Here is a 57,671-nt window from a genome sequence, read left to right on the forward strand (position 1 = left end):
ACCCGTCCGCCGCTAGACTCCGAAGAGTCTCGCTCGACTTGCATGTATTAGGCACGCCGCCAGCGTTCGTCCTGAGCCAGGATCAAACTCTCCAAGAAAGTTGATTAGCTCATTTGTTACGTTGGCTCGTGTTCTTCATATTAATAGAAGAAACACGATTAATATTGTTTGTTTGCACGATTTTGTTTGTTTAGTTTTCAAAGAACAATTTCGTTTGTCAGAAGCGACATTTGTTATTATATCTAAACGCTATTATTATGTCAACATAATAATTCGTTTTTTTGTTATCACTTTCAACTGATTAAGCCACCGCTAAAAGCAACTTTTATATCATAACACCTTCTGTTTACTTATACAACAAAAATTTTATCTTTTTTTAAAAGGTCCTGTTATAACTGAATGGTAATTTCAATGTGTTTAAAAAATAACCGGAAAAATTCCGTTTAAATTGAGAAATACCCATATTTTCATGAAAATAACGGAACTTTTTCCGCTTAAATGACCAAATCTTTGGATTTTGGTCTAATTTAGAGCCGATAAGCGGAAAATCTCCGCTTATATCTGCTTCATAAGCCCCTCTATATACAATAGCAGGAAATTCTCCGCCTATGACCTCTCATCTCATCCCCTACACGAGAATCAACAATGAATAATAACAGAGGAATGAATAAATTCCAATGAACATAATGATAAAAAAACTGATGGGAGTTGATGGCTTGGCCCATTTCATTCCAGAAAAACTATCTGTTGTATATATGGATGGTGTTACTGCTACGGAACCTGTGATCCCAAGATATTACACACTAACCCACTCTGATTTAACGGGTGAGCTATTTTTAGCCATTGGAAAGCAGTATGCCTGGGATAAAATCAATCCTTTGCGGGATGAGGTATTAGGGGAATGGAAAACAAATGGAATTTCCTTATACTACTGTGTTTATCTATATATAGATCAAGGACAACTGAACGAAAATGTATCAGCCAAGCGCACGGAAATATTTAGGCGTGAATTACCGCTTGCCCTAACAGCGATTCGATACGGCGATCGTTTTTTATTCGACACATATTCCAATCTAGATCATGCATCCATAATCGTTCATTTCATGTCCGCCTACCCTCAATTTGCCAAACAAGAAAATTGGGGGAATTTCCGAAGTTATTCCCTTTAGTACGTATAGCCCCCCTCTGATACCCAATTAGATCCAAGGGGTACTTGCATCGAATGCGGTGTCAGGCACCAGTATAAGAACCGCCTCATTGATGAGACGGCTCTCTATATTGATCGGTGAAGTTCCTTCTTTAGATACAACTTAAAATGCTTTATTCGGTTCGTATGAGGGCTGCTGATTTTCTGCCTGGTATTGTTGACTCTTAGCTAAACCTTCTTGGACATTCTCATCTAATGAAAATTCTGTATCACCTTTATTAAATTGATTGGCTTGATTTTGAGCTGCAATTACCTTTTGTTGTTCACCTTTGACTCCATTCGAGGTTCTTTCATTATTCATTATATTTCTCTCCTTTGTATTAAAGACATAATTTTATTGATATACCAAAGGCAGATTAATTATTCATTCAACAGAAAATATGGACAACCCGCCTCTTTATAGGAAACGGTTTAACATTTATCATCAAATTTCCCTATTAATTAAACGATTGATTAAAACGGCTCCGCCCCTTGGTACATATGCCTTAACCCTGCATGCTCCAAAAATAAATTGTAGATAAATAACAAAAAATTTGTAGCTTATTAGCGAAACGTCAATATATGACACCGTTTCGACTAAATAACAAAAAGGCTATACTAATCAAACGTTTGATTGAAACCGCCACAAGGATTGATGTATAAGAATCTCCCTAGGAAAGTTAGCACAAAGAATGTCGATAAGAATGAAACCAATTCACAGGAAATAACCCTCTATTCAACAAAATCAGATAAGTTTCTCTTAAACTCCCATAATTCTTGTAACCTTATATATACAAAAGATAAGTAGACTTTAACATTTTAATAGAGATAACATTGTAATATTCTACCATTACCCATCTCATTCGAAGCCATCTTGAAGAAATGAAACTATTAAACAACATAGATTGTTTCCCTTGGCAACTATCTCTAGTGCAAAACTCTTCTCCCCCGCCTGCTTAGGTGTTTTTGCATTTTTAAGTAATCCTACAAAAGAACAAAATAAACACTCGGGTTCGATGTTATTAATTATTATTATCACTCTTCTTAAAGTATAAATTTATTATAGCAAGAAACCTTTTCTAGTTACTTTTATGCCCCTTACACCTGATTTTTTTCGACTAGATTCCCTAATCCACCTACAAATTACCCACACATTCGCCTAAATATGACAAATTTAGTAAAGTTATCAACACTATCCACAAAATAGTTAAAATGAACCGCTTTTGTGTTCGCCTTGTTTATTTATATATGTTAGCTTTTGTTTAGGTATTAATAAGGGGGTGAATGAGACAAATGGGGAAAAAGGTTGTTGTGAAACTTCATAGTTTACTAGGTAAGATGGGTATTTCAATGCGAGAATTATCCCGTAGATCAGGTGTGAGATTAGCGGCACTTATTGAGTTGGCCAATCACCAGAGACAAAATATTAACTTTAAACATATAGAGCAAATCGCTGAAGCACTTGGAATAGACGATATTCGTGAAATCGTAGAAATAACAAATATTGATGAATAAACATTTTCTACACTAGAAAAGTCATGATGGCTTGAATATACGATTTTCCAATAGATAAATGAATCCATTATAAACTACAGACTGAATTATTTCTTAAAAAAAACAACAGATCATCCAACTTCTGAATGTCCCGCATCAGATAACATCTGGTTTAATGTAAAAAAGTGAAGAATATTCACAGGCTGCCTATAGTTGTAAATCCATTTTTGAAGGTGCCCTGTTAAACCAATTTAGGGAGTTGAAATCTTGTTTATTCAAAAAGAGTATATTATCAATCCGCATTTTATGTATATGGCTGGTCAGTATGATCGAAACGCTAAGCTTTGCACAATTGTTACGGAACTGAATAGAACTTTTATCGTAGACAAATCACCTCTAGAAATTCTAAATGATAGTATTAGATGCATTGGCTTTGATTTACGGGGTGCCATGGAAACAGCCAAATTTCTTCTTGGTAATAAATATATGTGTCCGATCATGGTTAATCCCATACATAGAATTTGTGTTTTTCCTGATAAGTCATCAAAACATAACGATGCGATATGGTTTAATCCCATTCATATCACAAGAACACTCAGCTCAAATCAACAAGCAATGGTAGAGTTTGCGAATGGACTAACAATAACAGTTCCTATGAAACTTTATTCTTTTAACCATAAACTGCAAACGGCCGACCAATTCAGGAAAATGATGCTTGGTTTAGAACAGAATCCCTTTTCCTTTAAGAAGGACCCTCGAAAAGGTGCATAATGTTCACCTATAGACATTGAGATTGAGATACTATTAAGACTTAAATTGGAGACTGATATTAATGACGATGACGATAAAATTGAAGATATGTGATGATTGTGATTATTTATGCAGTAATTCAGCAACAAAATGCCAGATGTGCGGAAGTACAAATTTAGTAAATGGAACTTTTACACCAATAATAGTGCCTCAAAAAAGCGATAGGGACAAGTTTAATAAAATAATTAAGGAGTTTAATATTAAATATGAGGAATTAACCCGGTAAATTCAGTGAAAATCCCCTCCACATTGCGTGAAGGGGATTTTACTCTAAGAGTTTTATCTTGCCATGATATTAGCTGGTTTTTCGCATGATTATGATTTAGAAATATCAATAAATCCTTCTCCAAACACATCTCGAACATCATGGATAGCGATGAAAGCAGTCGGATCTGTAGCTTGAACAATACGTTTCAGCTTTATTACTTCTTGCTTACTTATAACAATATAAAGAATTTCCTTTGGGGTTTTTGTGTAATAACCATGACCCGAGTATACAGTCACCCCTCTATCCATTGATGTTGTCACCTGTTTGGCAATATCATTCGGTTTATCAGAAATAATCGTAATGGCCTTCTTTGGATTTAAGCCTTCTATAACAAATTCCATCACTTTCGTTCCTACATAAAGCATAATAATGGTTAACATCAGCTTTTCTGCACCAATGATAAAATAAGATGAGAAGGCAACAATTAGATCAAAAAACAATAGGCCATAACTAATGCTCCATCCTAAATACTTTTGGGTAATCCTTGCCAAAATAGTCGTACCTGCTGTTGTTCCGCCCACTCGAATGATTAAACCAATTCCAACACCTACAAATACTCCGCCAAAAATTGCATTCACCATCAATTCATTAGAAGCAATACTCCAGCTTTCTGTTAGATGTAGAAAAAGCGAATTAAGGACTACAGCAATAATCGTATAAACCGTTGTGATCTTATTCAAAAATTTATAACCAACTATTAACAAAAAGGCGTTCAAAATTAAGCTGACTAAACCTGGGGACCACCCGAATAAATAGTATGCAATAATTGTGATACCAGTTACCCCGCCTTCCCCAAGCTCATTCGGAATAACAAATAAATTAACACCTAACGCAAAAAGAAATGCACCAATAATGATAAAAATAATGTCGGTCGATGTATTTTTCAGATTTAAATTATCCATTACGCTCTGTACCTTTTCCCTCTCCCATTGTATCAAGTAAATTTGTATTTTCTTATTTTATCAAGAATCAATAATGAAGGCTCTGTTTCCCCCAAAAAAACAAGCGCATTTCCCTTTTTGAGAAATACGCCCTTTCAATTAGTCATTTAAACGACATCATAACACAGTCCCTTTTGAATAATCAACCAACACCAAGCATTTTGATACTACAAGGAGGAGAGTTTTTAGTTCAATTCCATCTTTTCAACAGTCGTTTTTATCTCTTATATACTAATATCTCTCTTCTGGAAAAATACGAAAGTCAGGATCATAAAAATCGCATAATACACAGCCAAGATAACCAGTGAAATCGGTAGGGTAATATCCCCCAAAATCTTATCCTGCAACGCATAAATGGTTAAATCGAGATGCGGGAAAATTAAATATTTTGCCCACTCGTATTTTTCTGCAAGAAGCACAATTAATCCGCCCAAGGTGGAAGACACAAACAGGACAAAGATACCAATTCCCACCGCCAATGCCTGACTTTTAAATAAAGTGGAAAGCATAAAGGCAATGGCCGTTATAACCAACAAACTTGGAAGGTAGTAGGCAATCTTAAGGAAGAACTGTGGACCGACTTCTGCCACCTTCTGCCCATCTATTGCCATCTCAAAGATTTTCGCAGTAAAGTCCCCATTACCAAATATAATGATACCAACAAGATATCCAGCAATAATAAGTGTCGTTACAAGAATAAGCGAATAGATAATTAATGATAGATATTTGGACATAAGGATGGCCCATCTCTGATGCGGTCTGATTAACAGCTGCTTAATCGTTCCATCTGCAAATTCAGAGGACACACTGGCACTGCAAACAATCACCGCCAGCAACGTCACCAAAGTCGTCACGCCAAATACAACATTATTCATAAAATGCCAATTACTGACGGAATTTGGGTTAACGGTTTCATCCAGATATTTCTGCTTTTGTTCAATTTCATCAGTAATAAACTGTTTTTCTTCATCTTGTGCCGTTTTTGCATTCTGCTGCAACTCAGCAATCTCAGCCTTCATACCCGCTTTCCAATTCGGATCGGGTTCACCTGATACTTTATTGTAGATAATTCCCCCCACAATGACTGCGAGTACTAGGATGATTAGATAAATCCAGCTCGATTTTCTTTGAAACAATTTCATAAGTTCATTACGAATTAAAGCAATCATTGCATGACACCTTCACTCTCTCTAACTTCTTTGTTTGTTATTTCTAAGAATCGGTCTTCCAGTGAAATGGCTACCCTGCTAATGCCATAGACATCGATATCCTTTGAAATTAACAGCTTATTAATGGTACTAATAGTAGCCTTTTCTATATGGACTGAGAATTGGTCGTCTGCAAGAATCTTGATATCGGTATCAGCTACTTCTTCTCTCAGCACATCTATTGCTTTTTTGCTGCTGCTTACCTCAAAAATGACTTCTGTCTTTTCGTCTTCTTCCATCGTTTCTTTCATGGAAGAAATATGGATTAGTTTACCCTTTTCAATAATGGCAAAACGATCACACATCAGTTGCATTTCAGCTAAAAGATGGGAGGATACCAGAACTGAAATTCCCTCGTTTGCAAGAGTGCGTAAGTAATCTCTAAATTCTCTAATTCCTTGAGGATCTAATCCATTTGTAGGCTCATCGAGGATAAGCAGTGATGGGTTATGTAATAACGCTTGGGCCACTCCTAGCCTTTGTCTCATTCCAAGAGAATAGGTCTTAACCTTTTGGTTAATAGCATCTTCTAATTTTACTAACCTAGCAACTTCCATAATTCGCTCATCTGACACTTCTTTAATGGCCATATTTGCATAATGCTTTAAATTCTTGTACCCACTCATATACTTGTAAAATTCAGGATTTTCAACAATTGCCCCAATTTCACTCATTGCCTTTTTAAATTGTCCATCGAGGTTATGGCCATTTACACGAACCTCTCCATCTGTCCGTTTGATCAAACTGACAATCATACGGATAATGGTTGTTTTACCCGCTCCATTTGGACCCAAAAGACCAAAGATTTCCCCTTTTTTTATACTAAAGCTAACATCATCTACTATCTTCTTCTTGCCTATTAGCTTCGTTAACGATCGTACTTCTAAAGAATTTACCCCCATACGTTCCTCCTCTTTCTTGTAAAAAGAAAATCTTCTTTATAGCCATTTTAAAAAATGGTCTAACATTAGTACGATATAAAAACCAAAAAGTTCCATATTTACATAAATTTAAGTTTCTGTTTTCCTTTCCTATACTGAAACCCTTCGTCCATTTGAACAATCCTACCCTATTTTTCAGCAAATTTCCTTATTAACCAAACGTTTGATTAAAACAGCTTCATTACTTGGTACATATGTCTCGAAGATGCTTAGGATAAAAATAATTTGTAGAAAATTCACAAAAAATTAGTCGCTTTTTAGCAGAAAGTCAAGATACGACACCCTTTCGACGAAATAACAAAAAGGCTATACTAATCAAACGTTTAATTGAAACAGCTGCAAGTACTGAATGATATGAATTCCCCTTCATAGGAAGCAAGAAGATTGTCAAAACGCGTTTGAAAATTCCGCAGGAAATAACCCATCTTTCTACAAAAACAGATGGGGCCCTTTGAAACCTTTTGTACTAGAAATCTCAATACGGACATAGTATTAAATAATAATTTTACTAGAAGGAGGAAACTGGGATTTGGTAAAAAGACCAACAGAAAACAATAAACAAGAAAACACTGAGGACGGGGTATCTCACAAAACGGAAACTCTAATGATTTTGTCCTCAATTTTTATAATAGTTTGGACAATCTTCACTATATTTTTGACCATCGGAAACTATATGCGTAACAAGTTAACCTTCGGTGGGGACCTTGGCCAAATAGGGGATTTCTTCAGCGGAACTTCCACACCTATCTTAACCTTTCTTGCTGTATTATTTGCTTACTTCGCATTTAAAAGTCAAGGAGAGCAAATAAGACTTCAAAAAGATCAGGCCGAAACCAATAGAATTGAAACCACTTTTTTCCAATTGTTAGATTTACATAATCAAATTGTCAAAAGTATGGAGTATAAGTATAAAGGGGGAAAAGAAACTGGGAGAGGCTTTTTTAAAGTAGCATATAAAGATTTGCTAGAAATTCATACTAAAAAAGGGAAGGAAAGATTCTATAAGAGTGATATTTCCTCTAGCATGAAAGACCTTGATTTTAAACATAAAGAAATTCTTCCTCACTACTTTAGAAATCTTTATCAGCTGTTTAAGTGGATTGATAAAAACAAAGATCATTTAAAAGAAAAAGGGTGTGAAGAATTTATTGATTTTGTACGAGCTCAATTATCACACCATGAAATCATACTATTATATTTCAATGCCAACTATATGGATTCTGAATACGGAACTAACAGTTATACAGGTGTAGATACCGAGCAAAAGTTCATTAATATACTGAATAAGTACAACTTTTTTAAAAAACATGAAAATGAAGATGCGGATTCCATTCTCACACAATTTAAAAAAGATGTAGAAAACAAACAAAACACTAACTAGCTGTCTAGATATGAAAAAAAACTAAAAGTGGATGATATAAATGGACCATATTAATAAAATTTCTAATACTAAAACACTTTACGAACCATCTACAGGGCTGCCTACAAAGGATCTTCTCCTAGATCGATTCAAGATGAATATGGCTTATGGCACCCGGTTCGGGATGTCGACCGCCGTTTGTTATCTACGTATTCAGTTTCCAATTGAATTGTTGCATAATGAAGATCAAAAATTCGAAAACCAATTACAAAAATTAATCGTTAGCCGCTTAAAAAAATGTGTACGAGAGATTGACACTATCGGGGTGGTTAATTCCACTGATTTTATTATACTCTTAACAAATGTTAGCAAAGAGGAATGCACTGACATTCTTGAACGATTGATTAGTCACATTAAGGGCGACTACACCATTAAACAACGGACCGTTACCATCAAAATAGCTATTGGGACAAGCATATTCCCCTACGATGGCCGCACAACTGAACAACTCATTATGTTAGCTCAAGCTCAGATGTATGAAGTAATAGCCCTAGGCAGCAATTCCTATCGTATCTATAGGGGTGACCTCCATAACCAGGCCTACCGAAAAGCAAGGATTGAAAATGACCTGCGCTATGCGGTTAAACACAATCACTTCACCGTCCATTATCAACCACAAATCCAGCTAGACAATCTAAAGGTAGTGGGTGTAGAAGCACTAATCAGATGGGAACATTCAGAGCTCGGGGACATCAAACCTTCTGAATTCATTCCGATAGCGGAAACTACAGGATTTTCCAATGAACTCTTCTATTGGCTATTTAGAACTGTATGCAAACACATTAAAGAGCATCTTGTGGATACCTATTTAAACACCATAAAAGTGTCTGTCAACATCTCTATCCATCAAATACTAACACCTAACTTCGAAGAAATGGTCTGCCAAACCCTTCATGATTTTGGCCTCAGCTATGAATGCATCACTTTTGAAATCACCGAAAGTATTAACCTTTATAACCTAGAAGTTGTAAAAGTTAAACTATTAAACTTGAAAAACCTCGGTTTCCAAGTCGCTATCGATGACTTTGGTTTTGGATATTTCTCCTTTTCCGATCTACTGGAATTACCTATCAATATAGTAAAATTTGATAAAAGGTTTGTTAGGAGTTTAATAGACAACAAAAAACTCAACCATGTCATTTCTCCAATCATTGAAATGTCACATAACCTTGGATTAAAGGTGGTCATTGAGGGGGTTGAAAGAGTTCAAGACTTCAAAGAATGGCAAGAACTGAAATGCGATATCATCCAGGGTTACTTTATATCCAAGCCTAAAATCGTTAATGATTTACTCTCTACTATCGAAAAAATTAATCATGACTTTTCTAGCAAAAATAAAGAGTGATAAGCCCGCACCCTATGTATTCACATCATAGGGTGTTCTACTTTTAGCGAACCCCAAAGACAGGATTTAGCTCCTGTTTGCCCATTCCTAAAACAAATATTTAATTAAAATCTACTATATTTTTATAATTGGGAGTTTAACTTAGGTTCGGCATTTATTATAAAATATATATACTCTTGACTTAATTGCCATTATACGCTGACCTCAATTCTCACCTCCTTGAATGAGTTGAGCCTGATTAGTCGTTTCTCTGTTATATTAATTAGGTTTTAACTATTGAGGTATGGCAATAGTTCTTTAATTTTTCTCTCTGCTAATTTCTTAGCTTCTTCAATATCCTTGAACCTTCCGTAATATGTACCTTTTACATTTACAATCCAATCTTGGTTAGTTTCATCCCAAGAAACTCCTCTGACACCGCTTTTACTTCCTGTTCTTGCTCCTTGCCTGTTTTGTTGATTCTCACTGATAGTTGCATTCATTAGATTACTTTTTCTATTATCTAAAGTATTATGGTTTCGATGATCTGTGACCATTCCCTTGCGGGTGTTCATAATAAATCTATGTAAATATATTCGTCCTTCTAGAGTATTGGCAACTGCGTAAGGATCCCCGTTCCCTTTGAAATAGAACCATGTATCAATTTGAACGTCCTGGTACCCAACAGTTAAATTACTTTTCCTATGATCTAGCTGGGTTATTTATCAAAATGGGAAAAGATTTCTATTCCCTATTACTAGTTCGAAAGAATACTTAAAAATTCCCCCTATAGACACATCATTGTTGAATAAGATAAAATAGGTATTAGGACATAGGCGAAAGTATTCATATGTTTATATTTCTGGTTTACAAATTAGTCAAAGAGTAGCTGAGAATGGTTACTCTTTTTTGGTGGAGCGATTAATGGTAACAAACGAGATTGATATAGATAAAGTATTGGGGGAGCAACAGATGATGAAAAAGATAGCAAAGTTAGTAACAGCAGGAACATTTGCACTAGGATTATTCGCAGGAGCTGGAATAACAAAATCAGAGGCAAGTACATTAACAAAACCTGCAGGCTCAAATTTCTTTAAGAGTGCTTCAAATTCATCAACGAACTACTACATGGTTCAAGATTATAAAGGTACAACAGTTCGTGCAAAAACAACTGCATCTGTTGCTCTAACAGCATACAAAGAAAACTATTCTTATGGATCTGTATCTTTCGTAGACTATGACAAAGTATCAAAAACAACCTATAAAACTACTGTAAGCACTCAAGCTTACACAAAAGCAAGTAAAAATGCCAAACTAACTGCACGAAACTATAAAGGAAAAGTTATCAACGTAAAAATACCAACTAAAAATGATATGACAAAGTATACTGCCAGCTGGTATAAGGACTCATTTAAATATACAACTTATGTGAAAGTTAAAGGGAAATGGGTAAAACAAACGAAGACCGCTACAGTATATGTACCTGCTAAATATGTTAAAGGATACACTTCGTCTTCTTGGGTAAAGAAAACTAAAAAAGTGGATAAAGGCTTCTTCTATACTCCAGCAGCAACTAACGGAGTAACCTTAGCAGAGTACAACCAAATCGAAATTGGTATGAGCCTAGATGATGTAGAAGCAATTACAGGGGAAAAATTCACGTTAATTTATTCTTCATCTTGGGACGAAACAATATACAATGATGATTATTCCGAAGAGATTGGAAAAATAGTTCACACAGACGCATCATATACATGGGATTATAAACTTGACACTGAAACTGAATATATTTGGAGATATGTTGATTTAGACTTCGAAGATGGTAAGTTAACTTATAAATCTCAATATGGCTTAAAATAAGTGGCGAAGGGTTCATTCCCTTTATAGCTCTTAACAAATTGAAGAACTTCGCTTATCAATCTTTAATTCTTCACGAGCGCGGCTCAGGGCGTGAAACGGGATTTACCCTACACTTCAGGAAATATTTTTTGTAACATCAAACCCTACCTCTTTTAAAAAGGGAACCTTGCTGGGTATCATTGAAAGATCAGAGTGATCGCTCAATACCCACAAATGGAAAAGTCCCTGCAGGAAGCCTTCGCAGGGACTTTTTTTTGCCTATTTATTAGGGTCTACTTCATTTGTTAAAAATCAATATGAAATGTCTTTATGATTTTAGGAACAACATTCTTGATGAATTCATTGGCCTGTAAATTATTGGGCGGGATATCTGCAACGGAATACGAAAAAACAATCTCACTTTTTTGAGCTAGTTTTACCTCCGCTCCAGCATTTAATGAATCCCAAATTTGTTTTTCGTACATATGGAAACTAAACAATAATTGTTTATCAGCAGAATTAAAATATACATTGATTTCAGACATCCAATTATGATTCTCCGAGTATTCGGCTCTTTCAAATATCAATCGACCCATCCATTCTTTAGGGACTGAAAAATGATAGCCTTCAGAAACATAAAGGATAGTGGAATCAACCGGTTGTGAAATATTAATCCCATGACTCTTGAAAAATGCATTGTTTAATACACTTTGAATATCAGAAAAAGAAAGATGATATTGAAGCGTACCATCAGCGTAAGAGGCATATTCATAAGGGGGAAAGTACATCATTAAGCCTTCCTTCATTAAATAAACCTGTTCTAAATCCTCAGAACTAATTTGTTTAAATTCTCCCATCACTTCAAGCGTATGCAAAACATCTTGTTTTAGGACGATTTCGCTAATGATTTGTTTGGTTTGTGGCGAACCATTAAACAATTCCTTTGGCTCCACAATCCTGCCCTTATCCAAGTCAACCAAGATCGGAATGCGTGCTGGCATCCCATGTGCAGCGCCACTAGGATAATAATATTGATCATACACAAAGCTGATAAGGTGGTCATTCTGATAAGTGATTTTGTATTTTGAATCAAACGATGACGGCGCACTTGGATCATAATTAGTCATTTCGTTTTCGGCAGCTGCGGTCGCTTTTTTCTTTAAGATATCATTAATTTTCGCTTGTGCGATTTTGTCTTTCATGCCATTGATTTGTGGATAAATAATGTTGATAATGGGGGTTTCTTTCACAATGGACTCATCGTGAATGGTAATCGTTAGATGGGTAGTTCCCGGTTGATTATTAGGTTTTACATCATCATTAGTATTTTTTCCCGGCTGAACAGAAGGTTTTTCTTCCTGGGTGTTTGGTTTTTCTGTTTCACCGGCAGTTTTGTCTGGTTCCTTTTCCTCCGTTACCTTCGGTTCTTCTGAAACAGTTCTTTTTTCCATACCGCTGCATCCTGCAGCAAAGAAAACAACCAATGCAACGGCCATGATCCACTTTAATTTCATCCTCTCACTCCCTTTATGGTCCATTACAAATCAATATAGCAAGGTTCCTATTCCCTAGATTATGAGAGTTCTTCCTTTTCATGTTAAAGGGACGATGTAATTTATTTCTCTTCATGACCTTTAAAGAGGCTAGAATCCACCACAAGTACTGTTCCAATGGTCACCAAAAAAATAGCCCTCAAGACTGTTCAAAAAACAATCTTAGAGGGCATCCGGTATATTATATAAAAGGGGGGGTGAAAAAAGATTGTCTTTATAATAGCCTCTAGAAAACCTTTGTTCTTCTTAGCCCTTCGGCTTCCACCACCGGAATTACTTTTATTTAGGAATTTTTTTGTATATAATAGACATACAATAAAAAAGAGAAGTGCTGCTAACACTTCTCCATGCAACCTCTACCGTTAGGGTGATGGTTGTTAAAGTTGGTTATTTGAGCGAACCACCCTTTTGCTTACGGCGCAGGGTGGTTTTCTTGTTTTCTAGAACGGTTTTCCGAAAGAAATACGCACTAACTTCACGCAAAATTCCTTTCAAATATCGGGTAGTGACAGGAACCTGAATTTATTAAGACCATTCATTTTGTGAAAGTATTTCTAACATGCAGAGGGAGTCTCTTTCTATTATAATTACTTCACCCATTACATAATTCAACACCTTTCCCTTTGTTCCTCCGAATTTCGATAAATATTTAAATCAATTAAAGGACTTTAAAGGTGGAAGGACCTGCCTTCCACCTTATTTCACACACTTCATCGCGTTAAACTTTAGCTGAGTGGGGCTCTGACCCCTGAATTGCGATCACAAATTAATCGCCCCATATACAAGTGCAGCAAATACGATGATTCCAGGGTGTACTTTCACTTTCTCCATTAATAGATAACTGCCTATTCCTAAGAATAGAATGTGCCCTATTCCGATTTGGAAGTAAGATTCATAGAATGATTGAAAGGTCATCACTCCTAGAAGCACCGCAATGGTCGGTTTGACGTAAAGCGTCATCCGTTTGACTTGTGGAGATTTCCTAAACTTATAAAGAAGCCCCATTAGAGTAAGCATGAGAATAAGCGACGGAGTGACCGTTGCAAATACAGCCAGCAATGAGCCAAAATAGCCGCCTACTTGAAATCCGATGTAGCCGGCCATCTTGGTGGCAATCGGACCGGGCAGAGCATTTCCCATCGCTAAAGCTTCATTAAATTCTTGTGTAGTTAACCAATGATAATGCTCTACCACTTCTTTTTGAATAAGAGGGATGGTTGCTGGGCCTCCACCATAACCTAAAATATTCGTAAAGAAAAAGGCCCAAAAGATATGCAAGTAAATCATCATATGGATAATCCCTTCTGCTTGCTCCTTTTCACAGATGTATCTGTAGGTTTTACGACAGCAAAAACTAACAGAGCCCCGATGACAATGCCGGGATGGATACCGAAGAATTCGATTAGGACTAAGGCGACAATAATGTGCAAGGTGGTAAAAAACCACTTGAGGCCTTTAATCGAACTCTGGACGAATTCCCACGTTAAGACTCCAAGCATCACAGCTACTACAGGAACAACCGCTTTTGTCATTCCTTGAACCCATTTCAAATCTTTGAACTCAATTAAGGTACTAAGCAAAATAATCATTAAGATGATCGTAGGTAATATGGTTGCAAAGATGGCGTTGATCACTCCAAGTACGCCACCCACGCGAAATCCGATATAACCTGCCATCTTGGTGGCGATCGGACCGGGTAATGTATTGGCAATAGCCAACACATCGCCAAATTCCTCATTATTCATCCAGTTAAACCGTTCGACTACCTCTTTTTGAACAAGGGGAATGGTTGTCGGTCCCCCACCATATCCAAGCATACTGCTGCGAAAAAATGCGATAAAAATGTCTCGTTGTTTCATAGATTCAATCCTTTTCTGTGGATTACCAGCTAGCAATCGCCCCATCTGTCCTTGATTCTGTTCCACCCATCAATACACCTGTTTCCGGATCCCGCCAAATAATTTGACCGCGGCCAAACGAACCTGAGTCTACCAAAACTTGAATGTCATGACCTTTCCGTCCTAATTCCTCTGCAATATGGAGTGGGAATGATTTTTCTACTTCTACTGTTTTATCACTCTTCCATTGCCATCTTGGGGCATCTAAAGCTACTTGAGGATTTAAGTGAAAATCGATCGTGTTCATAATGACTTGAACATGCCCTTGCGGCTGCATGTATCCACCCATGACTCCGAATGGCCCAACAGCTTGATTATCCTTCGTTAAAAATCCTGGAATGATTGTATGGTACGTTTTCTTACCACCTTTAAGGCAGTTGTAATGAGTAGGGTCGAGGCTGAAATCATGTCCTCGGTTTTGCATGGCAATCCCAGTACCTGGTACGACAATCCCAGAACCAAAGCCCATATAATTACTTTGGATAAACGATACCATATTGCCCTCACCATCCGCTGTAGCCAGGTACACAGTTCCTCCGCGCGGCGGTACACCTGGAGCTGGCGTGCCTGCTTCACTTCCAATCAGTGCTTGACGCTTCCGGCCATACGAATTGCTTAATAACTCTTCTGCTGTTACCCCCATATGCTTAGGGTCCGTAATATATTGCTTGCCGCAACTAAAAGCAAGCTTCATAGCTTCAATTTGTTTGTGGTACGTATCTGTTGATTCTTTTGTAGTAAAATCAAATCCTTTGAGGATGTTCAGAGCCATTAGAGCGACAATACCTTGCCCGTTCGGTGGGATTTCCCAAACATCATAGCCGCGATAGTTTACCTTAATCGGATCAACCCACTCAGGTTGAAAGGCTGCCAAATCATCTTTGGTTAAATAGCCTCCGTGAACTTCAGAAGCTGCGGCGATTTTTTCTGCAATAGCCCCTTTGTAAAAACTTTCTCCGTTTGTTCTTGTAATTTGCTCTAGTGTGTCAGCGTGGTCAAGAGACGACCACATTTCTCCGACTTCAGGTGCTCGTCCCTTTGGTGCAAAGGTCTCGAACCAAGCTTCGAACTCGGCCCCTGTACAATTTTGTTTGTATTGTTCGAATGCCCTTTTCCAAAAGCGGCCGAGTGTAGGAGAAACAGGATAGCCGTTTGTGGCATAGTCAATCGCTGGCTTCATCACATCTAGCAGAGGCAGGCGGCCAAAACGTTTTGATAATTCTACCCAAGCTGCCGGAGCACCCGGGACCGTAACAGGCACCCAGCCATACTTAGGCATCCTTTCGTGTCCATCTTCTTTTACCTTCTCGATGGAGATATTCATTGGTGCTGGACCGCTGGAATTGAGTCCGTGTAACTGTCCTTTTGTCCAAACGAGCGCAAAAGCGTCTCCGCCAATTCCGTTCGAGGTAGGCTCTACTACTGTCAAACAAGCAGCTGTCGCAATGGCTGCATCAATCGCATTTCCGCCTTTTTTCAAAATATCTAACCCTGCCTGTGCAGCCAAAGGCTGAGACGTAGCAACCATCCCATTCTTGGCATATACAACATTTCGTTGTGATCTATAAGGATAATGCAAAGCATCAAAATTCATTTGTTATTACCTCCCCTAACGCCATTGAGACGGTTCTGATGGTTCAAATGAAGTTAATAATGGCCACAAGAACCGTCTCTATGTAAATTTTCAATTAGCCGATCTTTTCTTCTTTGGTTTTAATTGTCTTCTCCTCCGTATAGAGATGACAGGAAACATGATGTCCGCTATCAATGTCTTGGAGGATGGGAATTTTCGTTTTACAGCTTTCCTTCGCGACTGGACAACGAGGATGGAAAGTACATCCTGACGGCGGATTAGCCGGACTTGGCAAATCTCCCTTAAGAATGACCCGCTCCCGCTTGGCCTTTGGATTAGCGATAGGCACAGCCGATAATAAGGCACTCGTATAGGGATGACTTGGATTGGTGAAGAGCTGCTTTTTATCAGCAATTTCCACGACACGCCCCAAATACATCACGGCAATCCGATCACATAAGTGCCTGACAACGGATAGATCGTGAGAAATGAAGATGAGCGTAAGATTAAACTCCTTCTTCAAATCCTTTAATAGATTCAAGACTTGCGATTGGATGGAGACATCAAGGGCAGAAACCGGTTCATCTGCAATTATCACCTTCGGTTTAAGGATGAGGGCGCGTGCAATCCCAATCCGCTGGCGCTGGCCGCCCGAAAAGTCATGTGGATGACGGTCTAAATGTTCTTTCCGAAGCCCTACCACTTCGATGATTTCTTCCACTCGCTTGATCCGTTCTCCTCGAGATGAACCAATCCCATGCACTTTCAGCGGCTCAAGCAAAATCTGCCTAATCGTTTTACGTGGGTTAAGCGAAGCATAGGGATCCTGAAAGACCATTTGAATATCCTTGCGCATCTGACGCATTTCTTCCTTGGACAGTTTCGCCAGATCCTTGCCATTGAACAACACTTCCCCAGCAGAAGGATCCAATAACCGCAGAATCGTCCGTCCGGTTGTCGATTTTCCACAGCCCGATTCCCCGACAATCCCTAAGGTCTCACCTGGCATTACTTGAAAATCCACCCCATCGACAGCTCGTACATGACCGGTCACTTTATTGAAAAAACCCGTTTTGATCGGAAAGTGTTTTTTCAACCCCTTGATTTCTAAAATGGGCTTCATGAGGCATCCTCCTCCGTAACAAGCCAACAGCGGCATTTATGCTGGCTTTCGATTTCCTTCAGTTTCGGTGCCTGTTGATGACAAATCTCCTTCGCAAAGCTGCAACGGGGAGCAAACCGGCACCCTTTCGGCATCTCATACGGAAGCGGAACCGATCCGGGAATGGTATTCAGATATTCCGTCTCAACCTCATAGGATGGGATAGAATCTATCAGCCCTATCGTATAGGGATGCTTCGGATTTTCAAACAGAGTCTCAACGTCCGTCTCCTCAACGACTTGTCCGGCATACATGACGATCACGCGATCACACATTTCGGCGACAACCCCTAAATCGTGGGTTATCAGCATAATGGAAGTTCCTGTTTTCTCTTTCAAATCTCGCATTAAGTCTAAGATTTGCGCTTGAATCGTGACATCAAGGGCCGTGGTTGGTTCGTCAGCAATAATCAATTTAGGATCACACGCCATCGCCATGGCAATCATTACCCGCTGGCGCATTCCACCTGACAGCTGATGGGGATGTTCCCCATAAATCTCTTCCGCTCTTGGCATCCCCACCGCCTTTAGCATCTTAACCGCTCGTTCTTTGGCCTCTCGCTTGGAAATGTTCATATGGAGAATAACGGCTTCTTCAATTTGCTTCCCTACCGTATGTAATGGATTGAGGGAGGTCATCGGTTCCTGGAAGATCATCGCGATATCATTTCCCCGAACTTGCTGCATCTGCTTTTCCGGAAGGGATATCAGCTCACGACCTTGGAAGGTTATGCTCCCTTCATTGCTGGCATTGGACGGCAGAAGTCGCATAACAGAAAGGCTGGTCACACTTTTACCGCACCCGGATTCCCCAACCACACCTAGCGTTTCACCTGGCTTTATGGAAAAATCTACACCATCGACAACCGCAACGGTGCCCATGTCTGTTTTAAATTTTGTTTTCAGATTCTTAACCTCCAAAATGGCACTCATGTTCACCTCTCCTTTCCATTATTTACGAATTCTTGGATCCAATGTTTGCTGTAATCCATCACCCAGCAGATTAAACCCGAGAACAACCAAAAAGATGGCCATACCAGGAAAAATGGTCGCATAGGGTGACTCGGTCATGATCGTTTGGGCCTGGTTCAGCATGCTTCCCCATGATGGAGTCGGAGGCTGAACACCTAATCCCAAGTAGGATAAGGAGGCTTCTGCTAGAATCCCTGATGCCATAGCAAGAGTGGATTGAATGATAATCGGATTAAGGGCATTCGGCAGAATATGACTGAAAATAATGCGAAGTTCTTTGACACCTGTCGCTTTGGCCGCATGAATATATTCCATATTGCGAAGCTGCAGCACCTGTCCTCGTGTAATCCGAATAAAAGCGGGGGCAAAACCAACCCCAATGGCGATCATCGCATTTCCGAATCCATTTCCCAACACGGCAGCAATCGCCAGTGCCAAAATAAGGAAAGGGAAAGCCTGCATCGCATCAACGGAACGCATGACCACCCACTCATCCCAGAATCCGCCAAAGTATCCGGAAAGGAGTCCTATCGGAACACCAATAAGGATAGCGATGCCCACAGATAATAAAGCCGCTTTAATTGAAATTTGTGCTCCATAAACGACTCGGGAATAGATATCCCTTCCTAAATCATCCGTTCCAAAAAGATGCTCCCCGCCAGGAGGCAATAGAATAGCGTTATAGTCTTGGGCGTTCGGATCAAACGGGGCCAATTGTTGGGCAAAAATCGCCATCAGAATCAAACCAAGAATAATTATTCCGCCTAAAACCCCTAATCCAGTTCGCAGAAACTTTTTCAATGTCTTCATTAGGAAACCCCCTTGCCCGCTTTGATTCGAGGATCGATCACGGCATAAAGCAAATCAACGACTAGATTGACACCAACCACCAATACGGCAGATACTAAGATCGCCCCCTGTACGGTTACATAATCCCGTTTAAAAACGGATTCAACGATAAGCCGGCCAAAGCCAGGAATGGAAAAAATCGATTCGGTAATCACCAATCCGCCAAGAAGTCCTGCAATCATCAAACCGGAGGTCGTGACAACTGGGATCATCGCATTGCGGAGAACATGTCCCAAAATGGTCCTTACTTCATTGAGCCCTTTGGCTTTAGCGGTCCTGACAAAATCCATATTGACTACTTCGAGCAACGAAGAGCGTAGCATTCTCATTAGCACTGCCGATTCCCTGAGACCTGTGGCCAAACAAGGCAAGATCATCGCCAGCAAATTCTGTGCTGGATTATCTGAAAAAGGAACATAGCCAGAGGCCGGAAGCCAGCCTAATTTTACGGAAAAATAAATAATCGACATCATCGCCAGCCAAAAGCTGGGGATACTCATCCCGCCCAAGGCAACAAATGTACTGGTATAGTCGAGGGCTGTTCCTCTTCTAACCGCAGCAAGGATACCGGCTGGAAAGGCAATCAACAAAGCGACCAAAAAGGTACCAAGCGTTAATTCAACAGTAGCGGGCAATCGTTGGGAAATTAGTTCAGTGACCGGAACGCGATCCGTGATTGAGATTCCAAGATTTCCTGTCAAAACATGCCCGACCCAGGTAAAGTACTGAATGACAATCGGTTGATCCAATCCTAATTCTGCGCGAAGTGATTGATAAGCTTCGGGTGTCGCCTCTTGACCAAGGATGACCCGGGCTGGATCACCCGGGATCAAATGGATCAGAGAAAAGGTTAGAACTGACACTAGGAAGAGAATCGGAATGGTTAACAGCAAACGCCTTACGAGAAATTTCATGACCTTCTCCTCTCATCGTTTTTTCAAAAAGATATTATTTCTTGTCTAATTTTTGTGTATGGATGATACCGTCTGGTATATATTCAAAGCCTGTAACTTTCTTAGAGACACCAAAACGGTTGAAATCATGGTAAATATGCACGTATTCGGATTCATCATGGACAATTTCCATCGCTTGATCATATAAAGCCTTACGCTTGGCTGGATCCAATTCAATTCGAGCTTGCTTAGCCAGCTTGTCCAATTCCGGGTTTGATATAGCGGCATAGTTGTTTGGCTGACCGGTCACGACGAAATCGAAGAAACTTTGATCTGGGTCGGGACGTCCGGACCATCCGAGCTGAAGAGCTTGGAATTTATGATTAGCCCCATTTTCCAACAAAGTACCAAACTCGACCTTTTCCAGTTCTACCTGGATTCCGTAAGACTTTAACATGTTCTGAATGACAGCTCCGAACTGTTCATTGACAGGAGAAGTGCCGATTTGTAATTTAAAACTGAATCCATCTGGTTTGCCGCCCTTGGCTAGCAGGTCCTTGATTTCTTGTTTATTTGGCTTGCTCACTTTATCCGAATCGCCATAGGCCAGGTTACCTGGTGCAAACGGAGAGTTTGCAGGTGCTCCATAGCCGTCTAGGACAACTTTTATAAAAGCATTCCTGTCAACAGCCTTATTTACCGCTTGACGAAGGTACTTATTGGTGAATGGCTCTTGTTTCATGTTCAGGTAGAACCCTTGATAAGCCATTCCGGCTTCAGCAACCACTTTGGCATTCGGATTATTATCCAATCCCTTAATTTCCTTAGTCGGAACTTCATCTACGAAATCAAGCTGGCCCGATTTTAAGTTTTGCACCGCTGCGGTTCCGTTCGTAAACACTTTGTAATGCAATTCATCAATGTTGACTTTACCATTCCAATAGTTCTCATTCTTTTTCAACGTAACATGGTCGCCATTCACATGCTCGACGAAAACATAGGCACCGGTTCCTACAGGATGATTCAAGTAATCATCGCCATATTTCTTCACCGCTTCAGGAGATACGATCATTCCTGAGCGATCGGTAAGGATCGAAATAAACGGAGAGAATGGTTCAGATAGTTCAATCTTCACCGTTTGCGGATCGACGACATCTACTTTTTGGACAAAATTCATTTCATTCTTACGACGGGAATTGTCTGCTTTATCTCGCTCGATATTGAACTTTACAGCTTCCGCATTAAATTCAGTACCGTCATGAAACTTGATTCCCGTCTTTAATTTAAAGGTATACACCTTCCCATCCGGAGAAACCTCATAGGAATCGACTAGGACAGGTACAATTTTCCCATCCTTGTCCAGGTCAAAGAGTTTATCATAGATGCTGTTTTGAACTTGGCGATCGACGAGCGCATTGGATTGGCTAGGATCTAAGCTTGGCGGATCCGCTTTAAGACTGATGTTAATCACTTTTTTGCCAGTAGATGTGGTAGACACAGACTTTTGAGCGGAATTTCCAGTTGATGCAGATTGATTCCCGCTGCATCCGGTCATGGCGATCATCGATCCAATAATAGCTGTTGCAAATGTAAATCGAGTCTTTTTACTTAACATACTTTCAACCCCCATTTATGATTTAATTTTTATTAATAAACAACTATACAAAATCTGAAATATATTTATTTTCTGAAATTTTAAACTAAAAAAATAGTTACCAATAAGTTCTTATTGTTGTTCTGTTTTCTCCCGCTGCTGTTCTTCTCTCTCCCATTTTTCATGCAGCTTTTCATAACGAATGGCTACGTCATACAAATGTTCCCTCATCATTTGTCTCGATAATTCAACATTATGATCTTTGATTGCCCGATAAATTTTCTCGTGGAATTGAATAGTCGTTAATTTATCAGAAATCAAGAGCATTTCTCTTTTGGCGGAGGTAAGAAAATCAGTGATAGATTCATAAACTTTCATCAATACCTGATTTCTTGTTGCATGGACAATGGCCTGGTGAAATCTTTGGTCCGCTTCGAGAATAGGTAAATTCATTTGGATCGCTCTCTTCATCATTTCCAGGGATTGCTCCATTTGAACAAAGTCCTCTTCTTTTGCCACTTCTGCTGCTTTCCCGCAAATTTCAACTTCAAGCATCAAACGAAACTCCATGAGTTCTCGGGAACTTTTCGGATCGAGCAGTGCGGACACAACATGCTTGTGAACCATGTCGCTAAAATCCGTTTTTTTGACAAATACGCCAATCCCCATTCGCTTCTCCAAAACCTGCATATCCACCAGACTATTTAAGGCTTCCCTCACGGATGAGCGGCCTACCTTTAATGTTTCCATCAGCTCCCTTTCCGAATGCAGTTTATCCCCTACTTTAAACGTACCCTTCCTAATTTCTCCCAAAATATATTCCGTTACAATACTACTAACTTTTTTCGACATGATCAGCACCCCATTCGTTTTACTTGTCTTATGTATATACCTGTCTTATGCGTCTTACATGTCTCACCTGTCTGATGGGTTGGTTTCATTTTATTTAATATTCCAACTATTATCAATGGTTGAATACTACTAATATTTTATTGCGTATATCAGTCTAAAGACACAGGAGTGTCCGGGAGTACCAAGGGAACGGTTCACATGGTTCCGCAGGATTGCTTTAAAAGGTCTCAATGAAGTAGCTTTATAATAAACTATTAATCTTCGACCAATATCGGGCGATGACAATGGCTCGGGATTTTTAACCCTCACTAATCATCTTTATTTCGTTACGACATTACCTTTTAAGATGAGCAAATCTTTTTTATACATTAAAAAGAATAGCCCGCATATTGCTGTAATAATTTGTGTGCCCACTAATAGATAAAATCCACCTACAAAGTTATTCCCTCCTAGACTTCCAATAACCACTCCCATTATTGTAGGCATAAATGCCGAAACTAAGTTCCCTATGCCATTTACAATTCCATATGTACTTCCTACACTTCTAGCATCAGACAAATTTTGAACCATCGTCGGAATTGCTGGACCTTGTATTCCCCAAAATCCATTAGCCAAAATCAAACCGATTGCTGTAATGATTGGGTTTGTGGATATGATGGCCGTTGTTACAGAAAGAGCCGTGCCCACTCCACCAATTACGAATAAAAGAGTCAATTTTCTTGTGGGTAAGCGATCAAGGATATATCCTCCAAGAAAACCAGTGCCTATACTTATCACAAAAGGTAGAGAAGCGATCATTCCCATTTGTTTTAAAGAAAAGTGTTTCTCTTGCAAAAGATAAGAAGGTAACCATGCACTTGAACCCCATAAGTAACTTAAAGTTGCGATTTCAATAATTAGAATCCAAATCAGTCCCGGTGTCCTAAATGCTGTAGACATAGTACCAATTAGCTGCTTGTGCCTCTTAATTCCGCTATTATTCGCGGCATCAAAATTTCTATTATTTTTACCTGGCCTGCGGATGAATAATAGCTCTGGCTCAAATGAATATGGACAAATACAACCGCGTTCCTTCCAATTAATTAATATTGAATCCAATATCCAAAAACAGTAAAATATTTTTATGACTATTAACCTAGTTAATTTAGAGGAAACTCTCTACCAATATCGGAGGAAATATGAAAGAAAAAGGCAAAAAAAATAAATGGAAAATCGTAGGATTTAGCTTTTTGGGTATCCTTTTACTCGTTATTGCTGGCGTAGGATACGGATATTATCAATTACAGCCAGATAATCATTTTACATCCGTTCCCGTTGTAAATTCTGGGAACAATGAACAGCAAGTAAATAAGAGTGTAGAGATAAAAGAACCTGTTTTTAATTTGTTATTAATCGGTTCCGATGAAAGAAAAGGTCAAAAGATAGGGCATTCTGATTCAATGATGCTTGTTCATGTGGATTTAACGAAGCATAAATATGATGCAATAAGCATTCCACGTGATACCCGTGTCCATTTAGATGGCTATGGATATACCAAAATTACGAGTGTCCAATATATTATGCAGGCAACAAAAGGGGCCAAAAAAGGGATAGAGGCTGCTGTCAACGCAGTTGGAGAATTAACCGGTGTTCCGATCAATTATTATGTAGAAACCAATTATGGCGGCTTTCAAGCGATGGTTGATGCGGTTGGTGGTATTGATATGAATGTCCCATTTGATGTTAAATTAACCCATCCTTGGTATAAGGAAAATAAAAATAAAGTAATAAGTGCAGGTACACATACTTTAGATGGAAAAATGGTCGCAGAGGTTGTCCACGAACGCTATTCTCTAAAAAGCGGAGAGTATGGCCGTCAAAAACTCCAAGAAGAGGCACTAAAAGGAATTGCTAAGAAAGCTCTAAGTCCAAGTAATATCAATAATCTGCCTTCACTCGTAAAATCTATTCCTAACTTTGTAATAGCAAGCAATATGTCAACTTCCGATATGTTAAGTCTTGGACTTGCAGCAAAAGACTTTGAACCAAATACACAATTGGAATATCATCAGATTCCTGGTGTTGGAAAAAGAATGTATGATGACATTTTAAAGGCTAATAACTATCAACTGGTAATTGACCAGGATAAAATCAAAGATTTAATATCCACTCACTTTTAAAATACGATTTAGCTATAAAGTTTACATCAAAGGAGAACTGATTTCAGTTCTCTTTTGATTTTTCCGTTAGATGGCTGGATATTCGGTAATTCAGCAACTTTACCTGATCCGACCCCAATTGTTATTTAAATACCAGTTAATAGTTTGAGAAATACCAGTTTCAAAAGTAAAAGTAGGCTTCCAGCCAAGCTTCTCTATCTTCGCAGGATCAATAGCATAACGTTTATCATGCCCCAACCGATCCGTTACAAATTCAATTAAATCAACCGACCTCCCTAAGAAACGAATGATTGTCTTTACCACTTCTAAATTACTCCGCTCGTTATGCCCGCCAATATTATAAACTTCTCCCGTAACACCTTTATGCATGACAAGATCGATGGCTGAACAGTGGTCCAGGACATGGAGCCAATCCCGGACATTCTTTCCGTCTCCATATACCGGAACCCTTTCATTATTTAGAACCCTAGAAATGGCCATTGGTATCAGTTTCTCTGGGAATTGATACGGTCCATAGTTATTAGAGCATCGTGTAATATTGACTGGAAGTCCGTATGTTGCATGATAGGCTCTTACTAGCAGGTCTGACGATGCTTTACTTGCACTATAGGGACTATTGGGCTGCAATGGGGACTCTTCTGTAAAGAACGTAGTTGGATCAAAGTCCAATTCACCATATACTTCATCGGTCGAAACATGGACAAACTTCTTAACACCCACCTGCAGAGCCGCATCTAATAACACTTGAGTCCCTAAAACATTGGTCCAAACAAAGATACTCGGATCAGCAATCGATCGATCGACATGACTTTCCGCTGCAAAATGTATCACATAATCAAACTTCTCTTGTTCAAACAACGAAATGATCACCTCGCGCTCCGTGATATCCGCCTTAATAAAATGATAGTTTCGTCTCCCCTCGATATCATGATGCTTTGTTATATCACCGGCATAGGTTAATAAATCAAGATTATAAATATCGTATTGAGGGTATGTATTCATCATATAATGAACGAAATTCCCGCCAATAAACCCAGCTCCGCCAGTAATCAGTACTTTTTCCCTTCTCACCCCGTTCTCCCCTTCCGTTTTTTTAAATTATATGTAATTAACTTATTTTGAAAAATAAAAAACAACCCCAAAAGTTGAGGTTGTTTAGAAAACGCTTTCAAATTATCGTTGTGATTCAAGTAGTTGGTCTCCTCTTTTAGCTGCAACCATAAGACTCATTACTGTAAGCATAGAGAACGATCCAACAAATAAGCCTGCAATAAAGATAACCATAGTGTAACCTCCCAGAGTATATTCATAATCCGTCGTAAGGTGATCATATTCGGCAGCTGGCTGGCATAGTTTTAGAACCTTAGCCCCTTTAGTTTTGCGCCTCCACTTTTCAATGGATTTGCCCTTTCGTACGAACTATGTGTTTTTATTGATAATATACTAATTGTTTCTAGTAATAAATAGAGCAAATAACCTATTTATATGTTAATAATCTGGCAATTGCAAACACCTTCATTATTGATTCTGTTCGACAATGCCATAAAATTTGTAACTATTCATCGAACGAATTAAATATAACCGTTCATCCATACATGGTTAAATAGTGATAAGCAACCTGTTTCGGAAGTGGAGTGATACATATGGCAGAGAAGGAAGATGGGCGAAATTTCGGCAGGGGCTGCCTTTGGGGGATTCTTTTATCCATTCCTTTATGGGGAATCGTCTATTTTATCCTACGTAAAATCTTTCACTAAGGAGAGGCACTCTCGTTCCAATTGAAAAATAGTAAATAATAGATTGGTCCCCCCCTTGACATAAAAAGTCTAATAAGTGAATCTGTCGAAATATTTTGCATGTTATTTGCATATTTCTACTTTATTCCCCATCCATATTTGGTTATCATATAAAAAAGAAAACTGAAAGCGTTTACAAATATACTAAAAAACTGAACCGTGCATTACCAGATTTATCTACAACTAACAATAGGAGTGGATTTCATGGACAAGCAAGGGAATCTTTTATTAGGATTATTGTGGGGGACGTCTTTAAGTGTTCCATTATGGTTTGCGTTTTTCGGTTGGATTAAATTAGTTATTCAAATGATGATTCATTCATAGTGTACATATCCATATAATAAAGTACGGTATAATGTACTAGATTCCAAATCGCTATTCCCGTTTTATGGTAGGTTTTCAAAAAAATCCACCGTAAAGCGGGAGGATTTAGCATACAAAAAAAGTGTATCTTAGGTATCCGAAACGATAATTTTCATATTCCCCATCTTATTCAAAATCTCCGAAACCGACAGGAAGAATCAAATGTGTACCCTTCTTCAACTCAAATTGTTCTGGGTCTCCAATACTAATGTGCCTTCATATAATACTTGAACCGTTCCGCTCGGTCCTTTAACATGTCACCAGGCTTAATTTTCACTCTAATTGATAACTTTTGTTGAATAACTTAGCTTTCTCTTTCTATTAATCAATAAAATGAATGACAGAACAAGAAAGGCTCCAAGAGAATCAAACAAGACATCCCTAAAAGATGAAACTCTTCCTGGCATAAACGATTGATGGAATTCATCTGTTACCGCATAAAGAAAGGTTAGCACCCATGAAAGAATATAAGAATATCGATAGATTTCAAGTGATTTAAACAATAATAGAGCTAGTATCCCGAATACCGTAACATGTGTTGCTTTCCTTACGATCAGGTTCAGTACATTAATCTCTTCATGGTCCGCACTAGGTGTGTGAATAGTATTGTGCTCTTTCACTACTACATGTTGAATAGCCTTGGATGTTTTTTCTCCAGTAAAATACGGAAGCTGTGTGAAGCAAAAAATTAATGCCATCCAAAGAATCGATGCTAGGATCCAACCTTTTCTTTTATTCATCTATACAACCTCCCTTCTATTTTAAAAATATCACTTATCTTAAGTTTGTAGAAAAAGGAGTATTATGTAACCAAGTCAACGTAAATCCCCCTTACCCAAGATGTATAAATAGAATTATTTCATTATTTTCAGGATGTCCTTTGCTATCTTATCTGCTTCATTATTATTAGATGAGATATTCTTTCTCATTTCCCTTTCCACACAATTTATGGTTGACGCGTCAACTTGATAGTCCTTGAAATCATCCCATTCGATTGTATGACAAAGATGATGTTTCTTTAGATAATTGATCGTATTTTGATCCTCTTTCATGGATGCTCGATTAAGGATTAATAAAGGGACATTAGCACTTATTGCCTCCCCAATCATTCCCCATCCTGCTTTTGAAATGACTAGATCCGATGCAGCAATATAATTTTGAGATTCCAAATAATCACTTGGAATTTGAAATACATTTGGACGATTAACATGAACATTTGAGGATACTAAAAATACGCAGTTCGGGCTGTCCCAAATGGGAAGTTCCTCAAGTGAACCCACGTCTATTTTCATTCCAAGTCCTAGAAAAATGACATTCCGAGTCTCATCTGGGTTAATCAACTTTCTAATTCTTTGAACCTCTTGCCAATCTACTTCTCTAGAAAAAAATCCATAATGATTGGTTGGGACATTCCAATTTTCATTGCTTCCTGCCAAAGAGTAGAAATGTGTCATCTTTTGATAGGCCGCTTTGTATGCCTTTAGTTCTCCGTCATCAATTAAATTCTGATAAGCCGTATACCATGAAAAATTAGAAAGACCAATAGAAGGAATATCCAATCTTTGAGCCGCTTCAAATGGGAGTGGTGAAATATCTGAAACAACTAAGTCAATCTGATTTAACTTTAAAAACTCTTTCTCCTGCTCAACCTTGAAGTCCCAATCATCGACGAAATTTCTATATTCCTCAAATAATCGCTTTTTATCAGGATGAATCGAATCCTTTTCCAGAAAGTAACCCACATCTGTCTTTATAGTTCTAAAACTTACACGATTAGAGTGAAGGGACTCTTTTATAAAAGATAGAGCAAAGGAATGGCAAACAAAAATTTTGACTTCATTGTCTTTTAAAAGTTTTCGTATAACCGCAATACTTCTTGAAGCATGCCCATACCCATAATCAGAAATATAATAGGCAATGGTTTTCATATGATTCACCTCGACAATAAAAAAGAAGGGAAAGGACAAAAGTCCTCTCCCTAATTGTTATAAGATAACTTTTGCCTTTGATTTTTGGAAATGGTTAATGACATCATCCCATTCAAAATACAAACGAGTAAAATCTTGGTCACTTATGCCAATCCCAGTTTGAACCTCAACAAATTCAAGTTCTGTAAATGCCTTAATTCCATGCTTCTTACCTGCTGGAAGGTGGATGATATCCCCTGCTTTTACACGAGTAATATAATCATCTAACGCTAATTCACCTTCACCGCGGACAATGGTCCAAACCTCATCACGCAGGTTATGGTAATGATAGCTTGAATTTTTCCCTCCGTGAATACAAATTCGTTTAGTGACCATTTCGTTTCCATCATCATACTTAGCATAATCAAGGACACGAGACCAGCCCCAGATGCGCTCTTCATACATTGGCGGCTGTTCAAACTCACTAATTAGTTCCTTAATTTTCGGACTCGATGCTTTGTCTGAGACTAAAATTCCATCAGGACTTGCAGCTACGACAACATCATTTAGACCAATAATGGTAACTGGGATATCAAGTTCATTGATTAAGTGTGTATTTACTGAATCATTACTTAATACACCTTTACCAATTTGTGATGTAGCCATCTCTTCTGTTAATGTATTCCATGTCCCAAGATCCTTCCAATAGCCAGCATAAGGAAGAGCCACAATATGGTTCGCCTTTTCGACTACTTCATAATCGAAGCTAATCTTAGGGAGATCCTTATAATGAAGTGATAGCTTATCATAATGAAGAGGCCAACCTTTTTCAACTAATAAATCAATGATATATTTTAGTTTAAAAGCAAATACACCACAGTTCCAGAGCGCATTCATATCGATAAGAGTCTGAGCCTTTTCTTCACTTGGTTTTTCCATAAAATGATTGACTGTAAAATGGCGGTCTCCATCCACTGATTCTTTAGGTACAATATAGCCATATTTTGAAGAAGGATAAGTAGGTTTCACACCAACTAACGCCAAATCGGCATTAGAATCTTGTAAAACATTCTCTAATTCTTTTACCTTCTCAAAAAAACTATCATCTACGTATGGATCCACCGGCAATACTACAACCACTTCATCTTCAGAAACATTTTGTATAGAAAATAGATATGAAGCAGCTAAAGCAATAGCAGGGAATGTATCACGACGTTCAGGCTCAATAATAAGCGGGATATCCATTCCAATTTGGCTATGAATCATATCTCTTTGCATTTTAGAAGTTGCAATGACAGAAGAATCAGAGAGGCCAACTGTTTCCAATTGCCCCCAAACACGCTGTACCATTGATTGTTTCTCTTCTTTATTACTTTCTAATACCTTTAAAAACTGTTTTGACCTTGTATCATTTGATAATGGCCAAAGGCGCTTCCCTGAACCTCCGGAAAGTAATACGAGTTTCATAATATCCCTCCATAAAAAATCAGGCCACTTGGACCTGATTTGATTGTATGCAAGCGTTGGTGCAACTCATTGAAAATTAATTACCGCATTTACCTTATATTAATTTAAAATTGCATAATAATAGAATCTTTCAAGGTAAATATTATACTAGAGAGACTTCAAAATTATTTACTGTTTCTCTACCAATTGAATCATAAGTTATATTTGCGTTTTTGACACTTGTCAAGTCATAACAGTTTCTCCCATCAAGGATGATTGGAGTTTTCATTAACTTACTATACTTTGATAAATCAAAGTCTCTAACTTCGTCCCATTCTGTAAAGATAAAGCATACATCAGCATCCTTGATTGTGTCTTCAATGGTATTACAATAAGTAATTTCATCAGGGTACTTTTTCTTGAAATTCTCAACTCCAACAGGGTCCCATGCTTTTATGTTTGCCCCATCTTCAAGCATAATAGGTATATTCACTAGAGTAGGAGCCTCTCTTAAATCATCTGTCCCCGGCTTGAAGGTTAATCCTAGTACAGCCACATTCAAACCATTAAAACTATCAAAATACTTACGAGACTTCTTTATTAATTTTAGTTTTTGATTTTCGTTTACATCAATTGCTGCCTTAACTGTTTTTAACTCGTTATCATGGAAATTCGCCAGCCAGTGCAATGCTTTTGTATCCTTAGGAAAACAAGAACCACCGTAGCCAATTCCAGCATTTAAAAAGCGATCTCCAATCCTTTGATCATACCCCATCCCTAGAGTGACATCTTCTATATCTGCTCCAATTATTTCACAAAGGTTCGCTATCTCATTGATAAAAGAGATTTTCAGTGCGAGAAAATCATTGGATGCATACTTAATCATCTCGGCACTTTTCCTATTTGTAACCACAATCGGTGCACCAAAATCCTTGTAAACTTCTTTTAAAACTTCACCTGCATATGGCTCTTCGACACCTATGACAATTCTAGAGGAGTTAAGTGTATCCCTTACGGCAGTACCTTGTGCCAAAAACTCAGGATTTGAAGCTACATATACAGTGACATCATGCACCAATCTTGATTTAATCATCTCTTCAATTTTATCATTTGTACCAATTGGTACTGTCGATTTAACTACTATTACACAGTCTTTCTCAATACTTTCAGCAATTTGTTCAGCTACTCCGTATACATAACTTAAATTAGCCGAACCATCTTGCTTTTCTGGAGTTCCAACACCTATAAAAATAACATCTGCATCTTGATATGCTTCTTTATATTCAGTTGTAAAATTCAATCTATCCAAATTATTAACCAATAATTCTTCAAGCCCAGGTTCATAAATAGGGGAAATCCCTGCTTTCATTAGGGCTACTTTATTATCATCTATATCTACACAAGTAACAGAATGTCTATGTTCAGCCAGACAGACACCGGTTACTAAGCCAACATATCCAGTTCCAGCTACTGCTATTTTCATATTTGTCCCACCTTCAATATATTTACTATTTTTTTGATGTATTTTATTACTTGAGAGCAAGTTATTTACAATAAAATTAATTATACAAGATTTTTTCCAATACTAATAATCCCAATTGTTCCCTCAATTGACATTCTTCATTTGTATCTTACAAACTTGTGAAAATTCATATGACGCGAATAACAAAAAAAAATCAACCAATGCAAACTGGTTGACTCTCTCCTCTTGATTAATAGCATACCTTAACATAAAGCTTATTAATCTACAATTATTGACAAAAAACGGGTTGTGACAGGCACCAATGATTGTACATATATAAGCCTATATCGAATAGTACATCTTCTATTTCACTCTGGTTTAAGTTTGCAAGAGCCTAATGCATGAGGATCACTGTTAATGTGTACTTTAGCATTCAGTGGGATCAACATCTGGAAAACAAAAAGCAAACAGATTTAATTACTCTTTATCACTCTTTTCCTAATCACGTTAGTCAATAGATTCACAAAATATTTATACTCATCAGTTCTTGAAAATAATAGAAATATAACAATATTAGGTATTAATGCAGATATTATGCATTTCAGTGCAAATCCTGAAATACCTGATCCTGTAAGCATAATTAATTTATAGGATACAATAAACGACAAAATCAAACAAATCAGATTTTTACTATAGTCTACAAAATACAAATAAAGTGGCTTCTCAAAGAAAAATTTATAGACAACATATGGTTCCCACCAAACATTCGTTGTAACATTACTTACAATTGTTCCTAATACAATGCCTGTAATTCCCATATTTAATGTCGATGCAAAAAAAATCGAAGCTCCCAAATTAATGATAGCTTCCACGAGGGATTTCCACCTGATCTGCCAAAATAATCCAGTTGTATCAATAAACATCTGCGCGGTTTTCCTTATAGAATTTATATAAAAATTTGTCATTATCAGCAATACAAGAGACATTGAAAACATGGAATCTTTTCCCCAAAAAAGTTCAATAAAGGGATTTGATAAGTAAGTCAGGCAAACAGTGCAAAAAATTGCAATATATGAATTCATAAACAATATTCTCTTAAAGAATGCGTAACTTTTTTCCTTACTCTCTGTTGCAATTAAATTTCCAACGCTTGCAGTAAGTGGTGACAAAATTTGCAAATAAACGTTTTTTACAGTTGATGTCAACAAGACATAATTAGAGTATTGACCCGTCGCAACAAGACTTACAAATTTTGTAATTAAAATACTGTCAGTTCCTCCAACAACGACCGAACCCAACTTGTGAAAAGTCATCGCCGAAACATTTTTTAATATGGAGCGAATTGTCAAATTATCGAGTTTTTCCCTTTTTCCCAGTTTTAGAAATGGAAATAACTTGTCAGCCTTTAGGGATATAAAGATATTACCCAAAAACGTACAAACAATTTGGATTAACAAATATAAAATAAAAGAATGAAATATGATAAGCACAAAAATCTGGAGAATATTTCTGAGAGTATTAAAGGCCAACTGATTAAGAGAATCAATGTACCCATTTTGACTTGCTAAGACAATTGATCTTTTATAATTGAAGAAATATCCAGCAGCAGTATTTAATATATATAACATATATACTATATACAATGGTGGTAAATCTGCAGGAATTTGTGATTTGTCTCCAATAAAGAAGTCTAGAAAAGGAATCAAGCAAGCTCCACCAATTAATATGAACCCTCCTATGCTACGATAAATCTTTGCATAGAAATTCATAAATGCCGATATTTGTTTCTCATCATTATCTGCTAATGGCTTATACATCGCGTATACAATTGCAGTCCCAAACCCTAGTTCCGCAAAAGACAATAACGATAGGATATTTGTAAACAGACCATCAATACCCAAATAGCTATTTCCAAGATGTTTAATAAAAATTGTCCTTACTACAAAGCTCAATGCTACTGACACGATTTGAGCAGTTAATGAAAGTGTTGAATTTCTTAATGATTTTTCTACTCTACCTTTACTCATTGATATAGCCTTCCCTTGTTACACCAAATTGGGCAACTTAATCTTATTACCAATTTCCATTTCAGCTTTGTACGTTAGGTTACCATGATAGCATGTAGATGGTGTAAGAGTGATTTCCCCAAAGTATACACAACCGCCGACATTATAAAAGTCAATTCTGACTACTGCAAACGGCTTTGAAAGGACTTCAGCACATTTCAACATTTTTTCTAGGTTTTCCGGTTTCTTTACGGCATGTTTACACATAAATTCAGGTTTAATAAAGTCATCGAGATGATTCCAATTCACATCGAAATAGTCTCTCCCCTCATCTCGATCGCTACATACAAGAATATATTCTGGCTTTCCATTTATACAAACCACTTTATAGTCAGTCATTGGTTTGCCCCCATTATGCAATAGACCTTCGCAAATAATACGGGGCTTAATATGGGCATACTGATACTGGCACCCAATTTTCGCGATATTAATTTTTAGTGCGGCATCCATTTTCTTAAATGCTGCGTTAAGTGCAATTGTATCAGATTTATCTTTAACGATCGCATAGCAATCAGAGCCAGTCCCATGTGTAGCCTTCAGAATAAAACTTTCTGGCAATTTTGATACATCTATTTCATCTGAGGAATTCCATACTCCATAACACGGAATCAGTATTTCCTCTAACCCACAAGACTTCACATAGTCTCTCACTTCATATTTATCGGCATACATGCTCTCGTTCTTTCCATAGCAATTAGCAAGAAGCCACCTCAATTTCTCATCATATGTTTTAGGGTTTTTCCAAGGCATTAACTTCTTATTGAATCTAAAATGTACAATTGAATGCGCCATTTTCCTTGGCAACATCCACTGTACATCGTCCATAATTTTTCTCATTGCATCATTCATTTATGCATCCTCACTCTATTCCTTTAAAATCTCTCCAAGAGGAAATTAATTTTTCTTTAATTTCCGGGTAAGCCGAGAGAATCTGATCAAATTGAATCCAAAACAATTTCTGCCCGCGATCATTTATATTAGTTAATTTTGGACTTTTATCTGCTAATAATACATCCACAGGTTGCGGTATATTTCCCTGCACTACTGATATTTTCGTATTTGCTTTAACCGCCATTAACCAAAACCAGATATCATCATTTGTCGGTGCCAATTTCATAAAGCGTTCAACATCTGTTACATCCTTATATAATATTTTCGGCGGATATAAAACGCCGCCTATTCCAACTAATTTATTCAAATATGAAGGCTCAGAATAATAACTTAATCCCCCTGGAATTGTTTTGAAACCATTATTTTCAAACACCATCTTGGTTGCTCGATGACAATGGACATATTGAGGCATATTTAAGTATGAATTATATAGCCTTTCTAGCCAATGTTCATTATAGTACACATCGTCATCAGCAGTGACTATAATGCTATCAGGATGCTTTATAAGAGCTGGAATAAGTTTTTTATACGAGCGTAAATCTTCACACCAACATATTTCCAAACCTAATGACTTTAATTCCAACATTTCTGTTGGTAAATTTTTTTCTCCGTTGGGAAATTGATCATACGCCAACCATAATTCAACCCTGTCAGGTTTGATATCCTTTTGATTAAGAATAGATCGGATTGTTTTTACGCAAGAAATAATTCTTTCTGGAAAGGTAGTAAGAGAAACAATGATTTCACAAGGCCTTGGAATTCTATTCAAACATACTTCGCTTGTTTTCCTATTTGAAAAAAACCATTTAACATCATAGGCAACATTAAATAATCGAGTCTGCTCTCTGCGAATCTTCCTTTTAATTAACCATACATTCAACTTTCAGTTCCTCCCAATTCTTCATCGGAAGGCAATGTCATTTTATTCAAAATAGAATCTATTACCTTCCAGCTGTTTTTATTATCAAATCTTCAACAATCTTTGCAGACTTATCCCAATCAAACCTGCGTGCATTCTTGTACCCCCGCAGAACCAATTCATTGTATAAAGTAGGATCACTAATCAATCTCTTCATCGCTTGAGATATTTCTTCGACAGAATATGGATTTACCAGCAAAGCTGCATCTCCTGCTGCCTCAGGCATGGATGAAGTATTCGAAGTAATTACAGGGGTCCCAGCTGCCATTGCCTCAATTATTGGAATGCCAAATCCCTCATAAAAAGAAACAAACATCGAAATCATTGCCAGTTGATAAATCGCCACTTTATCGGTGTCATCAATGAAGCCAGTAAAGATAACATTATTGTCTTCGCCAAGTTCACATACCAATTGCTTCAGGGAATTACTTCCATTAGTTATCACTAGCTTAATCTCTTCTTTATCTTTGGCATCCAGCATAGCATATGCACGGATGATATTATCAACATTTTTATGTTTTCTAATTCCGCCAAAATAAAGAAAAAACTTCTCTGGTAATCCGTATTTTTTCTTAACTCTCGTTTTTTCCTCATCCAGTATTTTTTTATTATACACTTCAGAATCAACGCCATTATACACTACGGTAATTTTATCCTCTGAAACACCATAAATATCAATCAAGTCGGCTTTCGTCGCATTAGAAACAGTCAAAATTGCTGATGAATTGTCAATAGTATGTCTAATGACTTTGTCATGATGTTCAATTACTTTCTTCGCCTCGGCTTTTGTTTTGATCAATATAATATCATGTATGCAGCTAATAACAGGTCCATTGTACCTAACATTTGGCAATACATACGTACAAAACAAAGAGACATCGGCTCGGTTCTTCATCATTCCATCGTAAGAGATCGGTAAATAGTGGTTATAGACCAGCTTATGAGGAACCTTTGAATAGGTAACATCAAATGGAAAACGAGCATAATCGGCTTTAGAAAATGCTCTACGATAATTTGCGCATCCATGCAAAGCTAAGCTGCTGCTAGTTGCCAAACGCGATACAATTTCGTTCTCAAAGACACAAATGCCGCTACCAAAATTATTAGCCGAAGATAAATCTACATTCACTTTTATTTTCATACTTCTGTTCCTTTCTTACCTAAACTACCCGTTAGCTCATACAGACCAATCAATGCTATGTTTTAATATTTTTAATGGTGCACCGCCAATAATACAGTTGCTTTCTGTAAAAACTTTGCCTGCAACCAATGTTCCATATGCTATTACACAATGATCAGGAATCACAGTTCCCTTAAGAATGTCTACCTTTGCCGCAATCCAAACCTTTTCACCGATAATAACTTCTCTATTATGGTTAATTGGTACCTTGGAATCATCATCCTTTAAAAAGATATCATGGCCATCTACATCTCTGACTGAAACGTTCCATCCTAATGTACAATCTTTTCCAAACTTAATTAGTTTATTAGCGGATATAAATGAATAGGAGTTTGCCGTAAAATTATCACCTAAATAAATAATGCCTCCGTTGTCTGCCTTAAGTGAAAATCCACCAGCAATTTGTGCTTTCCCTTCAAACACAATTTTCCCTCCGGTCTTAGCTCCAATAAATCCACCACCACTATACCGAGGATATGATCCTGTGAAGACACCTGGGCTGCCCATTCCGCATCCAAGCTTTATCATCCCCGGAAATAGAGTATGTTGCTTTATCTCGACGCATCCTTTATACAGGTTCCCAAATTTGACATGATAATGTAAGAAAACAGGTAATTTTAATGCCGTGTGAAAATCAAACACCTTAAAATTGAAATAAACAATTTTTGGAAAAGATATTATATACTTTAGAAGTTTAAACACTCTCAAATTTTCATTTCCCCCTGCGGCTTTCATCCACATATCCGGTTTCATCGCATCATCAATAAAATCTTCATTGCTCTTATAACCGGGGCAGTTAATAAAAAGTCTCCATTATCTCTTGTGGTTCATCGCCAGCTCATTTTACTTAAATACCATACTTACTTAAAACATCGGACTTTCTTCCAAGAAACAGCTGGAAGAATGCTATCATCTCTTGTATCTACGGAATCATTCTATTTTCTCTGTAAAAAGATCTTGTATATAACTTTGCTTCATTAATTTAAAGTTCTTTCCTTCGCAAATAATGTTCATCCAACGTTCTTATGACACCCGCAGGAATTCCTACAAGTATAATGTCATCCGGGATGTTACTCCTTACAGCGCTATCTGCTCAAACAATCACATTGTTACCTATTATATGTGCACCCATTAAAATTATTGAGTTCAAACCTATCAAAACATTATCTCCTATAGTGGTTTCTAGAGCTTTACAAATAATATCGTAATATTTTCGCCTCAGTACTTATCTTTAATAGTCATGAGCTAAAATTGCACACCCCGATGATATTTTGCATTATTCCCCTACTTTATAAACCATGGTCTCTTTGTATCAACATTTTGTATTCTATCCCCCAAAAATACAGTTCCTTTCCCTATTTAATACCCTCCAACCTGAATAACTCAACAAAATCTTCAGGTCAGAGGATATTTTGATGGAGTTATCCTAACCTTAACTTTCAATAACAACCTCTTAATATTCATATCTTCACCTCTTACCCCCAGCACTTATTGTCAACGGGATGGAGTTAATCTTCAAGAAGCACCAATAAATGAAAATAAATTTAGCCCAGCAGAAGACAATTGTCTCTACACAATAGCAGTATGTTAACCCAAATAAAATACTCAACCAAACATACATATATTTGTATAATAAGCCGTCAACGATTTTTGATTTAACTTCTATATATATTAAACATCTGGCTGCTAAATAGTTTAATAAAGGAAAAAGCAACCAGCCTACAGTTGTACCAAACCAAATAAATACCTCTCCTGAAAATGATAGCATTTGTCCTCTGTCATATGCTTGAAATGATTCTTTCATTATTTGAGAAGATGAGCGCCAATTACTAGTTGACTGAACAAGCTCTTTAATAATTGGCAAATCCGAAATGCCACTTAATCCTCCAATCCAGTCTCTAGAGAAGGCATGAACTCTTTCAAGCGATGCAACATCAGCCGCCGATGAGTATGTTTGAGCTATAGTCCATGGTCCGTTAACATATTCCTCAACAGTATTTGATACTCCCTCTATCGAAAGAGTAGACGCAGAAAACTGGCCTGCAGATGTTAAATCAAACTGTTTTACTATAACCATAGAAAACATTAAGACAAAGCTCAATGGTAAAACTATTAAAGCAACCCATTTTCTTGCTTTAGGTAATGCAACGCAAACTATAATAATGCTGGTTATTATATTTTCCAATACAAACACCCTGTTTGTGCCAAAATACGACAGGGCATTAAACAAGAGCCATATTAAAGTTAACATTAACCAAAATACATATTTTTTTGTACCACTTTGATATTTAGCTGCTTTTTGGGCAAAATATGCCAACAATGAAATTTTTACACATGTTAACATTGTATTTTCTAATAGAATTTTCGTTTCTGCTGAATTTTCTTTTATCAAGAAAATCTTTAGGGCTGGCAACCAAACTGGCATTCTTAATATAAGAATTGCCCCAAAAACCACTAAAAAACACCATCCCAGAAAATTAATGTAAGGTGGATATTTATTTCTAGCTCTGTTAGTGTATTTTCGGTGTTCCCTATTATATACTCTTGGGTAAAAATAATTGATCGTTGCACAAAATACTACAAGTTCGATACATTGGATTATAACAGCTGCGTAATACGATTGTTCTGCAACCGTCGACATTCGAATTGCTGATACTTCGCCTTTGGATAGAATTAATAATAACGGCAATATAATATAGCGTATTACCGCTATAAAATATGCTACTTTCAATCCTATTCCACCAGTTTGAAATGTGCTTATTCTTCTAAACATTAACAAGCAAATTCCAAATGTCAAAGGTAAAAGAAATATATATTCCAGACCATTCCGAGGTGCCTCAGCAAGCGCGAGAAAAAATGTTTCAATTAAGGAGATGGCAATGAATATGGATGTAATAATATTTGGTCTATACTTTTCCATTTTTCTCTTATCTTTCCAATCGTATTATTTGTGGTTTGTACGTACTTTTTTACTAGATTTCAATACTTTTTTACTTTTCTAAAACACTCAAACACAAAATGTAGATGCCGTCTCACAAACATTTTTATTCCAACTATTAATTCGATGTTACTCTTATTATGAGATAAAAATGCCTTTCTCACTCTTCTATGATAAAAATCTATTGGTTTTGATTCAATAGCAATTGTTTTTAAAGTCTCATCATCCATTGCAGGTTTATAATCATTTTTCTGGAGAAGGCAGGACTCAATATAATAACCAATTAATACCAAAAATCTATTGTTAAATCTGACCCATTCGTTCTTTGGTATTTCGATATTCCACCCTCTGTGTAAGTCAAGAATTTCGTTATACATTAAGGACAAAGTCTTATAATAATCCACTTTATACTTCTGCAAATATACTGCTGATTCAATTCTATAATGGTAAAAAATATCCTCGCTTATCAACACACTTTTGGCAAAGTTATAATAGCGATAATTAAAAACTATATCTTGAGATCTCCGTAAATCTGGAAAGGAAATATGGTTTTCAACGATTATACTTTTTTTATACAGGATTCTCGTTGGTGCACAAATAGCTTCATCCAAGAACAATGAAACATAGCTACTATGCACTTCGGATGGGGTGGATATTTCTTTATTATATAAATGTTTTTCTCTCCGAATGACACCTTCCGATGTCATATATTCCTCATAGTATCCAGTTATAATTAGATCCGATCCATATTGTTCATACATCTTCACGTATTCTTCAAGCATATTAGGTTCAATCCAATCATCAGGATCAACAAACATTATTAGTTCACCTGATGCGTGACTCAGACCCTTATTTCGTGCTGGTCCAGAGCCCGCATTTTCCTGCCAGAAGACTTTGAACCTTGTATCTTTATCAGCATAGGTTTTAGCAATATCATAAGAATTATCTGTTGCACCATCTATAACAACAATGATTTCAATGTTTCCATAAGTTTGGTTACTTATGGATTCCAAACATTCTTTCAAGAATTTTTCAACATTGTAAGTCGGTAAAATCAAACTAACAAGTGGTGATTTCATTAAATTATTCCTTCCCTTTTCAGATACCCCTCCGCATACTCCCTAGTTGTTTTTATAATTTGAGCCGGATTTCCAACTATCACCACACCATCGGGTATGTTACCCTTAACCACGCTACCCGCACCTACTATTGTATTGGACCCTATTTTGGTTCCTGGCAAAATAATAGTCCGCGCACCAATAAAGCAATTATTCCCTATCTCGACGGGTTTCAATATTCGTTTTCCTTTTCCTCGACTGCCGATACTACTTATTGCTCTAAGATTCGAAAAGTCGTGTGTGAGTATTAATACTTCCTTTGAAATAACGGTATCTTTACCAATTGTTATTAAAGAATAATCAATACCATCAAACTGTGCCGATGGATCAATATAAATTGCCTCTCCTTCCGGAAAGTTAATGCCTATTCTTTTAAGGTATTTATTCATCAGCTTCATATACGAATGCGGATTTATATAGTTCAACAAGTGTAATAGCTTTCTTTCAATCACCCAAAATACCTTTTTAATTTTCACATTGCCTTACCTCCATTTAGTATTCAATCCACATTCATGGAGTAAACTGATGCTGCTTTCATTTCAGTCAAATAATAATTTCTGATAGAGCGGTACATACTGCTTTAATCGTTCCTCCATGCCAAACAGTTTTGCAACTTTACAACAATTATCACTTACTTTTTGATTCTCTATTGAATTCGTTAGCAGCATTTCTTCAAGTACTCTTTTAACCTTATCCAAATCGACTGTAGCCGAATCAACCTTTTCCACAATTCTGCCGACAGTGGTTCCGACTATTTTTTCACCCATAATTATGGCTTCTGGGCTCCCGCCTGTATCATACGTCAGTACTGGCGTTCCGCATGCAAGTGCCTCTAAATTAGTCGTAGGAAAATTATCTTCATAAGTTGGATTGAAATAAATATCCGCCATAGAATACAATTCAACAAGTTCTTGAATATTACTAGTCCTCTGTAATGCGATAATATTGGGCGGCATCTTTTTCAACTGCTCTTTTGTTAATCCAACTACAACAAATTGAATTATAGGCATCAACTTTGAAAGTTTGATGAAATCATTCAAGCCTTTACGCTCAGTCCATTCGCTTGCCACACCGAGAACAATTGGCTTGTTCTCTGGAGAGTATTTCTTTCTAACATTTTCTTTATGTGTTGGTCGAAAAACATCCAGATTGATACCATTATATAGGACGCTTATTGGGTAATTATGCATGAATGACAGTTTCATTATTTCTTTCAACCATTCACTCGGTGTTACCAATGTAATATCCAGCCCTGTAAATAACTCTTTTTTCTTATTCCAATTCCATTTAGAGTTATCCCACACCTTTGAAGAAGGGTATGTTTCTTTTTGTGGGCAATTGTGGCAACCGATTTTCCACCGTTCGCAACCCACCATATCAAAATACACACAATGCCCCGTAATAGGCCAACAATCGTGCAGCGTCCACACAACCCGTATTTTGTGATTTCTAATATAATTAAAGAGCATTTCAACATTCAGATAATAACCATGAATGTTATGCAAATGAATAATTTCTGGTTGAACCTCATCTAACCTTTTTAACAACTTTTTTGTTGCTCTTTTTGATGCAAATCCAGTTTTATCTGTAATTCTTGTGTATGCACCGTGAATTTTAACACCAATATCATCTTTAATTACAATCTCATTTGAATCTTCTGTATCTCTGCCTCGTCCCCAAACAACATAAGAATCATGGCCTGAAGAAATTAGTTGTTTATGGATTCCCATCATAATACTACCAGTTGCCTTGTAGGGAAACGTGTTAATTTGTACTATTCTCATGTTTTACCTCGCAACTTAGTATTTCTTCTGAATATTTTCTAACAGAGACATCTCTTGTAAGATTCTGCAACAGATTTTCTCTTCCACGCTTACCCATCTCAACAATTTTTCCTGTTCCGGCATTCTTGATAAACCAGCGGATATTTTGCTCCACTGACTCATAATCACCCGGCTCAGAGCAAAGGCCACCTTTTGTTTCCTCGATAATGCAACGGATTTCAGAATTCTTTTCAAGCACAGCAAGCACACTCTTTGACGCTGCAGCGATGCCATAGTATTTGGACGGGCAGGAAACACCCTTGATTCCCTTTGCATTTACGCACCAGTGAACATCAGCAGAGTTCAGGCTGTATACAAGATCAGCCTTATCCTGATAGGGGATAAATACCACATTATCCATATGATGAACTCCCTTATACATCACCAACTTGTCCAGCACAGACCCTGCACCGACAAAGGCAAATACTACCTCTTGGCCACCTGCCGTCTTAGTCCCTGGCTTGAACTTTTCAATTACTTTTAGTAGATTCTCTAGGTCATAGTATAAGCCAATATTGCCAGAGTACATAATGACGAATTTATTCTCGAGACCGTACTGCTTCTTAAATGCACTAACCTTCGGGTGATCTGTTTCCACCGGATAGATTTCCTTTTCATCAATCCAGTTGTTAATCATCACAGTCTTAGGTACTTTTTTGCCTTTGAATCGATTATGCACTGTCTCCACAAGATCACGACCAACTGTGATAATGAGGTTGCTCCTCTTACAGCTGAATTTGTCAATGAACATCATTGCCCCAATTACAAACTTGCTCTTGCTGTACTCCACAGCCATAACCTGTTCGGGATTGAAGTCCTGGATGTTATAAATAAATTTAGCTCGCTTCATCCATTTCCCCCACACCCCCAGTAAGCCTCCCAAAATAGGCGGCTGAGAGATGGAGAAAACGTAATCCATTTCCCCCAATTTAAACGTGGCAGCCATAGCTCCAAAAAAGTATGCTAGGATGTTCTTAATCCTGCTAAATTTATTTGCTTTACTAAATTCAGGAACACGGATGCGTAATACCTTCACACCATTAATGTTTTCCTCGTAGTACTTCTGAGTTTTATACTTTTCCTCGACAGTACCCAAATAGCTTGGCACAACACAGATGACAGTTATATCAAACTTATCCAGCATTCCTTCAGCCAATTCGCGGAGAATTTGACCGGTTGAGGCAGTATCAGGAACATAGTAATGTGCATATAGTAAAAGCTTTTTCTTTTCAGTTTTCATTTTTTCGACCATGCAGTATCTCTTCCCTATCAATTGAGGCTGCACACTTTAATGGTGCAAATTATGAATGCACCAGCCTCTATATTTTATCTTTAAGCTTCATATAAAGGTCAAGCGTGTAGACCTTATCGAGAGCATTTGCCAGTTATCGTTACTATTTTTCTTTTCAATAAAATGGAATAACAAAAAAAGAGTAATAATATAGAAGATCCCTTCATCATCACTCACTATTTGAAACATAGTTTTTAATCAAACATTTTCTTAACTCTATCTTCTTTTTCAACTTTTTTCATATCAGCACTAACCATGATACGAACTAATTCCCCAAATGGTGTTTTGGTTGGATTCCAACCTAATAAGGTCCTTGACTTAGTTGGATCTCCTAATAATTGGTCAACTTCTGCAGGACGGAAGAACTTAGGGTCAACTTCAACGATTACCTCTCCAGTTGCTTTGTTAACACCTTTTTCCGCTACACCTTGACCAGTCCATTCAATTTCAACACCAACATGTTTGAATGAAAGCTCTACGAATTCACGTACAGTATGCATTTCTCCAGTAGCAATAACGAAATCCTCTGGTTTATCATGTTGAAGGATTAACCACATGCACTCAATATAATCTTTGGCATATCCCCAGTCACGTAAGGAGTCTAAGTTACCTAAAGTTAGTTTTTTTTGTTTTCCTTGTGCGATACGTGCAGCTGCAAGCGTAATTTTACGCGTTACAAATGTTTCACCACGTCGCTCTGATTCATGATTAAACAAAATACCATTTACTGCAAACATATTATAAGATTCGCGGTAATTCTTCGTAATCCAAAACCCATAAATTTTTGCCACACCATATGGAGAACGTGGATAAAATGGAGTTGTTTCTTTTTGTGGTACCTCTTGAACTTTTCCGTAAAGTTCAGATGTTGACGCTTGATATACACGAGTTTTTTCTGTTAGACCTAAGATCCGAACTGCTTCAAGGATATTTAATGTACCCTTAGCATCTACATCTAATGTATATCCAGGCATATCAAAAGATACACGGACATGTGATTGAGCAGCCAAATTATAAATTTCATCAGGTTGAATTTCACCAATAACACGTGTAATGTTTAATGCATCGGTAACATCTCCATAATGAAGATGGAAGTTTTGATTATTTAATAGTGCATTAGCTTCCTCTTCAGTAAGTAAGTCTTCTAAGCGTTCTTGGTTATAAGAAGAGCTGCGACGAATCATACCGTGCACTTCATATCCCTTTTCTAATAGAAACTCTGCTAAATAAGAACCATCTTGTCCTGTTACACCTGTTATTAATGCCTTTTTCATGTTGTCCTCCGATTATATATTAGTTTACTTTTGTTAGTTGATTATCTAAGAACCATAGGTAAGCTTTCTTTAATCCCTCTTCTAATGAAGTAGTGGCTTTCCAACCTAAAGAATTAAGCTTGGTTACATCGACTAATTTTCTTGGTGTTCCGTCAGGTTTGGTTGTATCAAATTGAATCTCACCAGTGAATCCAACAGTTTCCTTAATCTTTTCTGCTAATTCTTTAATTGGTAAGTCTTCGCCTACACCAATATTTACAATTTCATTACCAGAATAATTATTCATCAAGTAGATACTCGCATCAGCAAGATCATCTGAGTATAAGAATTCTCGTTTTGGTGTTCCTGTTCCCCAAACTTCTACAAATGGAGCATTGCTTTCCTTTGCTTCATGAAACTTACGAATCAACGCAGGAAGAACATGAGATGTGTGCAAGTCAAAGTTATCATTTTCACCATATAAATTCGTTGGCATAACTGAAATGTATTGTGTACCATATTGACGATTATAGGATTCACACATTTTAATTCCAGCAATTTTTGCAATCGCATATGGTTCATTTGTCGGTTCAAGAACTCCTGTTAAAAGATACTCTTCTTTTAATGGCTGTGGAGCCATTTTTGGATAAATACAAGTACTGCCAAGAAATAATAACTTTTCTACATTATTGCGATACGCCGCATCAATGATATTTGTTTGAATTAACAGGTTGTCACGAATAAAATCAGCAGGATATTCGTTGTTGGCAACGATCCCACCAACCTTTGCAGCCGCTAGGAAAACAAAATCAGGTTTTTCTTCAGCAAATAAGCTGTCTACTGTATTTTTATCTCTTAGGTCTAGTTCTTTACTAGTGCGATACACTAAATTTGTATACCCTTTTTCTTCAAGCTTTCTTACGATTGCAGAACCCACAAGGCCTCGATGTCCAGCAACATATATTTTCGATTCTTTATTCATCATCTTTTCATTACCTCTTTTCTAGAATGCATCTTTCGATCCAAATAATACTAGGACCGTTTTTAATATGATCTTTAGATCATATAGGAAGGAGCGTTCTCGGATATATTGAAGATCCAATTCCACCATTTCTTCAAACCCTACACTGTTTCTCCCACTTACTTGCCAGAGTCCCGTACAGCCTGGTGTGACCAATAATCGTTGCTTGTCATACTCAGAATAAACAGCAACTTCTCTAGGAAGCGGTGGACGGGGACCAACTAAACTCATATCTCCCTTTAATACATTAAATAGTTGGGGCAATTCATCAATACTCGTTTTCCTGATAAACTTACCGATTCTTGTAATCCTTGGGTCATCCTTCATTTTAAACATGGCACCAGATACTTCATTATGCTTTAACAGCTCTTGCAACTTTTCCTCCGCATTGGATACCATCGAACGGAATTTATACATTTTAAACTCTCTTCCATTCAGTCCAACTCTCTTCTGTGAAAACAGAATGGCTCCCTTAGGATCTTCCAATTTAATCAGAATCGCAATAATAATAAAAAGGAAACCTAAAAGAATAATCCCAAAAGAAGAACCAATAATATCTAATATTCTTTTTGCTATTACGTATGTTTTTCCGTCATTAACAAGTGTTTTCTGGTTTTCTAAATAAGATACTTCTTGATTTGCCAGATTCGACAACCGCGACCCCTTCCTTCTCTCTATAACATTACTTTTTCTTTATCTAATGAAGAAACTAGATTTTTAAGGTAATCTAGCATATCGTCATGGAGGTCATCATGCTGCAAAGCAAATTCAATCGTCGTCTTCACAAAACCGAATTTTTCACCTACATCATACCGTTTACCTTCAAAATCATATGCAAATACTCTTTGGATTTCATTTAAGCGTTGAATCGCATCTGTTAATTGAATCTCGCCGCCTGCACCTTTTTCCTGACGGTCAAGGAACATAAAGATTTCAGGTGTTAAAATATAACGACCCATAATTGCAAGATTTGATGGTGCAGTACCTAGTTTTGGCTTTTCGACAAAATTATTAACCTGATAGCGTCTTCCATCCTTTTTTGACGGATCAATAATTCCATAACGATTTGTTTCATGATCAGCTACTTGCTGCACACCAATTACTGATGAAAATGTTTCTTCATATTGATTAATCAACTGTCTTAGGCAAGGTGTTTCACTTTGTACAATATCATCTCCCAAAAGGACAGCAAATGGTTCATCGCCAATAAAGTTGCGTGCAGACCAGACCGCATGTCCAAGGCCCTTTGGCTCTTTTTGGCGAATGTAATGAATATCCGCTAGATTTGTTGCATATTGAACTCGCTCCAAGATTTCATACTTTTCTTTCTCGATTAAGTTTTGTTCCAATTCCACGGCATTATCGAAATGATCTTCAATTGCACGTTTTCCTTTACCCGTTACAATGATAATATCTTCAATCCCAGATGCCACAGCCTCTTCCACTATGTATTGAATGGTCGGCTTATCGACGATGGGAAGCATTTCTTTCGGCATTGCTTTTGTTGCTGGCAAAAATCTTGTACCCAGCCCTGCAGCTGGAATGATGGCTTTTCTGACTCTTTTCACTGTTATTCCCCCACTAATTCATTTGTTTATCTACTGAACTCTTTCCTTTGCTAAAGCAAAGAGGCAAAAAAATAAATATCTAATGGAATTGCAAGTGCTTTCACACTTATTCTTTCATTAGATATTTATTGTTTTATTAATAATCGGGCATCTAACCCGGCCTCACATCATGCTCTTGACGACAGGCGTCTAAGGTCCAAGGAACCCACAGCACAATCGAGTGCCCCCATCGATATCGGACAGGAGGCGTCGCCGATCAGGCGATTTAGCCTGAATAAGGGTGTAAATTGATAATCTGTTATCACTTATCGGCTTAGTCGGTTAAAAGATGTTAAAAAAACGCTTCTTTTTAATTCGTTCGGGCACTTCTTTATAAACATGACTTCCTTCAATGACAAGTTCAGCATTCTCTTGGAATAAATACACCAAGTCAGTCCCGTACTTTGTTTGAATCATCTCGAATGCCTCCCTCATTTTAAACGTGCGATTGCTCGTATTATGAGCATCCGAAGCAATAAAATGAGTAAGGTTTGCATCGATTAATTGCATTGAAAAGTTCTTAATCTTTTTTCCAAAATCTCCACAAATACTTGAAGCCGTGACTTGAGACAGTGCTCCCTTTTTCACAAGTTGATAAAGAACTTCCGGTCGTTCGATGATTTCTTGGTTTCGTTCCGGATGAACGATTACTGGAATGAGTCCCTTTGTCTGTAAATCGTAAAACAACTTCTCCGTGTATCTCGGGACATGACCAGATGAAAACTCTACCAATACATATTGTGTGTTATCGATTGGCAGGATTTCACCTATTTCATAGCCTTCCACCATTTCCCCATAGATCCGGGTTTCTTGCCCTGGAAGTACATTCAAATCTATCTTTTCTTCTAGTAAAGCCTTATTTAATTCTCTAACTCTATCAATAATGGTCTGTTTTGGGTTTTCATAACGGTTGTTCAAATGATGCGGTGTAGCGACAATCGTATGAATTCCTTGTTCGACAGCCTTCTTGGCCATGTTGACACTTTCCGACAAATCCCTTGCCCCATCATCTATGCCCGGTAATATATGACTATGCAAATCAACCATTGGTCACACACACTTTCCAATAAACTGTTATTTTTCACCGACATTCTACATAATAACATGGATTCGTGGAGGAATTTGTCGAAATTTGTTACTTAGAACCATAATAATAATAGTAGTCACCGTTCTGTACTTCTTTATGATTCAAGACGACACCAAGTAATTTACTTTGGGCATGTTCCAGTAAGTCCTTCGCTTTTTTCGCTTGATCAATTTCTGTTTTCTCACTATAAACAACCATAATTGATCCATCCACCTGATTTGCAAGAATTTGCGGATCAGCTACCGCTAATAATGGCGGGGTATCAAAGATAATATATTCGAACTGAGACTTCGCGTCTTCAATAAATAGTTCCATTGATTTCGAGCTTAATAGTTCAGCAGGATTCGGTGGAATCGGACCGCTTGTTAAGATGAACAAGTCCTTTTCCTGTGTTTCAAGAACGGTTTTTTCCAATTCTCTTTGCTTTGTTAATACCGTTGTAAAGCCAAATAAGTTATTCATTCCAAATGTATGGTGAACGGTTGGTTTGCGTAAGTCCGCATCGACTAATAAAACCCTTTTGCCCAACTGAGCAAATGTTACAGCAAGGTTTGCTGCTGTCGTCGACTTCCCTTCCGCAGGTCCTGAAGAGGTAACCATAATAGCCCTCAGCTCTTCATCGACAGAAGAAAATTGGATATTGGTTCGAATTGTCCGGTATTGCTCAGAAATCGGTGACTTTGGATCGATCGCTGTGACCAACTTACGGCTTGCGTCTTTACTGTTCAATTTCTTCTTTTTAAGCGCCAATGTTTCCACCTCTTCCTTTTGAATTTTTCGCTGCACGGCGTGCCGCTGCCTCATCCATCTTTTGATCATCAATGGTTGCAATAACACCTAGAATCGGAAGACCTAAGACCTTATCTACATCTTGTTCGTTTTTAATCGTGTTATTAAAGTACTCAAGTAAGAATGCAAGACCGACACCCGCCATTAAACCAACAACAAGTGCAATTGCCACGTTTAATAATGGTCTTGGTTTGATTGGTGCTGGATTTTCTGAAACATCTGCTTTCGCGAGAATGCTCACATTATCGACACTCATGATACTTTTAATCTGCTTTTTAAAGACTTCAGCCGTTTTATTGGCAATTTGTGCAGCTACGGTCGCATCAGGATCCTGAACAGACAAGTTTACTACTTGGGAATCCTTTTCACTTCCAACGGTAATCTTCGCTTTTAATTGCGAAGCCGTCATGTCTAAATCAAGTTCTTTGGTAACGATATCTAAGATGGCTGGGCTTGTGATGATGACGTTATAGGTATTAATTAATTGAAGGTTGGTTTGTACTTCATTCGATTGGTATAAGGATTGTTCATTTTTCTTTTGGTTCACAAGAATTTGTGTAGAAGCCTGGTAAATCGGGGTTAAGAAATAATAACTAACCACTCCACTAATGACGGCAGCAATTACAGTTATCGACACGATTAACACTAATCGTTTTTTCAATGTCTCGAGCAACTCTTTTAAACTAATAGTCTCTTCCATTTCGTCCTCCTAAATATGTGTTACAAAATATTTTCCATTATATCATATTTATTACAAAAACTTGGCGAATATATCAGTATTTTGTCATTTATTTTGTTTTTATGTCCGATGAATGATTACCTATACTATTAAACACCCTTTTTACAAAAATTTGAAGGGAGAATAGATAATTGGAAGGAATTACAACACAAAACAGTAAATATCTACTAGTTATCAATTTATACCTCATCTGCGTTTGATTCAGTTGGCCAACCGTTCCTATCTCCCGGAACCATCGAGTGTCCTTTTTTGGAAAAGTACCCTAAAGTGCGATCGTACCTAATCCATTTCCTTTGAAATCCCCCTGAAAAACCACACACAAAACCCGCGCGAGATCATAAAGGTGAGAAACAACGTAATCCATGTCCAAAACCATGTCCAATGGTGATACTCAAGTAAGTCTGTATATTTTTCGATCAGAACCTCAGGTATGGTCAAGGCCGTGCAATAGGCACCATAATATAAGAACTTTATGAGCTTCCTGCTGAAGTGCGGGTAAAACACATTAAAGATGACCGCAACAGCTGGGTAGGCAAAGAACTCATACGTAAAACTCGCACGGTTGGCCTTTGCAAATAACCTGACGGGATACGTTAGCAGACCAACCTCCACCACGATGAGTCCAAACATCCAGGTGACCGCCTGCATAAATACAAAGGAGGTTATGGCTAGGCGGATTTTCTGTTTCGGAATCAGAAAGAGCAGACCACTGGAAAGCAGCCAAACACCAAGTAAAATCCACCATTCCAGTTTCATTCCACTGCCTCCTGTTCCATTCGAAAAAGCTTCTTATTCTTAAAAAACCATTGATAGACGAAATTCGTGACCGCAAAGATACAAAAGAAATCAATCCAGGTAAAATACCAGGCATAGTGAACGTATTCAATCAGATTTGTAAACTTCACTAGGATGAAATCATAAAGCGTGATGATCGAAATCCAACTGCACAAGTAGATGAGCCGAATCCGGAGTGAATGTTTGGGCTCATAAGCAAGATAAAACCCACAAAGGAGCGGATAGAAGAAATACTCCGTCGTAATTAGCAGGTCTGTCGCTTTCGGAAACTCACGAACCGGAAAGGCAATCAGATCGAATTCGACATGGACCAGTGAATTCAGCCACAGCAGCGACTGACAGATCAGGGCGGTCACTGCCACTTTTCTGTACCGCTTTTTTGGCGTAAAGAAAATATACGTAAAGATCCCAATGACCCACATAAGAATTATTACCGCGTAATCGACTGACATTCCCTATGACCTCTCTTATCGTAGTTGCTGCAAATTTGATTTTTCCCTTATTTAATCGAAATGTGAAAGTAACGAAGGAGAAATACAATGATAACAATTGAGATACCATATGTAAGAAACGGCCGGGAATAGTGAAGACGAATCATCGAGTACATCACGGTATAAAAGAACGGCTCCATCCAGTAGCGGTAGCCATTTTGCAAAATAATCCGGTTCGTTTTATGAAATAGAAATTCAACCATAAGCGAACCAACGACCCAGAAAAGAATATGGCGAACTTGCTTTCCTACTTCTTTTTTAAATGGGTAATGGCTTAGGAATAACAAGGTAATCGCCGGGAGAATGATAAAGGTGTAAATTAAATCAACCATTGTATGTGAGTCCGGGAATATATCCGGGTTATGAACCCAGAGCAAATGATCTTTGCACAATACATTGTAAAGGAGGTTGCATACACTCACATAATAAATGGTGGTGATGTATTTCTGCCAATGTCTCCAATCGCCCTTCCAAAAGCTCATACTAACTAGGACAACCGTTAATAGTGCGTGCATAGCTCCCCTCCCATCCAATCGACGAATTTAGGTTATATTTTCCCCATCGTCGTGAAAAATGATTCCAGCTGTGTGAAAGGAATACGTTATACGGACTAGTGAGGAAAATTTGCGGATGAAAACGATACCAGTAGATCACATTTATAATAGAAGAAACTCGGTTATTTTGTTATAAAAATAATTCGTGTATACAAATTCCCCTTACCGGAATGATAAAGACAATATGCTATATTTTAGTCGGTTGTTTTGACGATAAATGACACTTTATATAGTGGTGAAGAGATATGAGGAAACCGTTTCGATTAAGTATAAAACTTCTTTTTTTAAGCTTACTGGCGTTCGCGATGATTGGCACCATCGCCGCCAGTGTGATTTCGAGTGTGATGGTCAGTAAAAACAACTTAGAGGAAAATTATTTAATCGAGAATCAATATTACGCTCAAAAATTAGCGACTACCACAGATCATCTTTTTACCAATATGCTTCAAATCCTAACGACGGAGTCACATGGAAAAGAATATGTAACGGCAGATTCTGAACTCATTTACCATGAGATCAAGCGGATATTGGATTCGACTACCTTCTTTAATTCGACAATTTTTGTGGATTCTACCGGACTGATCGTAGCCTCCGCACCCGATCGGACATTAGAGGGGAAAAGATTGAAGAGCGTTGGCTCAAAGGAAGCGTTGAAACAGAAGGCACCCTTTATCTCGAAGCCTTATGTGGGTGTGTCGGGGAATTTAATTTTGCTTATCTCTGCCCCTGTCTTTGATGATCATGGGTCGTATAAGGGCTTTCTGTCTGGAACCATCCATTTACAAAAGGAAAACAGCCTGAAAAAAGTTCTCGGTCAGCATCCCAAACACGAAAACGATTCCTATGTCTATGTCGTTGATTCGGAAGGGAATATCATTTATCACCCCGATCAGGATCGAATAAATGAAAACGTAAAAGAAAACAAAGTGGTGCAGCAAGTGCTGGAGGGGAAAAACGGCAGTCAAGAGGTTACGAATACACAAGGCATTTCGATGCTAGCGGGCTACGCTTCCTCTACATCCACGAGTAAGTGGGGCATTATCTCCCAAACGCCTAAAACAGCCGTTATCGAACCCACGATTCAAATGGCAAAAAAAGTAGGAATCAATGCTGTTCCCATTTTCATTTTAGTATTTGCCCTATCCCTGTTCATTTTGAATAAAATTGTGAATCCCATCCTAAATTTAGCGGTCTACGCAAAAGAAATGACCAGCCATCCGTCCACCCCTCCCCCTCGTATTCCGAATTGGTATTTTGAGTTAAAGGAGTTAAAACGGGCACTTTTGGTAGCTGTTGATTTTTATCAGAAGAAACTTACTTCTGCGGAGAGTGTATCGAATCTAGATCCATTGACTGGTTTTTATAATCGGCGCTCGTTAGAAAAAAGGGTTAGTGAGTTAGACATGTACTCGATTATTTTGTTTGATGTTGATTATTTTAAAACGGTAAATGACCAAAACGGGCATCAAATGGGGGATGAGGTGTTAATCTACCTTTCCGAATTAGTGAAGAAAGCGACGAGGGAAAGTGATTGGTGTTTCCGTTTAGGCGGAGATGAATTTTTAATCGTACTTCCCGAAACGGATCCATCGGTCGCTCAAACGATTGCCGAACGAATCAGAAGAACAGCCGAGGATGCCAGTAGTCCGATTGGAACACCACTGACCGTGTCGATTGGAATTGGTCATTTCCCCACGACCGCCCAGCAGTTCTCAGAATTGGTTAAGGTCACTGATGAAGCTTTATATCGTGCGAAACAACTGGGGAGAAATCGAGCTGTTATGGCTAGGCGGCGGGAGTGAGGGAAGGTGGTGGGTTTGGGGCTGGTGGACTTCGCAGGTGCCTGGTGGAGTTGCGGCGGAAATCAACAGACTCTTATGAAAAATAAGCGGAAAATTTCCGGTTAAATTGGGAAATACCTCTATTTCCTTTAAAATAAGGGAAGTTTTTCCGGTTATTTGATCCAAATCCTTGAATTTTGCCTTATTTTAGAGCAGTTAAGCGGAATTTCTCCGCTTATATCCGCTTCTTGAGCATCCTCTTTCAACAATAGCCGGAAATTCTCCGCCTATTAATTTCAACTTTATTTATTGAACAGAAAGTAAAGTCATTTGTTGACCCCGTTTCCCTTCAAGGGTTAGGGATACTTTTTGCCCAAAATGTCCTGCTAATTCCTTTATCAACTTACCTGATGCTTTGGCCGTATAGGTGTTTCCATTGTCCGTACTAAAACGAAAGGTCCCATTCGTGTCTACGGCTTGAAGTTGAGCCGATACTGTTATTTGATTCGTAGTGGCAGGGATGTTAATTTTTTGCCCAATTTTCAACTTGGCTGGGTCTACGGTTGGATTGAGTGCTTGAATGGATTCGACTGAGATATTCAAGGCTTTACTGATTTGTACAAACGTATCCCCGGGCTTGATCACATACACCACTGAACTTGGAATGGTTGTGGCTGGTTTGTTCATAGTTAAGTAGGTTTCACTAACAAATGCCGTTTTGCCGTTGAATTCAATTCGCGCCCAACCTTTACTAGACGATCTCACTGACACAGTATCGTTTACCTTTAGCATCCCCATGACCGTACCACTCGTAGAGGCAGCATCTCTCACTTTTAATGTTGTCGCATTGACATACATGGCTTTGGCTTGCGCAACAGCTGGCTTCGTCGTTTCCCCTGGTGTGGTGAGATACGCAGCACTTACATAACAAACTCTTCCTTTGATCAGAATGCCTGCCCAACCATTTTCAACGAATGAAACCTTGACCACTTCCCCTTTTTTATAGGTTCCGATGATACCGCTTTTTGTCGAAGGTTGGGAGCGAACATTTAGGGTTGTCGCATTTACCGTTCGATTTTGTACTTTTGGTAAAAGAATTTTTTTCCCATTAATGGACGTCAGCCCATTGGCTTCTAAAATTTCTTGTGGGGTTACTCCATGTGCGGCCGCAATCGCTTCAATTTTTTCCCCACTTTTAACCTGATAGGTATATTCCCCTATAAATGCCGCATTGGCTGTGCTGGCAAAAACACTAAGGACAATGGTAAAAATCCCCGTCACGACGAGATTTTTTACAGGACTTTTTTGAATCATTTGGTTCACCTGTGACACATATGTATTCCAATTGTCACGAATATCTTTTAGGAATCCTTTTATGTCTAATACATTGCGAATATCAAAATAATTGACTCGTTGCTCATATTCGCGTTTTTCCATCCTCGAAGTGAACTCTGGTGCACTTTTTGTCTGCTTGCTTTTTCCATGAGTCTCTTTCCGATGAATAGCTAATTCACCATTCACAAATAATTGGTTCGTCATCTTCACTATTTTCTCCTATTCCTTCTCGATGTTTTAGCGGGATGATCCTGTCTGTCACTGAATGTGACCTATGACATTATACCCCCCTCTGTAAGATTCGACACTATTCATCATTTTCTGTCCATAATTTAGCGTTATATGAAAATTTTGGACTAATAGATAAAGGCTGTTTTCGCCATGTTTGTTGCTATATTTACTTCAATTGAATTTAATAAGCGTTTATCTTTTGAAATGCTTATTTTGGCATTCCAAAAATCAAACTATATTACTGTTGAAATGGTTAGAAAAGTATAAAAGACCTCATATAAGGCCTTTTATACTAATATTTCATTGAATTGTTTATGACTCAATTTTATTCAAAAATACTGATTGGGTCGGACCTAACCACAACCTATTTCGTACACTTAGTTCATATTTTGCCCCATCAATAAGTAGAGTTGAAATCTTATTACTAGTAACGTTATCCACTATTGAAACTGTCTCTACTTTACAGCCTTCATTAATAAGATGTTTGACAACCGCATTATGAAAATTCTGAGGCTTTTTGTACCATTTGTACCATTCATCTAATTCAAATGTAATTACATTTCCTCTCTGAAGTAACGTTTTTTTTAATTTATCAAACAATCTATTCTCTTCCTTCCATATTTAGCAAATTGTATATTCTACCATAACTATACAATATAAATTAATTAATTATTTTCTTAAAAACAACAATCTTTTAATAAACAGCCAAAATCAAAGAACCGAAATCTCTAGAGTTATACTCCTAATCGGTATCCTAAGGGCCTTCATTGTTGATTTTCATTTTTTTATAATTCCGACTTGACCGATTGGAATAATAGAATTATAGTATTGTTATTATATAAATAATAATATTTATAGGGGGATTATCGTGGATACATTTTTAATTATCATTAATATTGCCGTTTTCCTATTGCTTGTCCTTGGATTGTTCGCGATGCAGAAAAAGCATGTGTCTTTTTCTAAGCGCGTCTTTACTGCACTGGGTTTAGGGATTGTTTTTGGATTTATCATTCATTTGATTTATGGGACAACGTCCGACGTTACGGTAAAGTCTATCGATTGGTTTGCCATCGTTGGAACCGGGTATGTAAAACTATTGCAAATGGTTGTTATGCCGCTTGTGTTTATCTCGATTGTTGGAGCGTTTACGAAATTAAAGTTGACTAAAAACATCGGAAAAATTAGTTTTCTTGTGATTGCTATTCTTCTTGGAACGACCGCTATTTCAGCAGCGATCGGAATTGGGTCGGCGCTAGGATTTGGCCTGGATGGAATTCAATTAAATCAAGGGGATGCCGAAGCCGCTCGAAATGCTGAATTGGAACAAAAAGTGGTTGGCGTTCAAGATATGACGATTCCACAGCAAATCATCGAGTTGCTTCCAAGTAATCCATTTGCGGATTTAACGGGTGCTCGTCCAACTTCTACGATCGCCGTTGTTATTTTTGCCGCAATTGTAGGGATGGCCTACCTTGGAGTAAAGAGAAAAGATCCGGAACACGGAGAATTTTTTGCTAAAATTATTGATACGTTTTACGCGATTATCATGCGGGTCGTCACCCTGATTCTTCGCCTTACTCCATATGGGGTCCTTGCGTTAATTACAAAAGTAATGGCAATGAGTGATTATGCAGCGATTGCAAAACTAGGGAAGTTCGTGATTGCATCCTATGTGGCGTTAATCGCGATGTTTATCGTGCATTTACTGCTCCTCTCCCTTGCTAAATTAAGTCCTGTAAACTACGTGCAAAAAGCATTGCCGGCACTAACGTTTGCCTTTACTTCTCGTACAAGTGCGGGAACATTACCTTTAAATATCAAAACACAAACAAAGGACTTTGGTGTATCGGAAG

53 protein-coding genes, 1 rRNA gene and 1 riboswitch (1 of these 55 running past the window's edge) are annotated in these 57,671 nt (G+C 37.8%); of the genes, 9 read left to right on the forward strand and 45 right to left on the reverse strand.

What is annotated here, in order from left to right:
• A 16S ribosomal RNA gene (locus ACE198_RS01675) occupies positions 1 to 98 on the reverse strand; the annotation flags it as partial.
• Between the two features lie 579 nt (positions 99 to 677).
• Between ACE198_RS01675 and ACE198_RS01680 the strand changes: the two genes are divergently transcribed.
• On the forward strand, positions 678 to 1,169 hold the full coding sequence (locus ACE198_RS01680; RefSeq protein ID WP_375374494.1) for a staygreen family protein: 492 nt from the start codon (positions 678 to 680) through the stop codon (positions 1,167 to 1,169).
• Between the two features lie 141 nt (positions 1,170 to 1,310).
• Here the strand turns inward: ACE198_RS01680 and ACE198_RS01685 are convergent, their stop codons facing one another.
• Complete coding sequence (locus tag ACE198_RS01685) at positions 1,311 to 1,508, reverse strand: hypothetical protein (RefSeq protein WP_375374495.1); 198 nt, start codon at positions 1,506 to 1,508, stop codon at positions 1,311 to 1,313.
• 971 nt (positions 1,509 to 2,479) lie between these two features.
• Between ACE198_RS01685 and ACE198_RS01690 the strand changes: the two genes are divergently transcribed.
• On the forward strand, positions 2,480 to 2,701 hold the full coding sequence (locus ACE198_RS01690) for a helix-turn-helix domain-containing protein (RefSeq protein ID WP_375374496.1): 222 nt from the start codon (positions 2,480 to 2,482) through the stop codon (positions 2,699 to 2,701).
• A 246-nt stretch (positions 2,702 to 2,947) separates the two neighbouring features.
• Positions 2,948 to 3,451, forward strand: coding sequence for a competence protein ComK (locus ACE198_RS01695; protein WP_375374497.1), 504 nt, complete (start codon positions 2,948 to 2,950; stop codon positions 3,449 to 3,451).
• 354 nt (positions 3,452 to 3,805) lie between these two features.
• Here the strand turns inward: ACE198_RS01695 and ACE198_RS01700 are convergent, their stop codons facing one another.
• The 3 genes from ACE198_RS01700 to ACE198_RS01710 all read right to left on the reverse strand — a co-directional run bounded on the left by ACE198_RS01700 (position 3,806) and on the right by ACE198_RS01710 (position 6,809).
• The gene (locus tag ACE198_RS01700; protein WP_375374706.1) at positions 3,806 to 4,645 is read right to left on the reverse strand and encodes a YitT family protein; all 840 of its coding nucleotides are present in this window, start codon (positions 4,643 to 4,645) and stop codon (positions 3,806 to 3,808) included.
• A gap of 278 nt (positions 4,646 to 4,923) precedes the next feature.
• Positions 4,924 to 5,868 (reverse strand): ABC transporter permease, encoded by a 945-nt coding sequence (locus ACE198_RS01705; protein WP_375374498.1) that lies wholly within the window; start codon positions 5,866 to 5,868, stop codon positions 4,924 to 4,926.
• Positions 5,865 to 6,809 carry an ABC transporter ATP-binding protein gene (locus ACE198_RS01710; RefSeq protein WP_375374499.1) on the reverse strand — a complete coding sequence of 315 codons (945 nt, stop codon included), beginning with the start codon at positions 6,807 to 6,809 and terminating at the stop codon, positions 5,865 to 5,867. The genes ACE198_RS01705 and ACE198_RS01710 overlap by 4 nt, the downstream gene beginning before the upstream one ends.
• A gap of 568 nt (positions 6,810 to 7,377) precedes the next feature.
• Between ACE198_RS01710 and ACE198_RS01715 the strand changes: the two genes are divergently transcribed.
• Positions 7,378 to 8,229: a putative phage abortive infection protein gene (locus ACE198_RS01715; protein ID WP_375374500.1), complete on the forward strand. Its 852-nt coding sequence runs from the start codon at positions 7,378 to 7,380 to the stop codon at positions 8,227 to 8,229.
• Positions 8,230 to 8,269: 40 nt separating this feature from the next.
• On the forward strand, positions 8,270 to 9,613 hold the full coding sequence (locus tag ACE198_RS01720; RefSeq protein WP_375374501.1) for a putative bifunctional diguanylate cyclase/phosphodiesterase: 1,344 nt from the start codon (positions 8,270 to 8,272) through the stop codon (positions 9,611 to 9,613).
• Positions 9,614 to 9,882: 269 nt separating this feature from the next.
• On the opposite strand, the gene ACE198_RS01725 is transcribed toward ACE198_RS01720, so the two are convergent.
• Positions 9,883 to 10,167 (reverse strand): HNH endonuclease, encoded by a 285-nt coding sequence (locus ACE198_RS01725; RefSeq protein WP_375374502.1) that lies wholly within the window; start codon positions 10,165 to 10,167, stop codon positions 9,883 to 9,885.
• 349 nt (positions 10,168 to 10,516) lie between these two features.
• Here ACE198_RS01725 and ACE198_RS01730 point away from each other — a divergent pair, with 349 nt between their 5' ends.
• On the forward strand, positions 10,517 to 11,452 hold the full coding sequence (locus ACE198_RS01730) for a hypothetical protein (protein ID WP_375374503.1): 936 nt from the start codon (positions 10,517 to 10,519) through the stop codon (positions 11,450 to 11,452).
• Between the two features lie 284 nt (positions 11,453 to 11,736).
• Here ACE198_RS01730 and ACE198_RS01735 read toward each other — a convergent pair whose 3' ends face one another.
• From ACE198_RS01735 to ACE198_RS01785, 11 genes are all read right to left on the reverse strand, one after another.
• Entirely contained in the window at positions 11,737 to 12,945 is a 1,209-nt protein-coding gene (locus ACE198_RS01735; RefSeq protein ID WP_375374504.1) for a DUF3298 and DUF4163 domain-containing protein, read from the reverse strand.
• A gap of 798 nt (positions 12,946 to 13,743) precedes the next feature.
• Complete coding sequence (locus ACE198_RS01740; RefSeq protein ID WP_375374707.1) at positions 13,744 to 14,271, reverse strand: chromate transporter; 528 nt, start codon at positions 14,269 to 14,271, stop codon at positions 13,744 to 13,746.
• A complete protein-coding gene (locus tag ACE198_RS01745; RefSeq protein ID WP_375374708.1) occupies positions 14,271 to 14,843 on the reverse strand; it encodes a chromate transporter in 573 nt (190 codons plus the stop codon). Before ACE198_RS01745 ends, ACE198_RS01740 begins: the two co-directional genes overlap by 1 nt.
• Before the next feature lie 22 nt (positions 14,844 to 14,865).
• On the reverse strand, positions 14,866 to 16,476 hold the full coding sequence (locus ACE198_RS01750) for a gamma-glutamyltransferase family protein (protein ID WP_375374505.1): 1,611 nt from the start codon (positions 16,474 to 16,476) through the stop codon (positions 14,866 to 14,868).
• Positions 16,477 to 16,570: 94 nt separating this feature from the next.
• Positions 16,571 to 17,578 carry an ABC transporter ATP-binding protein gene (locus ACE198_RS01755; protein WP_375374506.1) on the reverse strand — a complete coding sequence of 336 codons (1,008 nt, stop codon included), beginning with the start codon at positions 17,576 to 17,578 and terminating at the stop codon, positions 16,571 to 16,573.
• Entirely contained in the window at positions 17,575 to 18,549 is a 975-nt protein-coding gene (locus ACE198_RS01760; RefSeq protein WP_375374507.1) for an ABC transporter ATP-binding protein, read from the reverse strand. The genes ACE198_RS01755 and ACE198_RS01760 overlap by 4 nt, the downstream gene beginning before the upstream one ends.
• 18 nt (positions 18,550 to 18,567) lie before the next feature.
• Entirely contained in the window at positions 18,568 to 19,398 is an 831-nt protein-coding gene (locus ACE198_RS01765) for an ABC transporter permease (RefSeq protein ID WP_375374508.1), read from the reverse strand.
• Positions 19,398 to 20,351, reverse strand: coding sequence for an ABC transporter permease (locus ACE198_RS01770; protein WP_375374509.1), 954 nt, complete (start codon positions 20,349 to 20,351; stop codon positions 19,398 to 19,400). The genes ACE198_RS01765 and ACE198_RS01770 overlap by 1 nt, the downstream gene beginning before the upstream one ends.
• Positions 20,352 to 20,385: 34 nt before the next feature.
• Positions 20,386 to 21,945, reverse strand: a complete 1,560-nt coding sequence (locus ACE198_RS01775) for an ABC transporter substrate-binding protein (RefSeq protein WP_375374510.1) — start codon at positions 21,943 to 21,945, stop codon at positions 20,386 to 20,388.
• Between the two features lie 111 nt (positions 21,946 to 22,056).
• Positions 22,057 to 22,776, reverse strand: coding sequence for a FadR/GntR family transcriptional regulator (locus ACE198_RS01780; protein WP_375374511.1), 720 nt, complete (start codon positions 22,774 to 22,776; stop codon positions 22,057 to 22,059).
• Between the two features lie 318 nt (positions 22,777 to 23,094).
• On the reverse strand, positions 23,095 to 23,874 hold the full coding sequence (locus tag ACE198_RS01785) for an MFS transporter (RefSeq protein ID WP_375374512.1): 780 nt from the start codon (positions 23,872 to 23,874) through the stop codon (positions 23,095 to 23,097).
• 80 nt (positions 23,875 to 23,954) lie between these two features.
• Here ACE198_RS01785 and ACE198_RS01790 point away from each other — a divergent pair, with 80 nt between their 5' ends.
• Complete coding sequence (locus ACE198_RS01790) at positions 23,955 to 24,935, forward strand: LCP family protein (protein WP_375374513.1); 981 nt, start codon at positions 23,955 to 23,957, stop codon at positions 24,933 to 24,935.
• Positions 24,936 to 25,034: 99 nt separating this feature from the next.
• On the opposite strand, the gene rfbB is transcribed toward ACE198_RS01790, so the two are convergent.
• The 26 genes from rfbB to ACE198_RS01920 form a co-directional block, all read right to left on the reverse strand.
• A complete protein-coding gene (gene rfbB / locus ACE198_RS01795) occupies positions 25,035 to 26,006 on the reverse strand; it encodes a dTDP-glucose 4,6-dehydratase (RefSeq protein ID WP_375374514.1) in 972 nt (323 codons plus the stop codon).
• A 102-nt stretch (positions 26,007 to 26,108) separates the two neighbouring features.
• Complete coding sequence (locus ACE198_RS01800; RefSeq protein WP_375374515.1) at positions 26,109 to 26,219, reverse strand: DUF3789 domain-containing protein; 111 nt, start codon at positions 26,217 to 26,219, stop codon at positions 26,109 to 26,111.
• A 48-nt stretch (positions 26,220 to 26,267) separates the two neighbouring features.
• A riboswitch (cyclic di-GMP riboswitch) is annotated at positions 26,268 to 26,352 on the reverse strand.
• A gap of 1,020 nt (positions 26,353 to 27,372) precedes the next feature.
• Positions 27,373 to 27,834 (reverse strand): VanZ family protein, encoded by a 462-nt coding sequence (locus tag ACE198_RS01805; RefSeq protein ID WP_375374516.1) that lies wholly within the window; start codon positions 27,832 to 27,834, stop codon positions 27,373 to 27,375.
• Positions 27,835 to 27,948: 114 nt separating this feature from the next.
• Positions 27,949 to 29,022 carry a glycosyltransferase family protein gene (locus tag ACE198_RS01810; protein ID WP_375374517.1) on the reverse strand — a complete coding sequence of 358 codons (1,074 nt, stop codon included), beginning with the start codon at positions 29,020 to 29,022 and terminating at the stop codon, positions 27,949 to 27,951.
• Between the two features lie 57 nt (positions 29,023 to 29,079).
• Positions 29,080 to 30,468, reverse strand: a complete 1,389-nt coding sequence (locus ACE198_RS01815) for a sugar phosphate nucleotidyltransferase (protein ID WP_375374518.1) — start codon at positions 30,466 to 30,468, stop codon at positions 29,080 to 29,082.
• A 142-nt stretch (positions 30,469 to 30,610) separates the two neighbouring features.
• Positions 30,611 to 31,930: a UDP-glucose dehydrogenase family protein gene (locus tag ACE198_RS01820; protein ID WP_375374519.1), complete on the reverse strand. Its 1,320-nt coding sequence runs from the start codon at positions 31,928 to 31,930 to the stop codon at positions 30,611 to 30,613.
• 452 nt (positions 31,931 to 32,382) lie between these two features.
• Entirely contained in the window at positions 32,383 to 33,936 is a 1,554-nt protein-coding gene (locus ACE198_RS01825; RefSeq protein ID WP_375374520.1) for a lipopolysaccharide biosynthesis protein, read from the reverse strand.
• Positions 33,937 to 33,954: 18 nt separating this feature from the next.
• The gene (locus tag ACE198_RS01830; protein WP_375374521.1) at positions 33,955 to 34,824 is read right to left on the reverse strand and encodes an ATP-grasp fold amidoligase family protein; all 870 of its coding nucleotides are present in this window, start codon (positions 34,822 to 34,824) and stop codon (positions 33,955 to 33,957) included.
• Positions 34,825 to 34,834: 10 nt separating this feature from the next.
• Positions 34,835 to 35,746, reverse strand: coding sequence for a hypothetical protein (locus ACE198_RS01835; RefSeq protein WP_375374522.1), 912 nt, complete (start codon positions 35,744 to 35,746; stop codon positions 34,835 to 34,837).
• A 61-nt stretch (positions 35,747 to 35,807) separates the two neighbouring features.
• Complete coding sequence (locus tag ACE198_RS01840) at positions 35,808 to 36,926, reverse strand: glycosyltransferase family 4 protein (protein ID WP_375374523.1); 1,119 nt, start codon at positions 36,924 to 36,926, stop codon at positions 35,808 to 35,810.
• A 36-nt stretch (positions 36,927 to 36,962) separates the two neighbouring features.
• Complete coding sequence (locus ACE198_RS01845) at positions 36,963 to 37,673, reverse strand: acyltransferase (RefSeq protein WP_375374524.1); 711 nt, start codon at positions 37,671 to 37,673, stop codon at positions 36,963 to 36,965.
• Positions 37,674 to 38,433: 760 nt separating this feature from the next.
• Positions 38,434 to 39,885 carry a hypothetical protein gene (locus ACE198_RS01850; protein ID WP_375374525.1) on the reverse strand — a complete coding sequence of 484 codons (1,452 nt, stop codon included), beginning with the start codon at positions 39,883 to 39,885 and terminating at the stop codon, positions 38,434 to 38,436.
• A gap of 59 nt (positions 39,886 to 39,944) precedes the next feature.
• Entirely contained in the window at positions 39,945 to 40,982 is a 1,038-nt protein-coding gene (locus ACE198_RS01855; protein ID WP_375374526.1) for a glycosyltransferase family 2 protein, read from the reverse strand.
• On the reverse strand, positions 40,982 to 41,497 hold the full coding sequence (locus ACE198_RS01860) for an acyltransferase (protein ID WP_375374527.1): 516 nt from the start codon (positions 41,495 to 41,497) through the stop codon (positions 40,982 to 40,984). Before ACE198_RS01860 ends, ACE198_RS01855 begins: the two co-directional genes overlap by 1 nt.
• A 63-nt stretch (positions 41,498 to 41,560) precedes the next feature.
• Complete coding sequence (locus ACE198_RS01865; protein WP_375374528.1) at positions 41,561 to 42,805, reverse strand: glycosyltransferase; 1,245 nt, start codon at positions 42,803 to 42,805, stop codon at positions 41,561 to 41,563.
• Positions 42,786 to 44,096, reverse strand: a complete 1,311-nt coding sequence (locus ACE198_RS01870) for a glycosyltransferase family 4 protein (RefSeq protein ID WP_375374529.1) — start codon at positions 44,094 to 44,096, stop codon at positions 42,786 to 42,788. Before ACE198_RS01870 ends, ACE198_RS01865 begins: the two co-directional genes overlap by 20 nt.
• Before the next feature lie 233 nt (positions 44,097 to 44,329).
• Positions 44,330 to 45,409: a GDP-mannose 4,6-dehydratase gene (gmd, locus tag ACE198_RS01875; protein WP_375374530.1), complete on the reverse strand. Its 1,080-nt coding sequence runs from the start codon at positions 45,407 to 45,409 to the stop codon at positions 44,330 to 44,332.
• Between the two features lie 19 nt (positions 45,410 to 45,428).
• On the reverse strand, positions 45,429 to 46,370 hold the full coding sequence (fcl, locus tag ACE198_RS01880) for a GDP-L-fucose synthase (RefSeq protein ID WP_375374709.1): 942 nt from the start codon (positions 46,368 to 46,370) through the stop codon (positions 45,429 to 45,431).
• 21 nt (positions 46,371 to 46,391) lie between these two features.
• Entirely contained in the window at positions 46,392 to 47,063 is a 672-nt protein-coding gene (locus tag ACE198_RS01885) for a sugar transferase (RefSeq protein WP_375374531.1), read from the reverse strand.
• Positions 47,064 to 47,083: 20 nt separating this feature from the next.
• Positions 47,084 to 47,977, reverse strand: a complete 894-nt coding sequence (gene galU, locus ACE198_RS01890; protein WP_375374532.1) for a UTP--glucose-1-phosphate uridylyltransferase GalU — start codon at positions 47,975 to 47,977, stop codon at positions 47,084 to 47,086.
• 321 nt (positions 47,978 to 48,298) lie between these two features.
• Entirely contained in the window at positions 48,299 to 49,063 is a 765-nt protein-coding gene (locus ACE198_RS01895) for a tyrosine-protein phosphatase (protein WP_375374533.1), read from the reverse strand.
• 88 nt (positions 49,064 to 49,151) lie between these two features.
• Positions 49,152 to 49,853: a CpsD/CapB family tyrosine-protein kinase gene (locus tag ACE198_RS01900; RefSeq protein ID WP_375374710.1), complete on the reverse strand. Its 702-nt coding sequence runs from the start codon at positions 49,851 to 49,853 to the stop codon at positions 49,152 to 49,154.
• Entirely contained in the window at positions 49,843 to 50,592 is a 750-nt protein-coding gene (locus ACE198_RS01905; RefSeq protein ID WP_375374534.1) for a YveK family protein, read from the reverse strand. The genes ACE198_RS01900 and ACE198_RS01905 overlap by 11 nt, the downstream gene beginning before the upstream one ends.
• Before the next feature lie 318 nt (positions 50,593 to 50,910).
• Positions 50,911 to 51,387: a CBO0543 family protein gene (locus tag ACE198_RS01910; protein WP_375374535.1), complete on the reverse strand. Its 477-nt coding sequence runs from the start codon at positions 51,385 to 51,387 to the stop codon at positions 50,911 to 50,913.
• Positions 51,384 to 51,878 (reverse strand): CBO0543 family protein, encoded by a 495-nt coding sequence (locus ACE198_RS01915; protein WP_375374536.1) that lies wholly within the window; start codon positions 51,876 to 51,878, stop codon positions 51,384 to 51,386. The genes ACE198_RS01910 and ACE198_RS01915 overlap by 4 nt, the downstream gene beginning before the upstream one ends.
• Positions 51,879 to 51,925: 47 nt before the next feature.
• Positions 51,926 to 52,432 (reverse strand): CBO0543 family protein, encoded by a 507-nt coding sequence (locus ACE198_RS01920; protein WP_375374537.1) that lies wholly within the window; start codon positions 52,430 to 52,432, stop codon positions 51,926 to 51,928.
• A 284-nt stretch (positions 52,433 to 52,716) separates the two neighbouring features.
• Here ACE198_RS01920 and ACE198_RS01925 point away from each other — a divergent pair, with 284 nt between their 5' ends.
• Positions 52,717 to 54,273: a sensor domain-containing diguanylate cyclase gene (locus ACE198_RS01925; protein WP_375374538.1), complete on the forward strand. Its 1,557-nt coding sequence runs from the start codon at positions 52,717 to 52,719 to the stop codon at positions 54,271 to 54,273.
• Positions 54,274 to 54,558: 285 nt separating this feature from the next.
• Here the strand turns inward: ACE198_RS01925 and ACE198_RS01930 are convergent, their stop codons facing one another.
• Both ACE198_RS01930 and ACE198_RS01935 read right to left on the reverse strand, forming a co-directional pair.
• Complete coding sequence (locus tag ACE198_RS01930) at positions 54,559 to 55,791, reverse strand: SH3 domain-containing protein (RefSeq protein ID WP_375374539.1); 1,233 nt, start codon at positions 55,789 to 55,791, stop codon at positions 54,559 to 54,561.
• Between the two features lie 339 nt (positions 55,792 to 56,130).
• Positions 56,131 to 56,418, reverse strand: coding sequence for a hypothetical protein (locus ACE198_RS01935; protein WP_375374540.1), 288 nt, complete (start codon positions 56,416 to 56,418; stop codon positions 56,131 to 56,133).
• A gap of 268 nt (positions 56,419 to 56,686) precedes the next feature.
• Between ACE198_RS01935 and ACE198_RS01940 the strand changes: the two genes are divergently transcribed.
• Positions 56,687 to 57,671, forward strand: the 5' portion of a protein-coding gene (locus ACE198_RS01940) for an L-cystine transporter (protein WP_098571442.1). Its footprint extends 398 nt past the window's final position; 985 of the gene's 1,383 nt are visible here — the first part of the coding sequence; the start codon lies at positions 56,687 to 56,689; its stop codon lies off the right edge, out of view.

This window comes from Neobacillus sp. KR4-4 (assembly GCF_042136325.1).
Taxonomy (GTDB): domain Bacteria; phylum Bacillota; class Bacilli; order Bacillales; family Cytobacillaceae; genus Neobacillus.

What these genes read in the sequence shown, in the direction of transcription:
- ACE198_RS01680 (WP_375374494.1), top strand. Translation starts at nt 678, where the DNA reads ATGAACATAATGATAAAAAAACTGATGGGAGTTGATGGCTTGGCCCAT.
- ACE198_RS01685 (WP_375374495.1), bottom strand. Translation starts at nt 1,508, where the DNA reads ATGAATAATGAAAGAACCTCGAATGGAGTCAAAGGTGAACAACAAAAG.
- ACE198_RS01690 (WP_375374496.1), top strand. Translation starts at nt 2,480, where the DNA reads ATGGGGAAAAAGGTTGTTGTGAAACTTCATAGTTTACTAGGTAAGATG.
- ACE198_RS01705 (WP_375374498.1), bottom strand. Translation starts at nt 5,868, where the DNA reads ATGATTGCTTTAATTCGTAATGAACTTATGAAATTGTTTCAAAGAAAA.
- ACE198_RS01710 (WP_375374499.1), bottom strand. Translation starts at nt 6,809, where the DNA reads ATGGGGGTAAATTCTTTAGAAGTACGATCGTTAACGAAGCTAATAGGC.
- ACE198_RS01720 (WP_375374501.1), top strand. Translation starts at nt 8,270, where the DNA reads ATGGACCATATTAATAAAATTTCTAATACTAAAACACTTTACGAACCA.
- ACE198_RS01725 (WP_375374502.1), bottom strand. Translation starts at nt 10,167, where the DNA reads ATGAACACCCGCAAGGGAATGGTCACAGATCATCGAAACCATAATACT.
- ACE198_RS01730 (WP_375374503.1), top strand. Translation starts at nt 10,517, where the DNA reads ATGGTAACAAACGAGATTGATATAGATAAAGTATTGGGGGAGCAACAG.
- ACE198_RS01735 (WP_375374504.1), bottom strand. Translation starts at nt 12,945, where the DNA reads ATGAAATTAAAGTGGATCATGGCCGTTGCATTGGTTGTTTTCTTTGCT.
- ACE198_RS01740 (WP_375374707.1), bottom strand. Translation starts at nt 14,271, where the DNA reads ATGATTTACTTGCATATCTTTTGGGCCTTTTTCTTTACGAATATTTTA.
- ACE198_RS01745 (WP_375374708.1), bottom strand. Translation starts at nt 14,843, where the DNA reads ATGAAACAACGAGACATTTTTATCGCATTTTTTCGCAGCAGTATGCTT.
- ACE198_RS01750 (WP_375374505.1), bottom strand. Translation starts at nt 16,476, where the DNA reads ATGAATTTTGATGCTTTGCATTATCCTTATAGATCACAACGAAATGTT.
- ACE198_RS01755 (WP_375374506.1), bottom strand. Translation starts at nt 17,578, where the DNA reads ATGAAGCCCATTTTAGAAATCAAGGGGTTGAAAAAACACTTTCCGATC.
- ACE198_RS01760 (WP_375374507.1), bottom strand. Translation starts at nt 18,549, where the DNA reads ATGAGTGCCATTTTGGAGGTTAAGAATCTGAAAACAAAATTTAAAACA.
- ACE198_RS01765 (WP_375374508.1), bottom strand. Translation starts at nt 19,398, where the DNA reads ATGAAGACATTGAAAAAGTTTCTGCGAACTGGATTAGGGGTTTTAGGC.
- ACE198_RS01770 (WP_375374509.1), bottom strand. Translation starts at nt 20,351, where the DNA reads ATGAAATTTCTCGTAAGGCGTTTGCTGTTAACCATTCCGATTCTCTTC.
- ACE198_RS01775 (WP_375374510.1), bottom strand. Translation starts at nt 21,945, where the DNA reads ATGTTAAGTAAAAAGACTCGATTTACATTTGCAACAGCTATTATTGGA.
- ACE198_RS01780 (WP_375374511.1), bottom strand. Translation starts at nt 22,776, where the DNA reads ATGTCGAAAAAAGTTAGTAGTATTGTAACGGAATATATTTTGGGAGAA.
- ACE198_RS01790 (WP_375374513.1), top strand. Translation starts at nt 23,955, where the DNA reads ATGAAAGAAAAAGGCAAAAAAAATAAATGGAAAATCGTAGGATTTAGC.
- ACE198_RS01800 (WP_375374515.1), bottom strand. Translation starts at nt 26,219, where the DNA reads ATGGTTATCTTTATTGCAGGCTTATTTGTTGGATCGTTCTCTATGCTT.
- ACE198_RS01805 (WP_375374516.1), bottom strand. Translation starts at nt 27,834, where the DNA reads ATGAATAAAAGAAAAGGTTGGATCCTAGCATCGATTCTTTGGATGGCA.
- ACE198_RS01810 (WP_375374517.1), bottom strand. Translation starts at nt 29,022, where the DNA reads ATGAAAACCATTGCCTATTATATTTCTGATTATGGGTATGGGCATGCT.
- ACE198_RS01815 (WP_375374518.1), bottom strand. Translation starts at nt 30,468, where the DNA reads ATGAAACTCGTATTACTTTCCGGAGGTTCAGGGAAGCGCCTTTGGCCA.
- ACE198_RS01820 (WP_375374519.1), bottom strand. Translation starts at nt 31,930, where the DNA reads ATGAAAATAGCAGTAGCTGGAACTGGATATGTTGGCTTAGTAACCGGT.
- ACE198_RS01825 (WP_375374520.1), bottom strand. Translation starts at nt 33,936, where the DNA reads ATGAGTAAAGGTAGAGTAGAAAAATCATTAAGAAATTCAACACTTTCA.
- ACE198_RS01830 (WP_375374521.1), bottom strand. Translation starts at nt 34,824, where the DNA reads ATGAATGATGCAATGAGAAAAATTATGGACGATGTACAGTGGATGTTG.
- ACE198_RS01840 (WP_375374523.1), bottom strand. Translation starts at nt 36,926, where the DNA reads ATGAAAATAAAAGTGAATGTAGATTTATCTTCGGCTAATAATTTTGGT.
- ACE198_RS01850 (WP_375374525.1), bottom strand. Translation starts at nt 39,885, where the DNA reads ATGGAAAAGTATAGACCAAATATTATTACATCCATATTCATTGCCATC.
- ACE198_RS01855 (WP_375374526.1), bottom strand. Translation starts at nt 40,982, where the DNA reads ATGAAATCACCACTTGTTAGTTTGATTTTACCGACTTACAATGTTGAA.
- ACE198_RS01865 (WP_375374528.1), bottom strand. Translation starts at nt 42,805, where the DNA reads ATGAGAATAGTACAAATTAACACGTTTCCCTACAAGGCAACTGGTAGT.
- ACE198_RS01870 (WP_375374529.1), bottom strand. Translation starts at nt 44,096, where the DNA reads ATGGTCGAAAAAATGAAAACTGAAAAGAAAAAGCTTTTACTATATGCA.
- gmd (WP_375374530.1), bottom strand. Translation starts at nt 45,409, where the DNA reads ATGAAAAAGGCATTAATAACAGGTGTAACAGGACAAGATGGTTCTTAT.
- fcl (WP_375374709.1), bottom strand. Translation starts at nt 46,370, where the DNA reads ATGAATAAAGAATCGAAAATATATGTTGCTGGACATCGAGGCCTTGTG.
- ACE198_RS01895 (WP_375374533.1), bottom strand. Translation starts at nt 49,063, where the DNA reads ATGGTTGATTTGCATAGTCATATATTACCGGGCATAGATGATGGGGCA.
- ACE198_RS01905 (WP_375374534.1), bottom strand. Translation starts at nt 50,592, where the DNA reads ATGGAAGAGACTATTAGTTTAAAAGAGTTGCTCGAGACATTGAAAAAA.
- ACE198_RS01910 (WP_375374535.1), bottom strand. Translation starts at nt 51,387, where the DNA reads ATGAAACTGGAATGGTGGATTTTACTTGGTGTTTGGCTGCTTTCCAGT.
- ACE198_RS01915 (WP_375374536.1), bottom strand. Translation starts at nt 51,878, where the DNA reads ATGTCAGTCGATTACGCGGTAATAATTCTTATGTGGGTCATTGGGATC.
- ACE198_RS01920 (WP_375374537.1), bottom strand. Translation starts at nt 52,432, where the DNA reads ATGCACGCACTATTAACGGTTGTCCTAGTTAGTATGAGCTTTTGGAAG.
- ACE198_RS01925 (WP_375374538.1), top strand. Translation starts at nt 52,717, where the DNA reads ATGAGGAAACCGTTTCGATTAAGTATAAAACTTCTTTTTTTAAGCTTA.
- ACE198_RS01930 (WP_375374539.1), bottom strand. Translation starts at nt 55,791, where the DNA reads ATGACGAACCAATTATTTGTGAATGGTGAATTAGCTATTCATCGGAAA.